This is a genomic window from Paenibacillus agri, assembly GCF_013359945.1.
Lineage (GTDB): Bacteria > Bacillota > Bacilli > Paenibacillales > Paenibacillaceae > Paenibacillus_AQ > Paenibacillus_AQ agri.
Genome location: NZ_JABWCS010000219.1, coordinates 173,015 through 230,685, shown reverse-complemented (window position 1 = coordinate 230,685; position 57,671 = coordinate 173,015). Strand labels below are relative to the sequence as shown.

Here is a 57,671-nt window from a genome sequence, read left to right as displayed (position 1 = left end):
CTTATACTGCGGGGACTGCTAGTGCTGGGGGGCATCTTCTGGGCCTGCATCAACATTAACTCTTATCCTTATCTCGTTGCTACAGGAACTGAGGAGAGCATCGGCACACGGACAGGAATGTATTATCTGGTATCCTCCCTGGCCGCCGTCGGTTCTCCGCCAATTCTCGGTCTATTAATTGATCTGCTTGGATATTCTGTTCTGTTCTATTGCGCAGCCTTTAGTATGGCGGTGGCTCTGCTCTGCCTGCTATTAATCAAGGGACGTAAGAGTACGGCCAGTCCCTACCGCGCCCCCGGTGCCTGATCAACGGAAACCCGTGGTGTTACACTGTGAACTATTAAGATGTCATTCTATTTGACATTCAATGTGTTGCTGGCCGGTTTATATACGGAGTAACGTCCCGTCCCGAGCTGCTTCGCATTATACATGGCGATGTCGGCCTCCCTGAGAAGCTGGTAGCGGTCTACCTTACCGTGACTCATGGCGATACCTATACTTGCTGATACGAACAGATTATGCTGTTCCAGGCTATATTTTTTGGCGGTCTTCTCCAGAATACGGACAGCGAGCTGCTCCGCTTCCTTCTGGCTGTAGCGCTTGGCAATAATGACGAACTCGTCTCCACCGATCCGATAAATATGACGCCGCCCCTTACTAGAGAACTGGGCCAGCTTGCCGCCGACGGCTTCCAGTAATAAGTCACCTACATGATGGCCGAGCCTGTCATTGATCGATTTGAAACGGTTCAGGTCGATAAACAATACCGCAATCTGTTCATTTTCCTTGCAGTGGTCCCAAAAATGGTCCATACCATTCTTATTCAGCAGCCCTGTTAACGCATCCTTATAGGCCAGCTCCTTGAGCTGGTCTCTTTCTGCCATAATCAGCATGATTCTGGAGCACAGGAACATTAGAAAAGCAATGGTTATGGCGTAAACCGCCGAAGAGATCATTAGATTCTGTCCGGTTTCGTCAGTATGTGGACTGCGCACGCGTCCGAGGATATGCATCCCCCATATGCCGCAGCCGTTTATAATAATGACTATGCCGGTGTACATGGCCCGGACTCGCTGGGACTTGCCTGCATAACCCTGAAGCAGCCGCAGTGATGCATAGGCGGCTGACACAGCAATGAGGACGGAGCACACAGTTAATATAAATACTCGGGTTTCTTCCATGCTGCATCCACACAACCTTTATTGAATATTAAAAATGCGGATAATAATATTTAAGTATAACATAAGCCATCTCAACATTTTCTGAACAAGTCTGTCAAAGGGAGCTGAAAGAGTGAAACTGGAACCCCGGAGAAAATCACGGCTGGCCTTACTGCACAATGGTATTTCGAAATAGATCCGGCTGCTCATCTGAACGTTGATGCATTGCTGTAAAAAATGGCAGTCCGCTATCAATCGCGGACTGCCATTTTAATAATTTCACAAGGGAATTCACTTATTGTGTGAACAACTACCTCTAGCCACTCAGATGCTCGATACAGTTGTAAAGCTCGCAACTCCAGATGCCATCTGTTTTAACTACCCGAGTAATAGAGGTGTTCTTGAGCAGATCATTAACATCCAGACCGGGAATAAGCCCACGCAACGTGTGGCGCAACAAAGCGCCATGGCTGACTATCAGCACATTTTTGCCCGGGTGTCTCTCCGCCAGTTCTTCGATTGCCTGCCGGCCTCTCTGCTGGGCAAAATCAGGATTCTCCAGACCAAGATCAAGCGCTTTCCAGTCTTTTCCCCAGCGGTCCACACGCTCCTGTTCATTGGTGCCTTCAATAAGTCCCCCGTCCATCTCGCGCATACCTGGTACGAGACCGGCAATTTCCATACCTAGTCTCCGGCTGATAGCCTCCGCCGTCTGTCTTGCCCGGAGCAAATCACTAGAGTAGAGATAATCCCATGTCTCTCCGCTGAGTCGTTCAGCAATCGCTTCTGCCTGCTCCAGCCCCTCCTCATCGAGCGGGTTATCTGTAATGCCCTGGACCCGGCCTTCCTTGTTCCAGAACGTGCTCCCGTGCCGTATCAAGCCAATTGTGGTCGTCATTGCATTACCTGCCTTTATGCATTATATATTCCATGATTACTTAAAGTATAAACTATGACGGCTGCGGTTGCACATGGCGGTTCCCCTAAGCGGTTCTCTAAACCAAAATACAGGGGGTTCTGCCTGCGCTCCAAACGGTATGAATTGACGGTTGCGGGGACCAGTTATATGATAAGTACGCCCAAGATTATGCAAATTGGGCCATATTATCCTAATTGACAGCATTAGATGCTGCACAGACCAAAGGAGATACATACGGATTATGAACATGAGAAAAACATGCAGTTCACTGATTTTGACCGCCGCCCTTCTACTTCCAACGCTCACCTCGGCGCCTTCGTCCGCCGGTGCGGCCCCCGCACCCAAGACTCTGGTATACGTTGACAAGGGTAACCATTCTTACATTCCCCTCCGCTTCCTGAATGGCTTTGATGGAATTAAGGCTGGATGGAGCGCTGCCGGAGACAAAATTGAAATTACCAAGGACGACAATGTCCTCACGCTTGCACCTGGACAAGTCGGAGCCTCTTTGAATGGTAAAGCAACAACCACTACGGAACGCGCTTTTACAGATAACGGCACTTTATATGTCCCCCTGTCTGTAGTCAGCAAATCACTGGGATTGGGGCTAAAGTGGGACGCGCCATCCTCTTCCATTACGATCGCTAGCGGGGACGTTTCCTCCACCCTGCCTGTACTTAGTGGCGCACTGATCCCCGCGGAGAGTCAAGGGGTAGTAGCGGCTGCCAAGAGCGTTAAGGTCGGAAGCCGCAGCTTCCAAATCCAGACGGTCACCGTCTCTCTGCTGCATCCCAAGGTCAGACTGGATATGGTCCTGGCTGGAAATACAGTTGGAAAAGTAGAGGATCTGAACAGCATTGCCAAGCGCAGTGGTGCCATTGCTGCTGTCAACGGAACTTTCTTTGATGCCTATACCAAAGGATCATATAAAGCTCCTTACGGATATATCGTGAGCAACGGTAAGCTGCTCAAAGACAGCCCGGCCGATCGCAGAGCCGTCTTCGCTTACGATAAGAATTACTTGGCCGGACTGGTAGCTGGTCTTGATTTCAAGGCTCGCTTCAACGCCGGACAAGTTGAGGGTGCTGTTCAAGCTGGCCCGCGTCTGCTGCTTGACGGCAAGGTATCCCTGAATGTGGCGGCCGAGGGCTTCCGCGATCCCAAGATTCTGACCGGCGGCGGCGCGCGCAGCGCACTGGGTCTGACACGCGACCATAAGCTGATTATTGTGACCACAGGCGGTGCTACCATTCCGCAAATGGCAGAGATTATGAAGCAGGCTGGCGCTTATCAGGCGATGAATCTGGATGGCGGAGCCTCCAGCGGGCTATTCTACAATGGAAAATATTTAACCTCGCCTGGGCGCCAGATCAGCAATGCCCTGATCGTCAAATATCAATAATTTCTGCTGTTGCCTTTACTCTGAACCAAAGGAGACCTGAACATGGAGACGATTTTCATTGTTGAGGATGACGCCAAGCTAGCCACCCTGCTGAGTGCCTATCTTACCAAATATGAATTCCGGACCGTTATCGTAGACGATTTTAACAGTGTCCTGGAGGACTTTAAGCAAAGCGCTGCCGATCTCGTACTCCTGGACGTCAATCTGCCTAGGTATGACGGGTTCTACTGGTGCCGCCAAATCCGCAAGTTCTCTCTATGTCCCATTCTCTTCATCTCCGCCCGGGACAGCGGAATGGATCAGGTTATGGCACTGGAGAACGGCGCCGACGATTATATTACGAAACCCTTTCACTACGAGGTCGTACTAGCCAAAATCCGCAGCCACCTGCGCAGGGCCTACGGTTCCTATGCGCAGACCCAGGAAGAACGTACACTGCGGTCGGGTGGGCTGATCCTTTATCCGGAGCGGTACGTTGTGCAGTATGCCGGGGAAACTGCCGAACTGACTCAGAAAGAAGCTGTTTTGCTAGAAGCACTTATGCTCAAGGAAGGCCGTGTCGTCAGCCGGGAGCGACTGCTGGACCTCATGTGGGAAGACCAGCATTTCATTGATGACAACACTTTGAACGTATATATTACCCGGGCCCGGAAAAAGCTCAAGGAGCTGGGGCTAGAGGACATCGTGGAAACTGTGCGGGGCGCGGGCTACCGTCTCAGCCTTGGTGACAGCAGCCTATGAAGCTGTTCTGGAAGAATCAACTCCCCTTGCTGCTGTTCTACCTGCTGCAAATGCTGCTAGTACCCGTGCTGTACTGGATATCCGGGGAGAACAGGCCGCTCTCCATTGTGCTGTACGGTATGCTGATTAGTAGTGTCATTCTGTTGCTTTACCTGTGCTACCGTTATGTACAGCACCGCCGGCTATATGCTGTACTGAGTCTGCAGCAGGAGCCTCCTTCCAAGGATCACCTTGCGCCGCTCGGTGACTCTCCACTGCCAGAAGCAGTCAATGAGTTGATGCAGCGGATGGATCGCCATTATCAGGAGCAGCTTAACATGCATGTCACGCGGATGGATCAGCATATCGTCTTCATGAACCGCTGGGTTCATCAGATGAAGACGCCGCTATCCGTGATCCAACTCACACTCCAGGATTTGGAGGACGATGCTGCTGCCAGCATCCAGGAAGAGGTGGAACGGCTCCGTAAAGGGCTGGAGATGGTAATCTACACTTCCAGGCTGGAACGTTTCGAAGAAGACTTTCAGGTGGAAGCGCTACTCCTGCGTCAGACGGTGAGCACGGCGGTCTCCGAGAACCGCCGGCTCTTCATCCGGCGGGGCATTCATGCCGAGATTCGGGTAGACCCGGACCTCTCGGTGTACAGCGATGCCAAATGGCTGATGTTCATGCTGAGTCAGCTGCTGACCAATGCTGTTAATTACACCTCCGGCTCTGGTAAAACGGTGATCATCACAGCAGAGCGTCAGGGCCTGGATACAGTCCTTAAGATCTCGGACCAAGGTATCGGTATATCCCCGGAAGATCTGAAACGGGTATTCAATCCTTACTTCACCGGCGAACGGGGACGCCAATACCATGAATCTACCGGCATGGGTCTCTATCTCGTCCGCGAGATTTGCGCCCGGCTGGGACACCAGGTAAAGCTGGAGTCCCGGGTTCAAGAGGGAACGACCGTACAGATTATTTTCAGCGGCACTGCCCAAAGATAGTACCCCAAGGGTCATCCGTAAAAAGCCACTTGCGGCTTTTTACGGATGACCTCTTTTTTAACGCTGGATTCAGAGATTAATCCCCTATGCAAAACCTTAATCCAGAATGAGGAATATGATCCGGGGAATAATACAGCCGCACATCAAAACCCGCCTCAAGGAACGGCCTTGCCAGTAATACGAACATAACCTTAAAGGATATGTAAGATTATGTTAAGGTAATTCCATAGCACACACCTGCCCCATTCCTGTACATTGATAGCAGGAAGTCATGCCTCTTGTCCCTTTAAGCGGCAAGAGCGACATTAACGCTTGAGACAGGAAAGGAATGAAACGTCATGAACGTATTGGAAGTTAAAGCACTTAATAAAGTATATCCCGGTAAAGTGCTCACCCAAGCGCTAACCGATATTCATCTCAGCATCGAAAGCGGTGAGTTTGTTGGCATTATGGGCCCGTCCGGCAGTGGCAAAACCACCCTGCTAAACATGGTCTCCACCATTGACCAGCCCACTTCGGGCGAAGTGAACATCAATGGCAGCAATCCCTACCGGATGAACAAGAAGGAGCTCGCCCATTTTCGCCGCAGACAGCTCGGCTTCGTCTTTCAGGACTTTAATCTGCTGGAAACGTTGACCGTAGCGGAAAATATTGTGTTACCGTTAACCCTGGATAACCGTAAGCTCAGTGAAATGGAAGCATTACTGCAAAAGGTGGCTGGACAACTTAATATTACGGGTATCCTGAACAAGCGCACCTATGAAATTTCCGGTGGACAACGGCAGCGGACGGCCATCGCCCGCGCCATTATCACCTCGCCCGCAATTATTCTGGCCGACGAGCCAACCGGGGCACTGGATTCAAATTCCTCCCGAATCGTGATGGAGTCGCTGGAAGAGATCAACCGCAAAGACGGCGCCACCTTGATGCTCGTGACCCATGATCCGCTGGCAGCAAGCTATTGCAACCGGATCGTCTTTATCAAGGACGGAAAGCTCGCAGCCGAGATTCATCGCGGGGATAACCGGCAGGCGTTCTTCCAGAAGATCATCGATACACTTTCATTCTGGGGAGGGAATAGTCATGAACTTTCCTCAATTCGCGTTTAATAATGTCCGGCGCAATGCCAGGGCGTACATCGCCTATTTTCTGAGTAGCGCCTTTATGGTCATGGTCTTTTTTGCATATACCGTCTTCATTTATCATCCGGATGTAGCCAATAATTCCATGGGACCTAGTGCCGCAATCAGCATGAAGGTAGCAGCGTCTATTGTATATGTGTTCGCCTTTTTCTTCGTTATGTACTCCATTGGAACGTTCCTTAAATCGCGGAATCTGGAATTCGGGCTGCTGACTATTCTGGGTGCACGTCCGGGGCAGATCAATAAGCTGGTCTTTCTGGAAAATATGCTGATTGGTCTGCTCGCAATTGTCACGGGAATTGGAGGCGGCATGCTGCTCTCCAAGTTCTTTCTGCTGCTCAGTACCAAAATCATCGGCATTGATGAGCTTCCGTTCTATCTGCCTCTCAAGCCAATGCTGATCACAGCGGCTTCCTTTGTCGCTTTGTTCCTGGTGATCTCGATCTTCACCCTGCTGTTCATTCGTAAAAACAGAGTGCTGGAGCTGCTGCAAGGCAACGCAAAACCTAAAAAACCGCCTAAAGCCTCCATTCTGTTATCTCTGTTTGGCGCCGCACTGCTTACGACCGGATTTTTCGCGCTGCGCATAGAACTGAACCCTGTGACCATTATTCTTGCCGCCGTAACGGGAATCGCTGGAACGTATTTCTTCTACTCACAGCTGTCCGTACTGTTCATGCGCCTGCTCCAGCGCAGCAGGAAGTCAACTTGGCGCGGTACACGTCTGCTCTGGGTCTCCGAGATGAGCTATAAGCTGCGCGATAATTCGCGGATGCTCTTCCTGATTACAGTGGTTACCGCACTCGCCAGCATGGGCGCGGGCGTCGTTCTGTCGATCAACCAGGCTGGCAGAGATATGTATTTTGGCAATCCTTTTGCCGTGACCAAGACCTTCTACAAGGCGCCTTCCGCCGAACCTGACCGGAGTGAAATCCATCGCGAGCTAAAAGCGGCAGGCGTTGCGTATACAGAGACGAGAATCGATACGCTGAATGCCACACTAGCCAATTCTGGCGGGGACGGAAATAGACCCAAAACCCTTTATTTGCTGGGTTTGGCCCAATATAAGGAGCTTGCAGGGGTACTCGGATTCCCGGCGATTAATAGCCTGGGTCCCAATGAGGCTGCTCTGATCGCCAGTACGGACAGCATCATCTCTGATTATATCCGCAAGGGCGGAATCACTATGAAAGAACATCCAACAGAGACGCTTGCCGTTAAAAAGACCATTATTTCAGATCAAGCGGATTTCCTTAATAAAAGCACTCCTATTGTGATCATCCCAGAATCCACACTGGAAACGATTCGGGCCGCCAAATCAGCCAAGGTTGGAAGGGAAATTACGCCTTATATAGAGTATCTCTACAAGGTTCCGGCATGGGATAACGGATCTCTGCCTACAGCAAGCAGCCAAGAAGCTATTGTCGGGGAGAAGCTGGGTAAGATTAATGCCGAAAATCGGAACAATAACAGCGGTGGGTTGACTTCCTACCTAATGGCTCGTGGGGAAAACTATCTATTATTGAAGCAAAGCACAGCCATGGTCAGCTTCGTCAGCATCTTTGTAGCACTAATCTTCTCGGTCGCATCCGCCAGTTTCCTGTATTTCAAACTGCACAGTGAGCTGGCCGCAGATATCCGCATGTACCGCGCGCTGTCCAAAATTGGGCTAAGTACCGGAGAGATGTCTGCAGTTGCAACCAAGCAGATTGCTATCCTGTTCTATATCCCTATCTTCATCTCGGCCATTCAAAGCCTAGTCGTGATCAGTCCAATTCTCGGTCAGATGGGGATCGTTAATGTAGTTGAGCCCGTCCTCGTCACCTTTGCCGCCTATCTCGTTCTGCAAAGTGTGTTCTTCCTCATCGTGAAATCACGCTATATTCACAGTCTTAAGAAAATGATGGTTTAATGGTAAACTGAAAAACCTCCTGCTAATGCTACCTACCCTATCTAGGGCCGTAAGCACATGTTAGCAGGAGGTTTTCCTTCTATTTCTACAGCTTACCCCCGCATTATAATTTTCGCGCCAAGGCCGTCAGCTTCTGCATGCCCTCACGCAGCAGCGGTTCGCTTACAAAAGAGTAGCAGAGCCGCAGCCATGATCTCATCTCGCCAAGCGGATCGAAAACCGATCCGGGCACAAAAGATAGGGAATGCTCCAGACTTTTGCGAAGAAGGGCATCCACCGGCGTTCCATCCGGCAGCTTTACCCAGAGCGTCAGCCCGCCACCGGGAGTCTCCCATTGCCAACCGCTTTGGGACAGTTCCTGTTCCATAATTTCCTTTTGCACCTGAAGCGCGATCCGCAGCTTGCCGAGATGCTGCTGCAGCCGGGGCGAAGTATAGTAATGCAGGAAAATCTTCTGGTTTAATAGCGGCGTGCCGTTATCTTCAAGCGATTTGATCTTGATCAGCCGTTCCATCAGCGGATACCGGCAGGCGACTGCGCATATCCGCAGACCGGGCGCAACGTATTTGCTGAAGCTGCCAATATAGACGACCCAACCCTCAGTATCGTAAGCAAAAATAGGCGGCGGTGGCTCTTCTTCAAAATACATATCCCGAAACGGATCATCTTCTACCAGCAGGCAGCGGTAGCGTTCCGCGAGCTCCACCAGCAGCTTACGCTGCCGTACAGGCACCGTATAACCTGTGGGATTATGATGCGTCGGATTCATGTAAAACATGCGAGGCTTATGCTTGGCCATCAAGGCCTCAACCTCATCCAGATCATACCCTTCCGGAGTAATCTCCACCGGAACCAGCCGTGCACCCGCCCGGCGAAAAATATCCATAGCTACGCTGTATGTAGGTCGTTCTATCAACACCGAATCCATAGGTCCGAGCATCATCCGGGCAATCAGATTAATCGCCTGCTGGGCCCCAGAGGTTATCAAGAGCTCGCCAGATGACAGTTGCAAATGCTGCTGCTTCCGAAAATGCCCACTAAGCGTTTCCCTCAGTTCTTCGTCACCCTGTACGCTGGCATAAGTCCCCATCACCTTGGGGTACATGTCGAACACTCTTTTCACATAGTCAGATAAGAAAAGATTAGGCAGCAGCCCCGGATCAATGAGAGCCAAGGAGAACTGATATTTCACAGGAATGCGCTGGATGTCATACATGGGATTGCTGTGCAGATACGAAGAGACCCCGCTTCCTTCGTCAAAACCTTGGACCAGCATTTGCCCGTGGCCCTGAGACACATAATAACCCGACTTATCCTTGACATACACCTTGCCGTCCTCGGTCAATTGACGGTAAGCCTTAAAAACTGTCAGCCGGTGTACTCCTAATTCTTCGGCTAACAGCCGGATGGATGGCAGCTTGTCATGACTTTTCCACTCTCCCCGTTCTATACGATTCAGGGCGTACTCATACACTTGACGGAACAAGGGATGTGCCTGCTCCGTTTCCCTCACTTTTTTCATCAGACACAAGCCTCCTTCTCATTCTTTCCGTTCTTTCTATTCTTGCCGCACTTTCTATATTTCCTTATACCGTATTGTACATTATCTCCGTAACCATCTGTTCTGTATTTATCAATCTGTTCTGTTCTCTTCCTTATATGATTAACGAATACTTCAAGCACGACTCCACAATATTTCCAAAGGGGAACTGAACATGATTCTTTTAGCTTATACTCTTGTTTGTCTGATCTTCGCCACGACCTTCCTGGCCATTAAAATCGGCGTGGATGCCGGAGCGCCGCCTTTCTTCTCCGCAGGACTGCGTTTTTTCCTGGCCGGTGTCATTCTGTTCCTATGGATGGTCTGGAAACGCAAAGCCAGCTTCTCCCTGCTGCTGCGCAAGGAAATGCTGTTCACCGGAGCTGCACTGACCTTCGCAACCTTCGCTGCCCTTTATTGGGCGGAACAATATGTATCTTCAGGATTGGCTGCGGTACTGTCGGCAACCGGTCCGATTATGATTCTGCTCTTGCAAACTCTCGTTCTGCGGCAAAAGACCCCCGCACTCTCCCTGTACGGCTGTCTCATCGGATTCACCGGTGTTCTGCTGCTGGTTCTGCCTAATCTTACCGTGGATGTCTCTCCCTTATGGACTATAGGCTGTATCGTCATTCTGATCGGAGAGCTCTGCTATGCGGCAGGCGCAATTTATTCCAAAAAAGTCATCACCAATATGCCCGAAGTCTCGCCTATCGCCCTGAATGCCGCCCAAATGATGTACGGCGGAGCATTCATCTTTATCCTCTCGTTCTTTACAGAGAATGTGCAGCCAGATTGGCTGTTCTCTTTCCCTGTAGCTGGATCAGTCCTGTATCTTATTGTGATCGGGTCCATGGTGGGTCATACGCTGTTCTACTGGCTCGTCGCCAAGACCAACCCGGTTTTCCCATCAACCTGGCTGTACGTTTCACCGCCTATTGCTGTAGGGGTGGGGGTTCTTTTTTACAATGAAACGATCAACTGGGTGACCCTTCTCGGCATAATAACCATTATTGCTGGAACCATACTTATTAATGGAAAAGCTCTGAAGCAGATGATTTTCAAAGCCAAGCGCACACCAGCGTTACCAAAAAAAATATAGCTTACATTTTCAGAAAAATGACTTTTTTTTCACAGAATTTTAAGCGAGATATGATAAATTGGGGATGGTCCAAATGCCGGAATGGCAGGGGCCATCCTTTTTTCGCTGAATACGGTCAGAACATCTGGACGGAATCAGAATTTTTTCTACTATTTATCTGTTGCCAAGGAGGATTCATCTATGAAATCGAGTAAAGTTAAGCTTTTGACACTCACCGTAATCAGCGCCGTCCTGCTTGTCATCTTGTACCGAATGATTTTTCCGATACAGTACAGCTTTCTAGTGGAGGGCAAGGAAAGTCCCCCACCCAAATTTCAGCTTAGCCACGGTGAATTATTCGTTCCCGCATCTTTTCTGGAGAACAGTCTGGGCTTGAAAATCAAATGGGACCCGTTGCCGCAAGAATCGACTCCCACCGGTAAAGGGATCTATTACCGCGACAAGGTGCTTACGCTGATGTACCATGCCATTTCTCCAGAGGTACAGAAGGGAGCCTCATCCATATCTACATCAGAATTTAGAACCCAGCTTGAATTGTTAAAAAAGAATAATTTCCACATCATCACAATGGATCAATATGCTGATTTCATGCTTAAGGGTGGCAAGATACCGGATAACGCGGTATTGCTGACGTTTGACGACGGATACGAATCCTTTTACACCTATGCTTATCCGATCCTGAAGGAATTTGGGGATACAGCGACCAACTTTGTCATCGTCGGCGCAGTTGACGGCCATGTGCCAGGCCTACCCAAGCTAACGTGGGATCAAATGCGGGAGATGAAAAAGTCCGGCATGAGCTTCTACAACCATACCTACGATGCGCATCATATGATCGCTGTTGACCGTGAAGGCGATCAGAAGCCTGCGCTGCCGCATTTGCAATATCTGCCCAAAGAAAATCGGGTAGAAACCGTGCAGGAATACCGAAACAGAATCGATGCTGATTTACGGCACGCGGATAACCGCCTGCAGACGGAGCTCGGCAATACCCGTAACATTCTGTGCTTCCCTTACGGAAAATATAGCCTGACTGCCCTCGAAGTGGCACAGTCACAGGGCATCAATCTTTTCTTCACGATCGGAAAAGGCATCAATACGAAATTTGACCGAATCGGCTACCGTTTGGACGCTTCCAAGGCGGGAGAAACACCGGAGCATTTGATTGCCAGAATGAAACGGGGAGGCAAAGAATCGGAGAATGCTGAAACGAAAGGGTTGCTCATGGTCAACGACATTCCGCTGCCTTTTTCCGGCTCCGTACCTAAAATGAAAGACAACGAGCTGATGATTCCCTTACGGGAATTTAGCGCCGCTACAAAGGTCAACATGACACTCAGCAACAGAGACCGCAAAGTGACCTTGAGCATGTTCTAATACTATTGATTCAATTAAGGCATATCAGAAAACAAATTAAGGCGATCTTGCCCAGATCTAATACCTGCATGCAGGATATTGGATCTGGGCAAAGGTCGCCTTTTCATTGTTGACCCTGGGTTGGATTGCTAGGGGGGATGGAGGGGGTTTTGTAAAAAACCTTACTTATACGTGAATATTTCTACCTCTCCGGTATCGCTGCCTCCTTCCCCGCTCATGATAACCTTAAACGTGCTATTGACAGACTGTTTACCTGGAATAAAGATAAATCTGTTGCCGCTGCCTAAATAGTTGTCATCCATTACAGGTTTTCCTGTCCTTACATTAATAACAGAAAAGTAAATCTGAGGCATACTATCTGTAGTTTTCTTGAAATCAATGGCCAGCGTTTCTCCGTTTTTGATGACAAATGAGTCGCCAATCTGCTTGCCCTGCTTCCCGTTGATGTTAGCCGCTAATTTTACTTTTTGATTAAAGATGCTCTTCACTTTTGTTTTGGCGTCATAGCGAGTTAATGGCTTCATTCCCCATTGATCTCCATTTTTCTCTGTGGACATGATGAACTTGAAATCCTTTGGTTCCGTCACATTTTGAACCACCATCATACCTTGTGAGATAACCTCATTAATGAAAGCCAGGTGGTCATGGTTCCACTTCGTATTTTTATAAGTCAACTCATACTCAATTTGGTTGCGAACCATCTTCTCGATAACCGAATCGTCCTGATAAGCAGCGGTTTCTTTGGTGAACGCCACTGTGACATTCTTCCCGTCAATGCTAAGCACCTTCTGCTCCAGTGCATTGTCTTTCAGCTTCCATGAACGATTAATCATATAATACGGTTCCGTCCGGTTATAGTAATCCACCTTTAATCCATTGGCATCAATGCAAAAGGGGCCATCAATTACACCTATATTTCCTAATCCAAAGGTGCTCTTTATATTCTGGTCAAGCGTACTGTATACGTTATAGTAGGTAAACATTTCTCCTACATATTGCGTCTTCGTCTTAGGTGATTCTGCGAACACCATGGTCGTAATCAGAAGAGAAGCAGCCGTCATCGCTGTGACCAACAAGACACCTAGATATCCCTGGCCTTTGGATACTGGACTCATAATTAGTTCAAACCTCCTGAGTAGTTGTTTCTTGCTCTTGGCGAGGTTGCTACTTAGTGCGGGGGTGGATCGGGAAGCAAAGGCTAGAATCATCTCACTGTAAGCTCTCTTGTCATCAATGCTCATCTTCCGGGTTACTTTCTCATCACAGGCATATTCACAGGCTTCGCTTAAGTTGGCAAGCATCAGATAGGTGACGGGATTGAACCAGTGGATAGAGTTGATTACCACAGCTAACAGTTTGATCCACGCATCCCCTTGTCTGTAATGGTTCCACTCATGCAGAATAGCCAGATGGCAATTACTTTCCGATATCTGTTGCTCAGGAATAACAATGACCGGTTTGAAGAAACCAATGATCAGAGGAGACAGGACATACTTGCTAGTTACAATATTTAAGCGTCCAATGTGGTCAATGAAAGCTGGCTTATGGGCCAGTACCTTCCGTTTAAATCGGTAATAGCTTACAAAATAACGGGATAACATTATTAGACAGCCACCGGCCCACAAGGCAGGTAGATCGATCAACTTGGATAACAATGGGGAGGCATGCTCAATGGAAGTAGCTTCTAGCTGTGGAGACAGGATGTGCTCACTAGGTGGGGGATCTGCTGAGGGTACCTTTTCATTAACTCGAACAACCTCCTGGTTGTGAATCATCTCCAGCGAATTATTGAGGATTTGACTGGAGAAATCAGATGGAAAGACTTGATGCCAAGGAATAATAAATAACGTTAACATTATTACACTAGTTAAATAATAGCCGGCTGTCCCGAGCCTCTTAATTAATTTTCTCTTGAAGAGAAGAATCAAAACGGTGATCAGACCGCCAGTTAAAGTCGTTGCTAAGAGCCAGCTAATCATGCTCTTCCGCCTTCTTGTTGATAAATTGTTGAAGTTCCGTGATGTCTTGTTTGGTTAATTGGTCACCCTGGAACAAGCTGCTAATCAGACTTTTGGCTGATCCTTTGTGAATGGAACGAATAAACTGCTGGGTCTGTAACTGCTGATACTCTTCTTCGCTGATGGCAGCGGAGTATTCATGAGCATGAGAACGTCCAATTTTGACTGAAGTTAGTGCACCTTTATCGATCAAACGTCCGGCAAGGGTGACAATGGTTGTAATTTTTTTACCTTGCAGCTGTTCCATGATCTCCTTTGTCGTCATCTGACGATCGCTATTCCAGATCACCTGCATGATTTCCATTTCCGCTGCTGTAATATGCATGAACTCCCCCCTTCGATTCTACAATATGTTTTTTTATTATACATTACGTTGAAACGAAGTCAATATCTGTCCTTTATGGCATAAAAAAAAGCGCATATGCGCTTTAAATTACTACTTAGATACGACATCTTATCTGTTAACGGACTGCTGTCAGCCTTCCTTTTCACCAACGCCCTTCTCCTCCGCCTCGCGCCGCCGCTCCTCACGGATCTGTTCGCCTACAGTGCCTTTACCTCCATGCTCGCTTGGGAGCGTGTCCATTGCATCCATCGTGCCTGTTGAATAGGCCAATGATCTGGCATCTTTCTGGTCAGCTGCGGCAAGTGCATCTGATTCTTCAACGGAGCCAGTCATTCCTGACCGATGGATGTCTTGCGCCGCCCGGTCCTGTGGGAGCTTGTCTTCGGAAGATGCGTTCCTGGTATCCAGTCCTGTATCGTTCTTACCCTCCAGACCAGAACCATCGAAAGTGGCATCTACGGTATCTTGTACGGAATCATCCGTAGCTTCCCGGAGATCCAATGACCGGGCTTCGGGTAACTCCTCCGCAATCTCCCTATCCGAGTAATTGGCATTCACGGCATGATACCGTCCGAAAATACGGTGGACCTCTTGTTCATGCTCGCCTCCAGCATCTACCATCACCAGGATATGTCCGGAGCCTACATACCTGTCATAGCTCTCGGCCTCGTCCTCCGGAATGCCAAGTCCAATCAGGCCTCCAACCAGACCGCCGGTCCCGGCACCCACAGCCGCCCCTGCCAAAGTTGCCGCGATGGGTCCTGCAGCAATAATCGGCCCAATGCCGGGAATAGCCAACGCACCGATCCCGATCAGCAGTCCTGTCACGCCTCCAAGCACGCCTCCGGTTGCTGCACCTGAAGCCATGCCCTCTGGCGCCCTAGTTCCTGTCCCTTCTAGGATCGTATGGGCATCCTCTGGATTACGGGCAATGACGGAGATATCATCGGTCCGAAAACCATGTCTTTTTAATTCCTCAATGGCTGCGGAAGCCTCATGTTCGGCTGTAAAAACACCCACAATTCTTTTATCCATAACGGTACCCTCCTGTTGTTGGTTCTCATTAGTTTGCCCTGCTTCATAGCTTAATTAACCAAACTTTCAGCAGATAAACGAATGCCTGTTCATCCCACCAGGGGTGTACACAACCATCTATTCAGGAATTGGGGTATAATGAGGGTGCTGTTCTTGAATCAGAACTATTCTTTCGCAGAAAAGAGGCTGAAGCAGCCATGGCGATCTATAACTATAATCCGGAACGTCCCTTTCGGAGCAATCCAGATCTGCACTTGCACTACTGGGGGCGTGAACAATGTGTTCCAGGACATACGGTCGGTCCCGGTGTGCGTGATCATTACAAAATTCATTTTATCCATGGAGGCACCGGTATGGTCGAGGTTGGCGGATGCAGCCACACCCTTGGCGCCGGACAAGCCTTCCTGACGTATCCACATATCGTTACTTATTACGCCGCTGATCAAGATGATCCCTGGTCCTATTCCTGGATCGGTTTTACCGGTGAACAGATGGAGTCTATTCTGTCCAAAACTTCTTTATCTCCAGGTTGTCCTGTATTTCCGATGGATGATCAGTTAATGCCCAACTTGTATACGCAACTGACCTCCACAGCAGAAGCAGCAGACTGCCTGGACCTGTCTTTAAAAGCGATTATGTATGAGTTCTTTTCTTTGCTGATTAAGACCGTCCCGGCGTCTCCGATCCAATTGCCCGTGCTACGGCAAAAGAGTGCCTATGTGGAGCAATGTCTGCATTTTCTTCATTCACATTACTGTGAGACGATTACTGTGGAGATGATGTCCTCCGCCTTGAAGCTGGACCGAAAATATTTATCAGCACTGTTCAAGCGCACTGTCGGGCTACCGCCGCAGCAATATCTGCTTCACTTCCGCATCGCTAAAGCCTGCGAGTTGCTAACAGAGACACCCTGCAGCATAGGTGAAATCGCTAGGTCAGTCGGCTACCAGGACCCGCTTCTCTTCTCCCGCATGTTCAAGAAGGTGAAGGGCTGCTCTCCGAAGGATTTCCGGCTCCGTCATGCCAAAACGGACATTGTACTATAATTCCCTTCCTTTCTGACATACGCTTGGAAGACACCTTTCGCTACAATAAGAACGTAGCCCAAACCTGAAAAGAGCGTGGATTTTCTGAAAAATCCTTCGCCTAACCTTACCATTGACAGTGCTTTTCAGAGTCAGTTTTATTTTGAAGGATCTCAAGTGAGTAAGCTTCATAAAACATTTAGGAGGAACTTTCATGTACAACGCCAGTTCTACCCGATACGACAACATGACATATAACCGGACAGGCAACAGCGGTCTCCGTCTTCCAGCTATTTCGCTCGGCCTTTGGCATAATTTTGGCGGCATCGATACCTTTGAAAATGGCAGAGCCATGGTCAGACGCGCCTTCGATCTTGGGATCACTCATTTCGATCTCGCTAACAACTACGGGCCGCCTGCAGGTTCTGCGGAAGAGAGCTTCGGCCAGATTCTGGCCAAAGACTTTGGCGCTTACCGTGATGAGCTGATTATTTCTACAAAAGCAGGCTATTATATGTGGCCAGGTCCTTATGGGGAATGGGGTTCCAAGAAGTACCTCGTCTCCAGTCTCGATCAGAGCCTCAAACGGATGGGCCTGGATTATGTAGATATTTTCTATCATCACCGTCCAGATCCTAACACTCCGCTGGAAGAAACAATGGCCGCACTGGATCTGCTTGTCCGCCAGGGCAAGGCGCTCTACGTGGGAATCAGTAACTACAACGCGGAGGATACCCGCAAGGCTTCGCAAATTCTTCGTCAGCTCGGAACTCCATGTCTAATTCATCAGCCGAACTACTCCATGTTGTCGCGCTGGATTGAAGATGGACTGCAGGATGTGCTGGCCGAAGAAGGCATCGGCACCATTGCGTTCTCTCCCCTGCAAAAGGGTATTCTGACCGATCGCTATCTGAACGGAATTACCGCCGATTCCCGGGCTGCCGGACCAAGCGTGTTCCTCTCCGAGAATGAAATTACGGAGGAGGTTCTTGGCAAAGTACGGAAGCTGAACGAGCTTGCCGCCGCACGCGGCCAGAAGATGTCGCAGCTTGCCCTCTCCTGGGTTCTTCGCGGCGGAATAGTTACCTCTGCCCTGATCGGTGCCAGCAAGGTGAGCCAAATCGAGGATGCCGTAGCTTCCTTGAACGCGCCTGAGCTTAGCGCGGAAGAGCTGGAGCAAATCGAGTCCATTCTCCGCGGATAATTCCATCCAAGCGTCCCAAAGACGGCAACTGGAGCCGGGCAGCTATACGCTGCACCGAGCTTCAATTGCCGTTTTTTTGAGACTTGCATAACGAAGGGGCTAGCTGATAAGCACCTATTTTATTGCGTTGAGTGCATTATCCCTTTCTTTCTCTCTTTCCCTCTTTCTCTCTTTCTCCCTTTCTCCCTTTCTCCCTTTCTCCCTTTGATCAATTGTCCCGGGCTTGGAAAGGAAAAAGAGAGAGCTTTTATAAGAAGGATTGACGTGTAATTAACGGCATTTTTGTACCTTAAATCCTCTGCAGCTACCGGTTAGTAGAAATTAAGTGCAATATTGTACCTTAAATCTTCTAGAATACCCCTTCCAGCGTGCTTTTTCAAAAAATAAGATACAATAATGCCCTTATTTGACTTTTTTACCTACATTGAAGAAAAATAAGGTACAAAAATGCTGTTAGTTGGGGAGCAGCCTCCTCTTTTCCACTGTTAAGGCGACTGGTTAAGGGGAGTTTACCGCTCCCAGTGGTTGAAAACTGTCGACAGTCTATATTCCATTGCTAGCTGTCCTATGGAAAGCTTTCAGGCGGGAACGGGCAGGAATAGAGCTGCGGAGCGCAGAGGGTACGTGTTCTGGAGGAGAGCCGACGAGCGACCAGCCAACGAGCGACCAGCCAACGAGCGGCCAGCCAACGAGCAGCCAACGAGCGACCAGCCAACGAGCGACCAGCCAACGAGCGACCAGCTAACGAGCGACCAGTGAACGAGCGACCAGTGAACGAGCGGCCAGCGATCGAGTTTTCAGCCACCGAGCCCACATGCCACCAACCGCCATCATCCATTCTTTTGGGGCGGATCATGCCAAAGAGGATGTCCTTAGAGCTAATAGCTTTAGGGACATCCTCTTGAGTCATAGCATAATTCAATTCAGTCACGCCTTAGCACGAGCAGTGAGTTACAGCTTAGAGATCACCATAACGGCTTCAGCACGAGTAGCTTTCTTATTCGGCTCAAGTTTGTTATCGCTACCCTGAACCAATTCAAGCTTATGGGCAGCGGCTGCATAAGGCTTGGCCCACATAGATATCTGCGCCTGATCGGCGAACGGTATTCCTTCATCGCCTACATTAAATGGCAGCATATATTTATAGGCATAAGCCTTCATCACCATAACGACCATCTCCTGGCGTGAGATCGGGCGATCCGGTGCAAACAGCGTTTCGGACTGTCCGCTGGCAATCCCCGCCCCCACTACGGCGGCTACGGAATCGCTATACCATTTGGTAGAAGGTACATCGGTAAAGTCAGATGCACCGGAAGCTTTCAAGTTCAGCTTGCGGGCAATAAAGGCTGCAAATTCCGCGCGTGTCACTTGCTGATTAGGGGAGAAGCGGGTATCGCTTGTTCCTGTTGCGACATGCTGGGCAACCATGGACTTGATCGCAGATGAAGCCCAATGGCCGGCTGGCACATCCGTGAACGATTTGTCATATTGCAACACGGCGTATTTGCTAAGATGACTGACATCTATCGTCAAATATCCGTCACTTAAACGTCCTCCTAAATATTGTATCCCACCCAGCTCATTCAGATAATAGATTCCCGTAAGATTGGGATTGCTTCCTTCTGCAACTTTGAGCTTCAACGTTACCGGATAGCTGAACTCGCTAAGCTTACTTTCCTTTCCATCATTTGTGATAAGCGACAGCGTAATGTTGAAGGCTGCACCACTTGGCGTGATTACAGAATTAGCAGACTGCGAAGCTGCTCTGGCTGTATCTTCAGCAAGCTCGATACTACCGATCGGGGCGAATCCGACAGAAATTCTTGAAGTGTTTAGCTGCGCTACAGGAACCAGGCTTTTTAGCTGTTCAAGCACCTGTCCAGGGATAGCCAGCGATAAGTCATCTTTTTCAATCACCAGAGTGTTGTCCTTAATTAATAACTCCCCTGCTGCTGGCAACAGAAGCTGCTTGATATCCTCTGCAACCGGTACTTTAACCTTGCCGTTCTCGCTTCTTAACGCAACACCCAAGGTCTTGGAGATACCATCCTTGTCCACTAGAGTGGCTAACAGCGCCGGACCTGCAGGGGCCGGTTCCAACGTTGCAGGTGCTGGAGCCGTTACGCCACCACCGCCGCCGTTACCATTCCCAGGGCCTGAACCTCCCGGTTCCGTACCACCACTTCCATCCGGTACCTTAGGTACGGGGAAGATGAAGGCCTGCAGCGAACGACCACCGTCCTTGTTTACGGCAGCTACGTTGACATGATACGTCTTTCCGTTGGTCAATCCATCAATGAAGAAGCTGGTCTTCTGAATCGGAGATTGCGTCAGCAACTTGCCATCCAGCCATACCAGATACCCATCCAGATCCTCCTCCGTATTACGGTTCCAGTTCAAGCTTAGTGTCCCGTCTCCTGGAGTAGCTCTTAAGCCTGTAGGAGGTTCTGGAAATGTACCGATGAACGCCTCTACAGATGCTTCGAATCTATAGCTCAAGGCATGTTCAGGCAGGGTTTCCACATAAAGATCAATCCCGGCGCTTCTTGTGTTCACCTTGGGCAGGGCAATCTCATCACCAGAAGCCTGTTTGGAGAGACGCAACGTATAGGTTGCTCTACTATCTAAAACCTGTTGGAAAGAAAGGCTAATCGTCTTATTCTTGGGCGTTAATCCTCTCACGGGAATGACCGTGCCGTCCGATTTTACCAGCTCGAAATCACTTGCCTGGATTGCATTATAGTTGAGTGTATATGGCACGGCATTGTAGTCGTAATCTAGCGCATCCGTGAACTTCAAATCCAGTTGGAATGCGTCCGAAGAGACACCTGTCAGCTGCTCCGAGCTTGGTGTGAAGGATACAATGCTATCAAGTGGCTGGAGCTTCGTCCCTGCTTTGGCTCCTCTATATTCTGCCTTAGCTTCCTTCATCAAACCTGGGGCTCTCATCATGTACGGGGCCGACCTTTCCGTCTCATGACCAAGCCAGTCCACTGCACTTACCTGAAATTGGTGAAAAGAATGGTACGGAAATACCGGAAGCCGATCATATCGTTCTGTTATCGGAAACATAGAGTTGTCACGGGTTGAGAATATAAGCTCGTTATTGTCGTATACCTTGTAGTGAGAAAAGCCGAACACGCTACCCCGGTTTACTGGCGACCAATTCAGAAAAAGATGAGTGCCGTCATTATAGTAATCATATTGAAAATTCCGATAGATATCGGGAGCATGAAACAACGGGGCGAAATTGAAGTCATAGGTGGTTCCCGTTACACTGGCCGGTATCAGATTCTCCTTCCCAGCTCTGACCTTAATGTTCCAGGGAGCCAGTCCCGTTCCGATCTGCCCATTCACATTCGCCCAGAAGATATTGGATGAATAGGAATGATACACTTCTCCCACCACGTTCGAAGAGACGGGAACTTCTTGTCCTCCCAGGTCAAGACTCAAAGAAATATCCCTCTGATCGGAATAGATAATTCCCGAGATCTCCCCGGTTGACGCATCATACTTCAATTTGAGAATGCTAGCCGCATATGTCAAGACCGGAGCGCTCAGAGCCAGCAGCATGACAACTGCCAGGGAAACGCTGATTTTTCGCATAATCTTGTGCAGAATAATTCCTCCTAAAAATAGATATCTATGTATTGGAAATCTTTCCCCATAATAAGATGAATTCCAACAAATAACAATATGTATTTGCTATAGATATATTCCTATTTCTTACTTTTCTCCACCTTTTTCAGCATCTCCTGATACTTCTTGTTAGCAGGGACCTTCGACGCAGCGATCCTAATCTCGTTAATTGCCTTTTTCATCGTACTCTCATCCCCTTGAGATTGCGCGAGACCGGAATATACAGCCGCCAACTGATAGTGCACCTCATGCGACCAAGGTAGTATTTTCTCCGCCGATTGCAGGCTTTGCAGCGCGCTCTTCCACTCCCTCCGGGCACTTGCCGCTTCTCCCTTGGAGATCAACATGTACCCTGCCGTCATCCAGACAAAAGTGCAAATAGCGATAAGGCAAGGTAGCACAACTGCAGTAGTTCTTAGGCCGGCGAGCATGATCTCTTTTCCCTTGTATCCCTCTAGCTCCATTTCGGACAACAGCATCACAAACAAGCCGAAGAGGAGCGGATAGGCCAGGTCGATGTCAAAAGCAAGATGGGCGCAGAAAAGCAATACTGCCAGCATAATGTTTAAGCCTTCCCGCCCCCGGCGCCAGTTGGCCCGGAGTGCAGTCAAAATCATGGCTATAAACGCCAAGGCTCCGGCAATGCCCGTATCCAGTGCCATTTGCAAATACTGCTGATGCACATATTTTACGAAAACTGAGGGATACAGCACGGCCCAGCCGCCCCCGCCGGTACCCGTCAGCCAATGCGTCTTCCATAACCGGAGGCCATCACTCCAATAGATACGACGCAGAGAAAACTCCGTGGCGTTCCAGCCAATGCTGCGAATGCTGCCAGTGCCGCCATAGAGTACGCCGACGACAACTGCTGCCAATAGGACCACAAGCATAATAATTGCTCCCCATACAGCCCCTTTGCTTCTTTTATTTAAAAATAAAAGAAAGGCCGTTCCGGCAGCTACAAGAATCAATACTGCTCTTGAACCTGACATCAACAGCCCGCACAGTTGAATGGCCATCAGCAGCCAATATCTCTGCTGACTGGACCGTCTGTAGGCATGCCAGCCAGCGGCCAAGCCCGCTGCCATCACGACAGCGTACACATTGGCATAGCCTAACGTGGATTCCAGCCTGCCCTCACGGAAGAGGCCGAAGAAGAGCCCCCAAAGTGTGAGTCCTGCACCGCCCCAGGACCATGCCGCCCAAAGCCGGTCACGCTGAAGACTGGATAAGCCTGAGAATAGCAGCGTGACCGGCAGCAGCAGCGACACTTTAACCGCTTCCAGAACAGCTTGCTCAGGATCAGCGGCATATCCGACAGCCAGCCAATATAAAACCATAATAATCAGTAGAAAAATATGCACCGGTAGCAGCGTAAACTTTTTAACCCCTGCCAGATATACCGCTGTTACAGCATAAAGAACCGCAGCTAACGCCAAAAAGGAACGGGGCTTAAAAAAACCCGCTCCAAGCATTCCAGCAATAATAAATAACAGCAACGTATAAAATGGCAATTTTTTCGTTTCATATATGGTCATCATAAATGTTCTTGTTCGACAGACTTTACCAAAAATCCTTTATCCACCCTATTGGAAAATCTGTGTGATATACACCATGATGAGAAGCCCGATAATGAACGAATAAGTCGATGAACGCTCGTAGCCATGGCCGTGACTCTCCGGAATCAGTTCCTTGTATACGATAAAGAGCATCGCCCCTGCAGCAAAAGCAAGACCGTAGCCGACTACATTCTGCAGCGAACTGGCCGTAAAATAACCGATCACCGCCGATACCATCTCCATCAGTCCGGTCAAAGCGGCAATCCCTAACGCCTTCCATCGGCTTGTCCGGGAATTCATCATAAATACAGCCAGAATCAGCCCTTCCGGAATGTTCTGTGCACCGATAGCCAGAGCAACCGTGGGCCCAAGGCTGGCCTGCTGACTGGCATAACTAAAACCTGTACTAAGCCCTTCTGGGATGTTGTGGATAAAGAGCGCAATGATAACGAGCAATGCCTTCGAATCCATATTGGTGTAGCCGGGCTTGTTCTCCACATCAATGTGGGGAATATGGCTCTCGATCAAGTCCAGCAGCAGTACCCCGGTGATCAATCCAAGGGTCAAGGATATAATTCCCGACTCCTGGATTGCCTGCGGCATTAAGCCAAAGGTGGCAGCAGATACCATAATTCCGGCTGTAAATGCGACTAGAATATCCTTCCATTTTTCCGATAGTCTCTTCACGAACAGAATAGGGATTACGCCGAGAACAGTCGCCATTGCCGATAAAAAACTGCCTAGAAGCGCAGTAGCCAAGTCTTCAACTCCTTTGGGACAAGTCGGATAGACCAGCATATGCTCTAGGCAGGAATGTTATTACAATTATTTGTAGCTCCTCGGATTCAAAATGTTCTCCGTTCACTTAAATCCAGGCTCATAAGCTCATCGTCGTAGTAAGTATCACCGATCTTAACCGCTTTTTTCTCCTTGCCATAGCAAGTGAACCCTAGCGACTCATACAGCCTTACCGCTGCTTCATTCCCGGACATCACAGCCAGGTTCAGAATCTCCACGCCCTCAAGCTGTGCCGCTCTGGCGATAAGTTCCTCCATTAAAGCAAAACCGAGACGAAGCTTCCGGGCTTCCGGGCTCACATACACCGCTACTACAAGCCCTTTGTGCTTGACCTTCTCTCGGTTCTCCCGAATAAAAGTCACTATACCTGCAAGCTCACCATTATCGTTAAAAGCTCCGAGAGTGAACCTATTCTGATCGGCCTGCAGCCTTGTTTGTACCATAGCCAGCGGCATATCCTTTTCATCTTCATAGCTGCTTAGAAAGGCCTCGGGATGATCTCTTAATGCTCTTAACCGAAGCTTCTGATAGGTCTCAGCATCATTAGCATCTAAAATACGAATAACCAAATCTACCACTTCTCCTTCTTAAAGCTGCATTCTCCACTTCCCCTGTTATATTATCGCAAATTCGAAATCCTTGTCTCAATATAAATAAAACTCACACAGAATCTAGCTAGTGTGAGTTTTGTCTTGTAGCTTTTTGTGTTTACACCAAACGCTTCCGAATCGTACCTGAGATAATATCAATCACCGTAATCATCACAATAATTCCGAGCAGAATGATACCTACCCGGTCCCAATTTCGCGCTCCAAGCGCGAAGATTAACGGCGTACCAATCCCCCCGGCACCGATGACACCAAGAATCGTCGCTGAGCGGACGTTGATCTCGAATCGGTACAGTGTATAGGAAAGGAACCCGGGCAACACCTGAGGCAGCACCGCGAACCACAATACTTGCATGCGGCTAGCACCCGAAGAAATCAGTGCTTCCAGCGGTCCACGGTCGATATTCTCGATTTCGTCCGCGAACAGCTTCCCCAGCATCCCTATTGAGTGCAGCCCCAGAGCCAGTACACCGGCGAAAGAACCCGGGCCTACGGCCTTGATGAACAGCAAGGCCATAACAATCTCGGGAAAGGTGCGAACAAAGCTCAAGACCAGCTTACCGGAACCCGAGATTACTTTTCCCCGGCTCATATTCACCGCTGCCCAGAAAGCAAACGGAATACAAACAAATGTAGAAATAAACGTTCCCAATACTGAAATCGCTAAGGTCTCTAGCAATCCGTGCAGCAGATCCTCACCGTCCGGCAAATAGACAAATCCCCAGTCCGGGGAGAAGATTCCGCTAAAGATCGCCTTCGTAATTACCCCGGCTGTCTCCTTGAATCCGTTAAACGGCACACCGGAAAAAGCCCAAATATAAATTGCAGCCAGCGCTACATAAATCAGCCAGCGGAAACGATTCTTTCGTGGCTTGGGAACAATCTCACTCCATGGTTTACTCATAATAATTTCTCCCGCAGCTTTGTACTTGCATAATCAATAATCAGCACCACTGCCAATGTGAACAGGATGATGGTGCATGTCTTGTTGTATTCCAAAAAGCCCAGCGTCACCTCATAGTAGTGGCCAATGCCTCCTGCTCCTACCAGACCAAGCACAGCCGCCGCACGGACGTTGATTTCAAAGGCATACAGCACATAAGACATGAAATGCGCTTGCACCTGTGGAATTACACCAAAGACAATGCGCTGAATTTTGTTCGCCCCCACGGAAGTCATGGCTTCCAGCGGTCCTTGATCAATGGTTTCCAGCGCCTCATAGGTAAGCTTGGCAATCAGCCCTAGCGAGAAGACCGTCAAAGCGAATATCCCCGGAAGTGGTCCTAGACCAAAGATGGCTACAAAAATAGAAGCTAGCAGCAGATCAGGGATTGTACGAATCAAATTCAATAACAGTCGGACCGGGTGATGCAGCCAGCGGCTAACGGTGATATTGCTTGCACTAAGCAGTGCTACCGGCACGGCCAGAATAGCGCCCAATGTAGTGCCGACCAGCGCCATCCGGATCGTCTCCAGCATCGCATCCACGATTTTTTCAAAATAGGACCATTTCGGCGGGAACATCTCCTTCAGCAGGTCCAGCATGTTAGGCAGACCGGACAGCAGCTCGCCCAAGCTGGAATCTGTCAGAACAGCGCTTCTCCACAGCAGAATAATCAAGATCGCCGCCGTAAAATAGTGCTTCAGCTTCCTCGGTGCTTTCGGCCGAATTTTCTCCGTATTGGTGCTCATGACACAGGCACCTCTGCCACAGGCTCGCCAAGCAGCTCGTCCTTCTGGATGGGACGTCCATAGATTTCTGCGAACCTCTCATCTGTCGCTTCAGACACCGGCCCGTCGAATACGACCTCTCCAGCCCGCAGCCCGATGATTCGGGTCGCATATTGTCTCGCCAAATCAATAAAATGCAGGTTCACAATCGTAGTGATGCCTAGCTCTGTATTGATTTTCTTCAGATCATCCATAACCTGCTTCGTCGTGAGCGGGTCCAGTGAAGCCACAGGCTCATCGGCGAGAATCACCCGCGCCTCCTGTGCCAATACCCGGGCAATCGCTACCCGCTGTTGCTGTCCGCCCGAGAGCTGATCTGCACGTGAATAGGCCTTCTCAACAATATTCACCCGATCCAGTGCCTGAAATGCCAGTTCGATATCGCTTTTAGGGAAACGTCCAAGAATCGTGCGCAGCGTAGAATGATAACCAACTCTTCCGGCCAACACGTTACGCAGAACCGTGGTCCGCTTCACAAGGTTGAAGCTCTGAAAAATCATCCCGATGTCCCTGCGAATCCTCCGTAGCTGGCTACCCTTGGCCTTCGTAATGGATTGACTGCCGATGCGTATATCGCCCTCTGTAATGTCATGTAGCCGGTTGATCGAACGCAGCAGCGTTGATTTCCCCGCACCGGAGAGTCCCACAATCACGACAAATTCACCGTGAGCGATGGTGAGATTAATCCCATTCAGGCCCTTGGTACCGTTCGAATAAGTTTTGGATACATTGTGAAGCTCTATCAATGGAATCATTCCTTTATGTTATCGAATAAAAGAGATAGCCAGACCGGGGCAAGACCCCGGACCGGCTATCCTCATGTCTTATCAGTAAGATTGTTGTGAAAGACCCGACCTACTCTGTTTTAACCTTCTCGTTGTATTCGCGAACGATATCGAATTTGCTGTCATCGGATTTTACATAACCTTCGTGGGAATAAATATCCTTGATGATTTCATGACCTTCTTTGTCGGCCACAATATCGATGAAGGCATTCTGGATTTTCTCCACCCACTCTTTGTTCATGTCGGAACGAACCGAGATGGTGTCATTAGGAATCTTGTCCGTGAAGGCCAATACCCGCGTGTCTTCAAAGACTTTCGGATAGTCTTTCAGAACGATGTTACGGGCATCCTGGAAAATAGCAGCGGCATCAACATCGCCGTTCAGCACGGCCAGTACGCCTTGGTCATGCCCCTTCACTGTGATCGCCTGAACATCCTTCAACGGGTCAAGACCTGCGTCCATCAGCGTCGCAGCCGGCCATACAAAACCTGCAGAAGAGGTTACGTTCTGGTAAGCAATCTTCTTTCCTTTCAGATCGGCAACGGTTTGGATCGGAGAATCTTTTTTAACAATAATCATCGATTTATAGAAATCCACCAGTTGATCGGTAGGTGCGCCTGTATCGTCATTCACCCCGAAGCGTTGTGCTTGCAGGATAACTTCAGCGGCGCCTTTTTCCTTGGCAAGAACATAAGCGGTTGGCGGCAAGAAGCCTACGTCCACTTTCTTAGAAGCCATTGCTTCGATCACGGTGTTGTAGTCAGTGGAGATGCTAACTTGGACAGGAATTCCAAGTCTGTCGCTCAGCAATTTTTCTAGCGGCTTGGCTTTAGCTTCGAGCGTATCCGCATTCTGGGATGGTACAAATTGTACAGTCAGCTTCTCGGGAACATAGCCTTCCGCTACTGGAGCCGTCGTTTCCTGTGGGGCATTGGTAGCATTAGCCGATCCTTGGTCTGCGGAGTTGACCTGGTTCGTGTTGTTAGATCCACAACCACTAAGTAATGCAAAAGACATCATTAGCGGCAAAACGAATTTACTGATTTTTTTCAACCTTAAGACCTCCAGATTTGTCTATTTTTTGTACTTCTAAACTATAAAGGGATTCTGTTAAAAGTAAGGAGGGGGATTGTCAATTCTCCGTAAAATCTTCCCCCAACCTCTTAAATCCACTTTTTTTTCTGTTAGAATGATAGCGAAATGATCTTGGGGAGGCCTATTACTCATGAAAAAAAACGATACTATCACCTGTGAAATTCTCGTCACAAGTGATCTGCACGGCCATATCCAGCCTGTCGATTACCGGACTCGCGAGGTGCACCATCAAGGCTTGGCCCAAATCGCAACCCTCATTCACAGGGAACGACTTCATACACCTGAACTGCTGCTGATCGATAACGGTGATCTTATCCAAGGTACGCCGCTGGCATATTATTCATCTACTCAAGGCAAAGAGAACCGCCATCCAGCAATTTCTGTCCTGAATGAGCTGCGCTATGATGCAGCAGTTTTCGGTAATCATGAATTCAACTTCGGGATGGATGTGCTCGGCCAAGCAGTGCAGGACTCCAACTTCCCGTGGCTCTCGGCGGGGATTACCAATAGGGATACCGGCGAACCGGCCTTCGGCAAGCCTTATATTGTCAAATGGATCGATCAGAAAATCAAAGTTGTGATTCTTGGCGTAACTACACACTATATTCCCCATTGGGAGAACGCTCTTCATCTTGAGGGATTGGAATTCCATGACGCCCTTGAATCTGTAAAAAGGTGGTGTGCGGACATTCGGACGAGCGAACAGCCCGACCTTCTGGTCGTTTCGTATCATGGGGGATTCGAACGGGATCTGCTTACCGGGGAACCCACAGAAAGACTGACTGGAGAGAACCAAGGTTATGCGATGTGTATGGAGATTGAGGGACTGGATGTGCTGATTACCGGTCACCAGCACCGTTCCATTACCAGTGAAATCAATGGAGTAACTGTGCTTCAACCCGGCTTCAATGGGCAGGCGCTAGGCAAGATTACAGCCACCTTCACCGAAGAAAACGGTAAATGGAAGCTTCGGGACAAGCAAGCAGAGTTGCTATCCGTAGACTCCACTATTGCTGTGGATGAGCGTATTATTGAGCTGACACGTGCGGTTGAAGCTGAAACGCAGGTCTGGCTTGACTACACCGTGGGACAGGTTCAGGGGGACCTCTCCATTGCTAACGCTGCTGAATGCCGGTTGGCCGATCACCCGTTCATTGAATTCATGAACAAGGTGCAGATGGAAGCGGCGGGCGTAGACATTTCGACAGCACCGCTGCTTCGCAATGAGTGCAGAGGTTTCGATCAGACCATTACACGCCGGGACATTCTGGCCAACTTCATCTATCCCAACACATTGACCGTGCTGCGACTGAAAGGAAGCGATATTCGGCAGGCCTTAGAGCAGACCGCGAATTACTTCCAGCTTGATGAAAACGGCCAGCTTGAGATCAATCCAACCTATATCGAGCCTAAACCGCAACATTACAATTATGATATGTGGGAAGGCATTGAGTACATCCTCGATATTGCCCGGCCAGTCGGCGAGCGCGTCACTCTGCTGAACTACCATGGCAAGCCGCTGGACAATGACGGCGAATACGACATTGTCATGAACAATTACCGTGCAGTCGGCGGGGGCGACTATGAGATGTATCTGGGAAAACCGGTCATTAAAGAGATTCTCATCGATATATCGGAGATTGTGACGCATTATATTGAGCAGAAGGGGCATATTGAGGCGACTTGCGATGGGAATTGGCGAGTGATTGTGGGAACTGGAGAGTAACTGTGGGATCCTATAAACACACAACGTCATTCGATAATGACTTCGATATCTCAATAAAGAACTTCCTCTAGCCTAAAGTACAAAATGACCCCTTCGTTCTAAGGAGCTCCCTCAGCCAGATGACAATTACGCCAGAAAGCTCCACTTCACTCGATCGGGCATGGGAGTAACGGGAATAGTTCCTGTTATTTTGATTAAATTTACGTCTTTTCTAAAGATAACTGGAAAATATCCCGTTAATCACCTCATAGCTGGACAATTACAGCGAAAAGAGGTTTTTTAACGGGATATTTCCCCTTTATTTAGGACGAATAAACCGAAGGGAGCGAATTAACGGTATATTTTCCTGCTATCAAAGCCCCGATCAAACTCACACGTGGGCTTAGGTGAATATTCTGGTGAAGTGTGGACCAAGGATTTCGCCCGCCCATCCAGGACGTTAGATTATTAAGTTAACACTATATACACAGTAATGTTTAGACGTTTTTTTGCATATTTTTGCATAAGTACAGTGTTTCATTAGAGGTTAATATAGAGGTTAATAGGAATAATAATACTCACTAATGAACGCTTCGCTATCCAATTTAGGTCCTGCGGATAAACTCTGCAATATCTTCTTCGATCAAACTGAGCGCCCCTCTCCAAAAATCAACGGAGTGAACATCGATGCTCATTTTGGCGGCCACATCAACGATGTTATGCTTGCTTGTAGCACTCAGGAACAGACGATACTGATCCACAAAGTCCTCGCCTCTTTTTAAATATTCCGCATAAAGCCCCTTGGAGAACAACAGGCCGAATGAATATGGAAAGTTCAAAAATTCATTCCCTGCCATAAAATATCCCGCCTTACCCAGCCACATATACGAATGAAGCGTGTCCGGATCAATGCTCTCTCCATAAGCTTCCGACATACATGCAAGCATCAGCTCATTAAACTCCTGAACAGACAACGTTCCTGATGCCCTCCGCTCATACATACGTACCTCAAATAAATACCGGGCATAGAAATCCACAAGATAATAGCCAGCGTCGGAAATACTTCTCTCCAGGATCGGCGCAATATCTTTCTCTGCTGCACCAGCAATTAAGGTCTGGTTAACCAATGTCTCACAAAAAATCGAAGCCGTCTCGGCAATCGGAATCGGATAATCCGTATTCAGCATCGTCTGCCCCGCCAGACAGGAGCTATGATAGGCATGGCCAATCTCATGAGCAAGCACAGCAATATCCATAGAATTACCTGTAAACTGCGTCATAATTCTGCTTTCCTGAATCGGAAAAATATCAATACACATTCCGTAGCCGCCTTTTCCAGCTCTCGGCTCCGCATCAATCCAATGCTGTTCAAATACCTTCCGGGCGAAATCCGCTAGCTCTCCGCTAAAAGCTCCGAAACTGGATATTATGGTGTTCTGTGCGTCTTCATAGGCGATTCCACTCTTCTCTTCATTTATTGGTGCAAAAAGATCATAGAATGGCAGCTTGCCGGAATGACCCAGCAGTACCGCCTTCTTCTCATAAAATTTATGAAAGCTTGGCAAGCTTTCTTGAAGTGCCGAGAGCATGACGTTCAATGTCTCACGGTCCATTCTTGAAGCTGTCAGCACCTTGTCCAAAGGTGAAGCGTAGCCCCGCATTCCGTACACGGTTAGCGCCTCACCACTAATTCCATTGATGCAGGCCGCACAGACTTGGGCAATCGATTTACAGGTCCCAGTCTCTGCCTCATAAGCTGCCTTTCTTAGCATGGGATTGTGGTCATAGGCCATACTTCTCAGCTCTGCCAGTGTTACTTTGCGCAGCTTGCCTGCAACTTCAAGTTCCGCGAGTGCACTCGAAGCTGTCTCCATATAAAGCCTTTCCCAGGCTTTGGACCCGGTGCTCTGCATTTTAGTAATAGTAGCCTCTACTTCTTCACTAAGCGCATAACTCGACTGGGCAATGAGTTCCTTTAAGTAGAAAGCATGCTCCTGAAGATACGCAGAGCTTTCAATAAGCTCATCCATGTTCGGTTCTGCAGCCAACCAGCGTTTAAATCCTGCAATCACGCTAGCAATTTCTGCATTCACTTTTTCAATATCATCCAGAAGATTTATTGCTTCCTGACTGCTGCCGTCAGCGCTGAGTACTAGCTCTGCGTAGGCCATCAGGCAAACATATACACCTTTATATTGATTATATATTCGCAAAAAAGCCTCGGTTGCAGTAGGGGTTGGCCCCTCAATATGCAAATTTGCCGCAGCCCACTCTTTTAAACCCTCTATATATTGGTCCAGACGATTGCGATCTTCCTTCAGCTTCTCGGACTCAAAAGAAGGATACAGGCTGTCCAGATCCCATGTCATATTCATTGATGAACCTCTCCTTAGTACAGTCATGTATGTTAAGTTCAATTCCTCAATAATACCAGTAGTCAATGTCATTTTTCATTATCCTATTTCAAATTTTCCTATAAACTCTTCATTAGGAATTTTAAAGAATAATATGGATTAATATTGAATTTATTAGGATTACCACTAAATGATTACTGGAGAATAACATGAGAAATTTTACGAACAGCACCGCCAAGAAAATATTAGCCAATGAAATTAGCATGGAAGTATTATTACAACAATATCCGGAGTATCAAGAAGAGGTTCTGCAAGAAATTAGTGTGCTAAGAAACATCAGAGAATCACAGATTATTACGGCCATCCTTGATAAATACACGGTAAGCGCAAAGATTGCTCATACTAAAATTCAAAAAAGCAGGTTCAATGAAACAACAATAAATGCTTTTTTGCCCGATGTGATTAAGGCCCGATTTGCTATTTATTTGCTAGAGCAGCTTAATATCGCCGTTTCATCCAAAACCCCGGAGAACAATGTAAAGTTCAACCTTTGGGATGGCACTATTTTGCAGAAGCTTTTGTTCAGAAAAGGTCTTGAGAGGAAGCCCGTCTCCCTCGGACTTTTTAAGTTCTGGTGGAGGTTCGTCATCCATAAGAAGATATTAATGCCTCTGGTCAATAAAAAAGGGATTTATTGTTTCTATTCGCGAGCGTTCATTAAAGAGCTTTCCAGTCTGATCGGAAATCAATCCTGTCTTGAAATCGCTGCCGGTGACGGCACCTTGGCTAATTTTTTGAAGAGTGAGCATATAAACTGCCAAGCTACCGATGACTATAGCTGGAGCCATTATATAGCTTACCCTTCTTTTGTGGAAAAAGCGGACGCCAAAACGGCCCTGCTTAAATACACTCCCCAGGTAGTGCTATGTTCTTGGCCTGTACCTAAAAATGCATATGAAAAACATGTCTTCAAGACACCCTCAGTTGACCTATATATCGTTATCGGGACAAAGAATCCCGCATTTACCGGAGATTTTGAAGCTTATTATAACGCTGATAAGTTTACTATGGAGCTAGACGAGAAGCTTTCTTCTCTCATTCTGCCCCCGTCGGATGAAAATGCTGTTTATCTTTTTAGGCGGAAAAAGAGTCCTTCAGCATAGCATTTCAGCCGTCCTCCTCAAGGTGGAGCTTGAGGGATAGCTCTACTCATCGCGCTGGAAAAGGAATGGTCGCCTTTATTACATCATGTAGCCCATTCCTTATACAGCGAACCGAACAATGTCTAGAAAATTGAATTCATTAATTTAACCGACTCAGGAAGCCTCTTCCTCCTAACTATAATTCTTAATCCTTATCTTTCTTCTTTATGTATTTATTCCAGCATAACAAGCCCACTACTATTAAAAGCAATATAAGCAGACCATAGATTAGTGGTTTCAAATGCGCAATGATAAAATATGTATTTCTAAATTGATAATCTTCATCTGCTAAAAACATGTTATATCCCCTTCAGTCGGCACTTTATATGTAGCTAGAAAAATTGCTGACGCACAAAATGAGACACCAAACTCTCTGAATATTTTTTTCTCACTAACACTCCTTATGTAAAATGCCCCGCCATTACTGGCAGGGCACGTTGCTTCCGTTGCATTTATTCTACTGGATGCTTGTATGATCTGTAAACCATATTTACCCAAAAATAAAAACCCTTGAAGGGCCCGTAAAACCAGGCCCCTCAAGGGTTTTCTAAAACTTGCTTACATCATTCCGCCCATTCCACCCATGCCGCCCATGTCAGGAACGCCAGCAGCGCCTGCTGGTTCTGGCTTGTCAGCAATAACAGCTTCGGTAGTCAAGAACATGGACGCTACAGAAGCAGCGTTTTGCAGTGCGGAACGAGTTACTTTGGCAGGGTCAACAATCCCTGCTTCGAACATGTTCACCCACTCACCAGTAGCAGCGTTGTAGCCGATACCGATAGCTTCTTTTTTCAAGCGGTCCACGATAACGGAACCTTCTTGACCAGCGTTCGCTGCGATTGTGCGAACTGGCTCTTCCAACGCGCGAAGCACGATGTTTACGCCGGTTTTCTCGTCGCCGGATACATTCACTGCCGCAACAGCGTTATATACGTTCACAAGAGCTGTACCCCCACCGGATACGATACCTTCTTCAACCGCAGCGCGGGTTGCGTTCAGGGCGTCTTCGATGCGCAGTTTTCGCTCTTTCAATTCAGTTTCAGTTGCAGCGCCAACTTTGACAACGGCTACGCCGCCAGCCAATTTAGCCAGACGCTCTTGCAATTTCTCTTTGTCGAACTCGGAAGTAGTTTCTTCAAGTTGAGCACGGATTTGGTTAACGCGAGCAGTGATGTCTGCTTTGTCGCCGCTTCCGTCAACAATTGTAGTGTTCTCTTTGGTTACGCGCACTTGACGTGCGTTACCCAGTTGCTCAATGGAAGTGCTCTTCAGGTCCAGACCGAGCTTCTCAGTGATCACTTGGCCGCCAGTCAGGGCAGCGATATCTTGCAGCATAGCTTCACGACGGTCGCCAAAGCCAGGAGCTTTAACAGCAACAGCGTTGAAAGTTCCGCGCAGTTTGTTCACGATCAGCATAGCTTGTGCTTCGCCTTCGATATCTTCAGCGATGATTACAAGCGGTCTAGCTTGTTGAACGATTTTTTCAAGCAGTGGCAAGATTTCTTGCGTGCTGCTGATTTTCTTGTCAGTGATCAGGATGTACGGGTTCTCCAGAACGGCTTCCATTTTATCCGTGTCAGTGATCATGTACGGAGAAATGTAACCACGGTCGAACTGCATACCTTCAACCACTTCAAGCTCAGTCAAGAATCCACGGGATTCTTCAACGGTGATTACGCCGTCTTTACCCACTTTTTCCATAGCTTCAGCAATCAGTTGGCCTACTTCATCATCAGCAGCGGAGATTGCCGCTACTTGAGCGATGGATTGTTGACCTTCGATTGGCTTAGCGATCTTTTGCAGTTCTTCTACTGCTGCACGAACTGCTTTGTCGATCCCTTTACGGATAACCATAGGGTTAGCGCCTGCAGTTACGTTCTTCAGACCTTCACGGATCATGGCTTGAGCCAGAACAGTTGCAGTTGTAGTACCGTCACCAGCAACATCGTTGGTCTTGGTAGCTACTTCTTTAACCAGTTGAGCACCCATGTTCTCGAAAGCATCTTCGAGTTCGATTTCTTTGGCGATGGTTACACCATCGTTAGTGATCAGCGGGCTACCGAATTTCTTCTCCAGTACCACGTTGCGGCCTTTCGGTCCAAGTGTTACTTTTACCGCGTTTGCCAAAGCATCAACCCCGCGCAACATTGCGCGGCGAGCATCTTCACTGAACTTGATTTCTTTTGCCATTGTGTAATATACCTCCCAAAAGTTTTGTGAATATACTTCCTCGATCTTCTCCGTCAAAACTAACTTCAGAAGCATTGTCCTAGTTTTATGAATATACTTCCTCGATCTTCTTCGTCAAAACTGGCTTCGAAAGCATCGTCCTAGTTTTGTTAGCGTACACTTCTTCGTGCACTATTCATAAGTAATTGAGTTCAATCTTATAAACGATTCTTAGTCAAGAATCGCGTGAATGTCGCTTTCTTTCATAATCAAATATTCTTTGCCTTCGTATTTGATTTCGGTTCCGGCATACTTCGAGAAGATTACACGGTCGCCTTCTTTAACTTCCAGTGCCACACGTACGCCATCTTTCAATGCGCCGCTGCCTACTGCGATAACCTTGCCTTCTTGCGGCTTCTCCTTGGAGGAGTCCGGAAGCACGATTCCGAAAGAAGTAGTTTCCTCCTGCTCGCTCGGTTCTACCAATACGCGTTCACCTAAAGGTTTGATCATGAAAAATAGCCTCCTTTAAAATTATGTGATTGATCTTGAAAACAGAGATTAGGAATATCGCTGTAGTCTACAGACTGCGATATTTTGAAAAATATGAATCTGGCATAGGAAATGCCCGTCATTCCATATTTTTCAGCTGCATTAGCACTCGACACTCCGCAGTGCTAACAACAATTTTTATGATACTCAACTTGAGAGCGGATTTCAAGTCCTTTTACACAAATTCGTATTTTGTTTTCGGGAAAAAATGGTTTTGGGAGGTTGTCCGACACACGCCCCTTTACATTCTATCCAGCCATCGGAAAAATATGCCTTTCTCCTCTATCATTCACCCGTAACAGCATCTTGTCTGTGCTTGCGGATATAAGCGAGGCCGAGTCGCATGAATTCAGCTGCCAGCGGCGGAATATCGAGCTCATTCTTGACCGCCATCACGATTTCCTGCATGAGTGCAGGAGCGAAAGAAACAGCCGGCAGCTTGGCGCCGAGTCTGGAAATATAGAACCGGGGCAGTATAGACAGACCCAAGCCTTCCTGTACCATCGCCTGAATCGTGTTGAAGTCCTTCACTTCCATCACAACATTGAAACCGGGATGGCGGGACTGCAACAGCTTGCGCAGATCCTCGTCCTTCGGCATAAGGAAGTGCTGATCCTTGATTTGCTCAAAATTTAGACGGGATTCCTGCCTCAGCAGATGATTCTCCGGCAAGAGCACCACCATCTCATCGCGGATCAGAGGCACACTATGCCACTGCGGATCCGGGAACATTGTTATGCCGATATCAATAACGCCACTTGCAATCCATTCATTAATCTCCTCGGATTCTCCCTCGAAAACCACAAGCTCCGCGCAAGGGAAAGACTGCTTGAACGCCTCAGACAATTGCGGTACAAACCGGCAGGCAATATCCGGCGTAGCACCAATCCGCAGTGAACCGGCCTGCATTTGCACCACAAGAGCAGCTTCTTCCTTCATAACCCGGGTTGTATGCAAAATAAGACGGGCATGCTTCAGCATCGCCTCTCCGTTCCCGGTCAGGACAATGCCTTGGCGGCTGCGGTGAAACAATAGAATGCCCAATTCTTTCTCAAGACTCTGAATCATCTGCGATACGGCAGATTGGGTAAAACCAAGATCTTCGGCAGCACGAGTGAAGCTCCTCGCTTCGGCTGCGGCCGCAAACACTTGCAACTGGAGTATAGTCATCTTCCTCCCTGCCGGAAGCCGGCAGAAGAATCCTCCCCTCTGTGACACATCTGTTCATCTGGTCCAAATCAGCATTAGTAAAAACTAATATCAACATCATCAACCTTAATTTTACTAACAAAATAGCGGCATGTATACTCCAGTTGTGCAGAGCGGGAAGCGAAATCGAAAAGACAGGACCTTTGAGGGACTGAAGCCTGGCATACGAGAATTTGGAACTACAAATTAATGCACAGCAGGTGAAAGAAAGCGGGGAAACACCTCATGTCAGCTAAAAAAATCAACCTGTTATCATTCTTCCGGTCCTATGACGGGGCCGTTTGGCTCCAGTTCACAGGCACTATTCTCAGTTCATTAACAATGTTCATGATCCGGCCCTTTCTGGTCTTATACCTGCATGACCAAATGAACGGCTCTGTGCTACTGCCGATCCTGATTGTCGGCCTGCAGCCCTTATTCGGCATCTTCGCCGGAATCGGCGGCGGAAGCCTCAGTGACCGGTATGGACGCAAGCCGGTTATGGTTGCTTCTCTACTGTTACAAACCCTATCCTTCGCCGGCTATGCCCTGGCAGATGGAATCATCCTCTTTGCAGCCGCCTCCATCCTGAACGGGATCGGCTCTGCCCTGTTCCAGCCAGCGGCCAGCGCTCAGATCTCCGACATTGTCCTGCCGGAGCAGCGGGCGGAGGTCTATGCGCTACTGCACATGGCGCTTAATTTCGGCGCTGCCTTCGGTCCTGCCCTCGGACTCATGTTGTTCTCCTGGAACGTGCATATCGTCTTCTGGATCGCCGCACTGCTGCTGGCTGCCTATTCAGGGCTGCTCTGGCTTCGCCTGAAGGAATCGGCACCGTCCAGGCTGCCTAGAAGCGGGCAAACTAACGGGGCAGCCGTACCTTGGCTGACGGCAGCAAAACAGCCAGAGAACCGGATGATTATCTGGCTGACACTCTGCTACCTGCCTGTCGGCTTTCTGTATGCCCAGGTGGACTCTACATTACCTTTTCAGCTGCAGACGTATTTCGATAACTATAAAGCCGTACTGGCCACGATGCTGACCTTCAACGGTGTGACCGTCATCCTGCTCCAGCTGTGGGTCGCCAAAGTGACGTCACGCTTCACAGCACGCCGCATGCTTAGCATCGCCTACCTGCTCTTCGCTGCGGTCGCACTGGGCTACGGATTCGCCCCTACGCTTGTCCTGCTGCTAACCGCAGAGTTTATCTTCTCTGTCGGCGAGATGCTGCATGGACCTCATGCGCAGAAAGCCGTGGCCGAGATGGCTACGGCCGATCAGCGAGGGTATGCCTTTGCCATCTATGGCATGGGTCCTCAAGTCTCCAGGGCGCTTGGCCCACTGCTGGGCGGCATTGTCCTGGATCTCTGGAACGGCACCGCCCTGTTCGTGCTGATTGCCTTTTTCACCCTGATCATGGGCAGAATTCAGTCACGCTTGTTACGCAATGCTGCTTCAGGAAAGCATCACTCTACAAGCACTCCCGTTAATCCTCCTGTCGCTTAACGTATCGATCCTCCAGCTCCTTATCCGCAGCAAGCTGTTTGCGGTATACAAAGGCAGAGAGGAACACGCTGAATTCATACAGTATCAGCAGCGGAATCGCTACCAGAAAGTCAGAGATGAAATCCGGTGGAGTAATCACAATCCCGATAAAGACCAGAACGAAATACGCATAACGTCGCAGTTTGCGCAAGCGCAGCGGGTTAAGAATTCTGATTTTGGTCAGGAACATGACCACCAGCGGCAGCTCAAACAGCAGCGCCATCGGCACGACCAAGCTGAACATAAACTCGAAATATTGAGCAATGCCATAGGTTTCTTCGAGTCCCATATCTCTTGTGATGGAGATTGTAAAAGAAAGCGCCATCGGAAACACAATGTAATAAGCGAATAATACCCCGAGGATAAAAAGGATAAATACGTACGGCACATAACGCAGCGCCGCGTTCCGCTCCACCTGACGCAGCCCTGGGCTAACGAATGCCCATAGCTGATAGATGATAAAAGGAACGGAAATGGCCAGGGATACGGCCATGGCAATCTTCATGTACATGCCAATCCCGTCCCAGAAGGAGAAGGCGTGCAGCACGAAGCCTTTTGCCAGATCGGAACGGATCAGATATTCGTAGATCGGTTTAGCGCAGAACAATCCGCCCACCAAGCCCAGAACAAAGACAATCAGCACATAAATAATCCGTTTGCGTAATTCGGTGAGATGATCTACCAACGACATCTCATCACCCTTCACAGACATGCGAGACACCACCCATGACACAAAATAACCCCACAAAGTACAGCAGGGAGCTCGCTGCTCTGTCACCATACTTTGTGGGGTTTTCTGATACCAATTTAAAAAAAGGGGGCGCTCTCCAAAGTCACTAGTCGACTTAAGAGAAAACCCCCGCCTTAATTGTTCTATTATTCCGGTAGACGTCTGTCCTGCGGAACATTGGCCGCTGCATTCTGCGGGGCTTCCGGCGCTGGTGGAGCTTCGCTCTTCTTGGCCGGCTCAGAATCACCGACGATATCACGTGCGCCTTCCTTGAACTCGCGGAAGGTTCGTCCAACCGCCCGGCCCAGTTCGGGAAGCTTATTCGGACCAAAGAGCAACAGCGCCAGTATCACCAGCAAGATAATTCCCGGAGTACCAATTCCACTTAACATTGTTTATCCTCCTTGTCATTCTGTCCGTTCATGATACCGTTTACGACGATTTAATAATACCATAACTTATATCACACATCCATCGATTTTCTTCGAGTGATAGGGTGACACGACAAGAAAATGACTCGGGAAAACAACGTTACTGACGATACTGTCCAGTCACCATTAACAATGCCTCAGGAAGCTGGTCCATGATGGCCGCCAGATTCTCGTGAACACCCTTCGGCGTGCCTGGCAGATTCACAATCAGCGTACGACCGCGGATCCCGCAAATGCCGCGAAACAGCATCACTGCGCGATTCTTCTGCATGACCGTGCTACGCATCGCCTCGGAAAGCCCTGGCACCTCCCGCTCAATGACACGCCGGGTGGCTTCTGGCGTTACATCGCGGATGGCAAGATCTGTCCCCCCGGTAGTAAGCACCAGGTCCGCCTGAAAGTAATCAGTCAATTCTATTAAAGCCGCAATAATCTCATCCTGCTCGTCAGGGACAATTCGATATTCAACAATCTCCCCTCCAAGTTCTTCCTCTACCAGCTCCCGGATCACCTGGGCGCTCGTGTCTTCCCGTTCGCCCCTGGCCCCTTTATCGCTGGCCGTCAGGATTGCTGTTTTCCACGCCATAGGTTCGCCCTCCCTCTCTTATATGCTATGTATCGTTATGCAGTGCAGCGCTTCTAGAGCTTCTGCACTTCTTGCTGTCAGGGGTTATCCCTTGAAAAACTCTCCGTTATGGCAATTCATCACGCCATGCTCCGTAATCAGCATGTCCATAATAGCATCATGATCATCCATCGGTACTTCTTCCACGATCTGCATGTCGTAGGCCAGCCCGATCCAAAGCGGGGGGCTCACTCCTTCATAAAGACCGCTAGTCTCCCAGGATGCACGGAGACGGTCATAGTAACCCCGTCCATATCCAAGGCGTCCGCCCCGGATATCAAATGCCAGTCCTGGTACGAATACTGCGGCCGGAAGTTTGCGGGAGACCATGGTTTCCGCATTCTCTCCGGCCGCTGTCGGCTCCATGATGCCGTACGTACCGACGGACAACTCCTCCCAGGAAGTGACACGATGCAGTGTCATGGCTCCGCTGCGGGGAACAACCCGGGGCAGTAGCACCTCGCACCCAGCTTCCCAAGCGCGTGTGATTAACGGCCTGGTGTTCAGTTCTGAACGGAAGGATACATAGGCCATAATTGAAGACAGAGTCTCAGACTCACTCCATGCCCAAGCTGTGCGGCAGACCTTAGCGGACAGCTCGCTGCGCTGCCCCAGGGACAGGTTGTCCCGAGCGGTAGCCTGCCGCACCCGCAGCTCGCGCTTTCTTTGCGCGAGCTCTTCATGCAAGCCCGTCATAAGCAGCCGCCTCCCTCTTCTGTCCGTCGTTTCTCCTAGTTTGTAAGATTAGTTTACCACTCTTCTCCCCGGTTCGCCAAGATAGCCCGAAGACATGGTTTTGCGCACGGGCGTTCCCCGTGTCCCGGGCCCTGTTCGTGAAACGTTCGGGTCTGCTTCCCCCGGCGGACTCTCGCACCGGAAACGCTTTTCATGTAAACTAAAAGGAATACGTGATTATAGCGGCTGAGGCGACAGCGCCAAGGCGTAATATGCAAGGGTGGAGGTTTCATCATTATGCTTCTTCAAGCAACAGGAATTACGAAATTATATGGAATACAAAGCGTGCTGGACGGTATCAACCTTCAGGTTAACGAAAAAGAGCGGGTCGGGCTGGTCGGGGTCAACGGAGCCGGCAAATCCACTTTTCTGCAAATCCTGGCGGGTGAACTGTCCTTTGACAGCGGGCAAATTCATAAATCCAAAGAAACGACGATTGGCTATCTGGCCCAGAACAGCGGACTGCAATCGGACAAGACCATAGAAGAAGAAATGCTGGCGGTCTTCGCTCCGTTAATAGAAGCAGAATCTGAACTTCGGCGGCTGGAGGAACAAATTGCGGATCCCGCACTCGCTGAAGACCCCAAACGGTACGAGGATCTGCTGGAGCGCTATGCCCGTCAGTCCGACTGGTTCAAGGACCACGGCGGCTATGAGATGAATACCCGGATTCGCAGCGTCCTGCATGGTATGGGCTTCGGCGACTTCGCACCGGATACCCGCATCTCTACCTTGAGCGGCGGGCAGAAGACACGGCTTGCATTAGCGCGGATTCTGCTTCAGGCCCCGGACCTGCTCATGCTGGATGAGCCGACCAACCATTTAGACATCGAGACTTTGACTTGGCTGGAGGATTATCTGCGCGGATATTCCGGCGGCATTCTCGTGGTTTCCCATGACCGGTATTTCCTCGATCGGCTGGTGACAACGATTGTAGAGATTGAACGGCACCAGTCCCGGCGGTACACGGGCAATTACAGCCGTTATGTAGATATCAAGGCGGCTGAATATGAAGCCAGGCTCAAGCAGTACGAGAAGCAACAAGGCGAGATTGCCAAGATGGAGGAGTTCGTACAACGCAACATTGTCCGGGCCTCCACAACCAAGCGGGCACAGAGCCGGCGCAAAGCACTGGAGAAGATGGACCGGATCGACAAACCGCTGGGCGATCTGAAAAAGGCCAACTTCGCTTTTGAGCCAGACTTCATGTCAGGCAAAGAAGTGCTGCAAGTGCGGGATGTGGCCGTTGCCTTCGGTGAAGGACAGCCGCCTCTGTTCCGCAATGCTTCTTTCGAACTACGCCGGGGTGAGACCGCCGCGTTAATTGGACCGAACGGGATTGGCAAGTCCACGATGCTGCAATGCATGATGGGCACACGTGAGCCTTCTGCTGGAACGGTAAACTGGGGCACCAAAGTCAAAATCGGGTACTATGACCAGGAACAAACACGCCTGAATCCGCGAAATACGGTACTGGAAGAGCTATGGAGTGAATATCCAATGCTGGAGGAAGCCAGAATTCGTACGATCCTCGGCAACTTCCTGTTCAGTGGTGAAGATGTTCTAAAGAAAGTCTCTGCACTGAGCGGTGGGGAAAAAGCGCGTGTGGCGCTCTCCAAGCTGATGCTGCGCGGCGCTAACATGCTCATCCTGGATGAGCCGACGAACCATCTGGATCTCGTCAGCCGTGAAGTGCTGGAATCAGCCCTGATTGATTTTGAAGGCACACTGCTGTTCATTTCCCATGACCGTTATTTCCTCAATAAAATGGCAGAGCGTGTGCTGGAATTGCACCCGGACGGCATCGACCCGTATCTCGGTAACTACGACGACTATATTGAGAAAAAGCGGGAGCTAGAGGACATCGCCAAGGAGGCCGCCGAACAAGCTGCGCTCAAGTCTGCTGCTAAAAACATCGACAAAGAGCCACCTCCCGCCGAGAAAGGCACGGCCTCTTCCTTTGAAGCAGACAAACAGGCCAAGCGGGAGGAACGTAACCGTCAGCGCCGGATCACTGAACTGGAAGAGAGCATAGCGACAGTGGAAGAAGAGATTGCTGTTATAGAGAATGAGATGACCAAACCGGAAGTCTACCAGGATTATTTGGCGCTTCAGCAGCATGAAGAAGAATTGAAGGACAAGAAGGAACGATTGAGTCAATTTTTTAGCGAATGGGAAATCCTTGCTGACGAATAATGTAAATCTGCTTCAAAAAAATATTTTTACAGTTCCCAATTTGTTCAAATATACTTATCCACAACTCTATCCCCAGTTTTCGTGCATAACTCTTTGTTAAACACAGCCCTTCGGGGCTTTTTTTATGGATTAAATCGCCCTTTCTGTTGTCAAGGAAATATTATCCACTATACTATCCACATTATCCACAATTTCCACAGAATAACCTCACATCCCCCCATCTAATCAAAGCCCTTAAAAAAAGAGCTGGTATTGCTGATTTTACGCACTTTTTACACAATTCGGCCGGAATATGTGGATAACGTTGTCCACACCTTGACAAAGGCAATTCCCCTTAATATTCCCCGTGATTTTATGGCAAAAAAGAACCCGCTATCTCCAGTTCAGACAGCGGGTATAGTCAATATAAGACAGCTAAGTGGGGGCCATGCCTTCCCTTTCGCCGAAACCTGAAGAACTATGGAGCTGAGAATCGCGGATAAAACGGCCTCCGGCGCAATCGTAAAGCCGATTTCTAGCGGCGATCCGCCGAACAGGTTGGCCAGCGCACATCTTTTGGCTACTCCGCTTCTACATTCCGTACGGACAGAAGCGCCGCGTTGCAGGCTGCAATATAGGCCAGTCCGGCAGCCATTACGATATCCTGGTGAATCGCCGTCCCCCTGAATTTGGCGCCGCCCCATTCCACCATCACAGCGGCCTCAGCCTGGGCATTCTCTCCGCTGCTCAGCGAGTGCAGCTCCAGCCCGGCAAAATCAATATCCTCCGCAATTCCTTGCCCAATCGCAGCAATAATCGCTCCGAGCGGACCATCACCTGTGCTGGTATGAGAGGTCTCGCTGCCGCTCTGCAAATGGCGCACGGTCACAGCAGCTACACGCCGTGCTGCGCTTCCCGCCAGCACCTGTACCTCGCCCAGCTCATAGACCTGGGCTTGCTGTCCAGTGGTACTGCTCACCATCTGCAGAAGCTGCTCGTCACTGACAACCTTTTGCCGGTCAGCTGTCTCTTTGAACGACTCGTACAGGGCGTCCAGCTCCGCCGGTTCCAGAGCAATACCGTATTTGGCGGCTCTGTCCTTCAGCGCATGACGGCCGGAATGCTTGCCCAGGATAATCATGCTGCGCGGAATACCAAGGCGTTCCGGGTCCATGATCTCATAGGTGCTGCGATCCTTCAGCAAACCATCCTGGTGAATACCCGACTCATGCTGAAATGCATTTCTGCCGACGACTGGTTTATTGTAAGCAATGGGAAAATGCATCGCGCTGCTGATCAGTCGTGAAGACTCATACAGCTGATCCAGTGCAATGCCAGTCTCTGCACCCAGAACATCGCCACGGGTCTCCAGCGCCATGACCAGTTCCTCCAGGGCACAGTTGCCTGTTCGCTCACCGACACCATTGACGGTGACCTCGATTTGTGTGGCGCCTCCCTCAATGGCCGCCAGGCTGTTAGCCACGGCAAGCCCCAGATCGTTGTGACAGTGGGCACTGTAGATGACTTTATCTCCTCCTCTGGCCCCCAGCCGCACCCGCCGGAACATTTCACCGTATTCATGTGGCAGCGCGTAACCAACCGTATCTGGCAGGTTAATAATAGTAGCGCCTTCTTCGATGACAGCCTCCACCATCTCAATCAGGTCATCAATATTAGTCCGAGCAGCATCCATCGCCGTGAACTCTACAACATCTGTGAATTGACGGGCGTATGCCGTCATCTCACGGGCTTTTGCCACCACTTCGGGTCTGCTCATCCGCAGCTGATGCTGAAGATGAATGTCCGAGGAGGAAATGAACAAGTGAATCCGCCGCCGCTCGGCATCACGGGTCGCCTTTACAGCTGCATCGATATCACCCTTGACTGCACGGGCAAATCCGCAAATTTCCACGTTCCGTATCTTGCGTGAAATGGTCTCCACAGCATTAAAGTCACCAGGGCTGGACACTGGGAATCCCGGTTCCATCACATCTACGCCCAATTCTGCAAGCTTGTAGGCCAGCAGGATCTTTTGCTCCGGTGTCAGACTCGCACCCGGTGCTTGCTCGCCGTCACGCAGCGTGGTATCAAAAATCTGAATTCGTTTCTTGACTGGAATAATCATGGTAAATCCCTCCTGATTTATGTGTTAGATTTGGGTTTACTTTGGGTTTGTTTTGTTTTGCTTTGCTTTGGGTTTGTTTTTTTCAGCTTTGCTTTGGGCTCGCTTTGGGCTCGCTTTGGATTCGCTTTAGATTTGCTTTCGGCTCTCTTTAGTTTCGTTTTGGGCTCGCTTTAGATTTGCTTTGGACTCGCTTTAGATTTGTTTTCGGCTCGCTTTAGATTCGTTTTGGGTTTGTTTTGGCTCGTTTAGATTTGTTTTGGATTGCTTCTTGTTTTGTCTGGTAACGGACCACAGAGACGTTATTTCCTGACCATCGACCGTTCCAGAAAAATAACGGACTCCAGAGACGCTATGAGTAGAAATCCTGTGTAAAATCCATGATTTGAGCGAAAATAGCGTCCCCTGAGTCCGTTACATGTTCCAGAAGCGGCTTAACGGGCAAATAACGACGTTAGGGTCCGTTAGCTCATCGTTATCCCATCATTAGCCCCATGCCCTTATGATAGTCAGCATATTGGTATTGGCCCTGATGCTGTACTAGTCGTGTGGCCACGACACATTCTGCACTTGCTTTGCACTTGCTCTGTACTCGCTTACGCCCCACTGTGCACCCTCTGCGCAACACTCTGTGCCCACTAAACTTACTGCACTCGCTCTGTACACATATGCCCCTCTGTGAGCGCTCTGTGTACCCACTAAACTTACTTTTGCACTCGCTTCGTATCCAACTATGAAGTCGCTTTGTGCACTGTGTACCCACTGTTTACTCACTGCGTACGAACTTGCTGTGGACTTGCTTTGTACTCACTGGACATTCTTCTTTGTGTATATTCGTTATGTTCATTACGCACAGCCGCACGTCGACTTGCGGCTGTGCTTATTCCCACCCACTGCTGCCGGCAGCTAGATGACAGTGTGAATTCCGCTGTTTATGCAGCGGAACTCCCACTCTCCGCGCCCTGCAGACCGGATGCAGCTATGCCCCATCCAGTCCGCAGGAACGCAAAAACCCGCCGTCTCATATAAGAGACGGCGGGTTTCCCCTCCGCGGTACCACTCTTGTTGACGCACAGTCGAACAGCATAACATCATCTGCTCGCTGAATGCATCCAGCTCCTCTTCCCGGCAGGACGCTGAAGTTCATCTTCATCCTGCGGGAAGGTCCGGTAACGGGGACGAACCGTAACGGCCTACTGTTGTTCAGCCGTTCCGCTCCCGGGCGAGCTTCAAAGATTCTGGTGACTGCGTCGCACCTTACCGCAGCTCTCTGAACACCATAGCCTTCTACTACTCCCGTTCACAGCGTATATCTTTTGGAAAAAACCATACAAAAAAGCCTGCCATCTCATTCAAGAGACGACAGGCTATTAACCTTCGCGGTACCACTCTTGTTGATACTCCTGATACCGGCTATCTGCACCGACATTGGAATATCCACTTAACAGCCAAACAAATCAACCGGACATGCTGCCCTTTCCTTTGTTTGACCACCCTCTCACGGAGGTTAACCGTAACGATGTATGAAAGGATCCGGCGTGCACTGCCGACCAAATACCCAGTCTAGGGTTTCCTTTGTTCCACCGCTCCGCTCCCGGACGAGTTCAGGTCTCCTTCGACTGCGTTGCACCATCCCGCAGCTCTCTTAACCCGGAGTTTCCTTACTGCTTCCATTCATTGCGTTTGCGTTAATTTATAATTGAACTGATTATACCCAGACAACGAACTGAAGTCAATAGGTGGGAACAGACCATTTTTCCAGCGAAAATCCAGGATCAGCCACCATATCGAGAGGAATGCCACCCTCATGCTTCCATTTCACATAGGCAGCCGCACCGATCATGGCCGCATTGTCCGTGCAATAAACCGGCGGAGGTACAATCAATTCGATGCCCTCTTTCTCACAGCGGGCTGTCAGTGCTTCACGCAAGCCCTTGTTCGCAGCCACACCGCCACAGAGCAGCAATTGTTTGGCACTGTTAGCCCGAACGGCCCGAACGGCTTTCTCGACCAGCACCTCTACAACCGACTCCTGAAAGCCCCGAGCAATTCCGGCGACATCCGGCGTCAAACCTTTCATCTTGCTCTGGTTGACTACATTCAGAACCGCAGATTTCAATCCGCTGAAGCTGAAATCATAAGAGTCCGGCTCGAGCCACACTCTAGGCAGCGTTACAGCTTCTTCGGCTTCCCGAGCCAAACGATCCACATGAGGGCCCCCTGGATATGGGAATCCTAACGCACGTGCCACCTTGTCGTAAGCTTCGCCCACCGCATCATCACGAGTGCGGCCAACTATATTAAAGCGGCCTTCCTGCTCCATATGGACCAGTTCAGTATGCCCGCCAGACACCACCAGTGTCATGCAGGGATACTGTAGTTCAGCAACGAGGCGGTTGGCATAGATATGCCCGGCGATATGATGTGTGCCGATCAGCGGCTTGTTCCAGGCAAGCGCCAGGCTTTTGGCAGCTACTACACCTACCAGCAGTGCGCCCACCAGACCCGGCCCCTGTGTCACAGCGATGGCTGTCAAGTCCTCAGGTGTTACGTTCGCAGCCGACATCGCCTCTTCAATGACCAGTGTCATTACTTCCACATGCTTGCGCGAAGCAACTTCAGGGACTACCCCGCCGAAGGCCCGGTGCGTCTCGATCTGGCTGGAGATGATATTGGACAACACCTCATTGCCGTCCTTAACCACAGCCACCGAGGTCTCGTCGCAGCTTGTCTCAATTGCCAATATAATCACAGGCTGAAGTGCACCCGTTTCAGTCTTCATTTATGGTCCACGCTTCCTTCCAAAATGCTTCGCTCCTCGTAAGCCGGCAGGTCGGCCCACATAATGAGCGCATCCTCACGGTTATCGGAGTAATAACCTTTACGGGTACCCGCCGAGCGGAAGCCTTTTTTGCGGTATAAATTCTGGGCAATTTCATTGGTTACCCTGACCTCAAGTGTGATCGACTGCATGCCTAAAAAAGCTGCCGTTCTCATCAGCTCGTCCAGCAGGCGTTCTCCCCATTTACGGCCACGATAGGCCTCCAGCAGGGCAATGTTTGTCACATGGGCCTCATCCACAATCGCCCACATCCCAGCATAACCGATAATATGGCCGGCCAGCTCCATTACCATATATTTGGCAAAATGATTGTGTGTCAGCTCGTTGCGGAAGGCTTCCTCCGTCCACGGCATAGTGAAGGCTTCCCGTTCGATAACCAGAATATCGGGAATATCCTCCACCTTCATCAGGCGAAAAACAAGACCGTCTCCCTGCCCTCTTACTGACTCCGCTTCCGTCATCGTTTATTTATGCTCCCTTCTCTGCTTAACTGCAGATTGGCTTCCGCTTCCGAAAGCTGGGTATAGTTAGGTATAATGCTGTGCAGATCATCTCTCTCTCCCTGCGCCAGTCTTGCTTCGCCGAGCAATCCTGCCCAGCGTCCTTCCAATTCATAAGGCACCGCCTCTAAGCTCGCGGCCTCTTGCAGCGGCCGCAGCGAGTCTTCGCTGGCATGCAGCGCCGTCTCGCCGACAAACCAGAGCCTGCGCGGCTTGGTGCCTGTCGCGGCGGCTTCTTCCAGCCGTTCGCCGAGCCGTTGCACCCAATCCGCCATCAGGCGGATGGCGTCCGGCTCGAGGCGAACCGGCGCACCGCTGTCAGCAGCTGCGAACAGCGCCGTATAGGCTTGCCCGCGGCGAGCATCCAGCAGCGGGATGATCCAGTCCGGGCCATAGGTACCGGCCCCGGACTCCGCTGGAACGCCGGCATCGACATCGCTGCCGGCGTTATTCTGCCGGTTCGCCGCAGCCTCTCCGGCGAGACCGGCCTGCCAGCCGCCCCATGCCAGGGCATGCAGGCTGGACACACCGGCCACGGGCAGTTTCCAGGCCCAGGCCAATGTCTTGGCTGCGGTCACGGCAATGCGCGTCCCGGTATAGGAACCCGGCCCAACGCCGACCGATATACCGGCCAGGCTAGCAGGGTCCGTTCCTGATGCAGTCAACGCCTGCTGAATGATCGGCAGCAGATGAACGGAATGATTCCGTTCGCCGGATGCGTTGATCTCATGCAGCACGACGCCTCCTTCTGTGACGGCAACTCCCAGTGTAGCCGTCGATGTATCAAGCGCCAAAAACCGCTTGCGCGGCTCTACATTTTCACTCGTCATTCTTCTTAACCCCGTTCTGTTCCAGAGTCCGGCACCATTCATCATAAGGCTCGCCGGTTCCCGTTACCGTGATGATACGTTCGTTCGGGCCAACCGTCTCCATGTATATATGCAAATGCTTCGGAGGCATCAGTTCAGTGATGATACTGCTCCACTCCACCAGACAAACCCCTTGCCCGTAGAAATATTCATCCAGACCCAGCTCGTCCGCTTCGTGAACCGATATCCGATATACATCCATATGATACAGCGGCAGACGTCCCGCATATTCCTTGATAATTGTAAACGTAGGGCTGTTGACGATTCCCTCTACACCCAGATGATGGGCAAAGCGTTGGGAAAACGCTGTCTTTCCTGCTCCCAGATCGCCATCCAGTCCGATTACGGTACCAGGTACCGCCGCAGCCGCCAGAGCAGCCGCAAGCCTCTCGGTATCCTCCAGGCTGTAGGAATGGTATTTGAGCACCGATTCGACATTATTGTCCAACTTCAATACCACCTTTAAATAAGTCCGTAATCGTCAGATTACCCAAGAAATCTGTCGAAGTACAATACAATTAATTATATCGGTATGATTGTTTTACCGCAACAACGGTGTCACTTTTGAGATTCGCAATTAGAGACGGATTTGCCGTCCTTTGAGGGGACGGTATCCGTTTCAGCAGAAATATAAGGATAATTTATAGCGTAAAACATATAAATTCTTATATGTGCAAAAAGGCCCTTGCCCACAAAAGGGGCAACAGGCCTGCAGCAGATCAAGCCGTTAGACAGCATGATACTGTTCTTTACTGGGTAGTTCTTCACCACGTAATTCTTACCACGTAGTTCTTTACAACGCAGTTCTTTATTACACAGTTCTTTATCCCGCTCTCATTATTACGACGTTCCTTGTAAGACTAATTCCTTAACGCTTTTCTTCCAGCCGTTCCACGCCTACGGTATGCGTATTGGTCGGACGTGACCCCACCTGCACGGTAGCCATGCCGTTCTCGGCATCCACATGCTCAATCCAGACCGGCTCGCCGTCCAGATGAACCGAAATCATTTCCTTCGAAGCATAAATATCCTTAGCCCGTTGTACATCCATGTCATGTCCTCCTCCCTTGTGAAATTGGATCATTTACGCTTTATCCTTTTGTTTGGTGACCGGCGGGACTTCGCCAATGGTCTGCTCTGCATCCAACTTGTCCCCATCCGCGCTATCCTCATTCTCTGGCGTGTTCGACGTGACGGCATTCCAGTCGACTACCTCTGCAGGAATGTCCTGCTCACTCAAGCTGTCGCTCCACTCGTTCCAAGATTTGCCCATCTTTTCCCCTCCGCCGTACGTCATATCAGCACACTGATTGCTGAATTCCAGCCTCTTGCCTGGCCTTATTTTTTCCCATCGTTCACAAAAAATGCACCCGGCTAGAAAAACGTATCCAGCACCATACTAAGCCAAAGCAAATCCATGCCCTTATGCTCTTATAACATTTAAAGCAGTAACATAATTGTTCAGGAGGCGATATCATGCATACCGTGTGGAAAGGAGCCATCAGCTTCGGACTTGTACACGTTCCGGTCAAAATGTTCTCCGCTACGGAGGATAAAGACATCTCGCTGCGTTACATTCATAAAGAATGCGGTAGCCCGCTGTCATATGTGCGCAAATGCCCGGTCTGCGACAAGGAAGTCGCCTGGGAGGAGATCGGCAAGGGTTACGAATATGAGAAAGGTAAGTTTGTCACCTTCGATAAGGAAGAGTTGGATCAGCTGAACGAAGAAAGCAGCAAGAACATTACGATTCTCGATTTCGTCGATTTGACAGAGATTGACCCGATTTATTTTCAAAAAACTTACTACCTCTCCCCCGATCAGGCTGGAGGCAACGCCTACCGGCTATTGATGGAGGCTATGCGGCAGACGGGTAAAATCGGCATTGCCAAAATCTCCATCCGCTCCAAGAGCAGCCTGGCAGCGATTCGGGTGCTGGAAGAATGCATTGCCATCGAGACCATTTTCTACCCTGACGAGGTTCGTCCGGCTTCTCAAGTTCCCAATCTGCCGGGTACCGGTGCCGTGAACGACAAGGAACTGGAGATGGCCAAGCTGCTGATCTCCCAGCTGTCCACGCCGTTCGAGCCGTCCAAATATACGGACGATTATCGCCAGCGAATGCAGGATCTCATCTCGCATAAGATTGCAGGGGAGGAATTTCATATTGCACCTACGAAGCAAGAGAGCAATGTAATCGACCTGATGGCCGCACTACAGGCTAGTATCGAGGCCGTTCAGCATGTTCCCACAGATCCTGGGCCCTCCCTGTCCGGCACCAAGAAAACGAAGACTGCCGGTACAGGTAAAAGAAAAACGGCAAAGACCTCTGCGGCGGAACCTGCGGTTACGCCTCTGGCCGGAGCTGCGCCATCTGCCCAGACTACACCTGTGGTTACGTCCGGTGCCGCACCACCTGTTGGAGCTTCTCCTTCCGCAACACCTGCAACCGCCGGAGCTCCGAAGGTTGGCCCCATCCCGGTCATCGCACCGACTAAAACTAAGCGCCGCAGCGCTAAGTCTAAAGAAACGATTTCTTAGAGGACCGGCAGATGAAGTTGAAGCCAGTGATCCCTTTCGAGCCCATACTAGCTGATCAGCTTCCGCAGGGTAACCAGTGGATCGCCCAAATCAAATGGGATGGCGTTCGCATGCTGTCCTATTATGACGGTAATAGCACCGAACTGGTTAACAGGCGTGGGAACCGCCGCACGCTCCAGTATCCCGAACTCGCGGATGCTGCTGCCTATTCTAAAGCAAATTCCATCATTCTGGATGGCGAGATTATCGCCCTCAGCGGCGGCAAGCCTTCTTTTCACGAAGTTATGCGGCGGGACAGTCTGCGGACAGAAGGCACGATCCAAGCTGTAAAACGGCAGGTGCCAATCATGTATATGGTCTTTGACATCCTGTACTGCAATGGCTTGTGGCTGCTCGACCAGCCATTGCATAAGAGGCAGCAGCTTCTGGCTGAAATGCTGCTGCCTCATCCACATGTACAAAGTGTCCCCAGTTATACCGATCCGGCAGAACTGTTCCATGCTGCCCAAAAGGGCGGGCTGGAGGGCATAGTCTGTAAGGACATCGACAGTACCTACGCCTTGAGTGGCAAGGACAAGCGCTGGCAGAAGCGCAAAATCATTCAGGATCTTGTTGCGGTTGCCGGAGGTGTGACCTTCCGTGACGGGATGGTCAACGCGCTGCTGCTCGGCCTGTATGACGATGAGGGCAAACTGCATTATATTGGCCATGCTGGTGCAGGCAAGCTGACCGTGCAGGATTGGCGTGAGCTGACCCGGTATGCCCAGACATCGGCAGCTCCAGCCATGCCTTTTACTGCGTTGCCCCAGCGGAGTAAGGCAGCCTTCTGGATCAAGCCGCAGCTCTGCTTCAAAATTCATTTTCTGGAGTGGAATACATCCGGAACACTGCGCCAGCCCGTAATTCAGGCCCTGGTGGATATTCCACCACAGGACTGCCTGTTAAGTCAGCGGGGTACAGCCACGTTGACTTAACAGAAAAAAGCGTTCTTCCGGGGCTGCCGGAAGAACGCTTTTTGACATGATTACGGATTGATTAGGCTGGCTGCGATCTCTTCCAATTGTTCTTTAGTAAGAGTGCTCTTATTGTTCACCGTCAGCTTGTAATCCTGACTTTCATCCTGCCTGCTCCATGTCAGCTCAGCCTTGAGATCATAGTGATGTGGACCAAAGACAGTATAGACCGCTTCACGGCCATTAATAATCAAATCCTCATCCTTATCTCCAGGCAGCGAAGCGTACGTTACACCCGGAGGCAGCACGACCGCCGGCCCTGAATGAAGGCAAATTCTCTCCCCACGCCGCGTAAAGGTCAGTGTAGCCGACCCACTGGTCCACTTATATTTTTTGGCAATGACTTTTTGACCAGATTTCACAGCTTCGGCTTTCAGCTCATCTCTGAGCTTCTTGTAATCATCACTCAGAAAGAACGGGATTACAGGATCAATGACTGCTTCCTGAAAATTATAACGTTCCGGGAGATTTCCCGGTTCCTCCAGTGTTTCGCCTGTCAAAGCTCGCAGCTTCTGTGCAGCCTCGCTAATGGTGTTATACCTGTAGGGCATGTAGTTGAAATTCAGCATGTCATCCGGATTCGACTGGCCATGATTAATGTACATCACACGGATTTCGCCGGGTTGCAGCTTGACGGCATTTTCCTTGTCGATTAACTGTTGAATGGACAGAGGCGTCTTGATAGGCTGCTCCACAGGTGCAGTGGCCTGACTCTTCTGCTTCGTGAATGACGAGGCTGCATTAACAGCTCCGCTGGCTGCCCCCAGCAGTAATACCATGCTCATGGCTGCAATGGCGGCTGGCATGTTCTTTTTCATTGTTTTTTGCACTCCTTCGGGACATTTTATATAGAAAATCTTGAGATTTTACAATATTGCAGTGGACATACCCGGTTTATCTTTGTGTAATCAGACTGGCAGCCATGGTTTGCAAATCTTCACCTGTCAGCGTGCTCTTTCGATTGACAGTGATTTTATAGGCCTGCTTCCCATCCTCACTCAACCACCGAAGTTCCTCTTTAAAATCACTGCTCTTCGGTCCAAATGTCGTATAGAGCACCTCACGACCCGCAATCTCCAGCGTCTGGCTCTGATCCCCTGGCATGCTTACATAAGTAGCACCCGCGGGGAGGATCAGCTTCGGTCCGGCATGAATACGAATTATTTCCCCGCCCCGCGTATAGGTCAATCTAGTCTCTGCTCCTGTCCATTTGTATTTCTTGGCAAGAAATTTTTTACCGGAAGCTATAGCCTCCGCTTTCAGTTGATCCCTGAGCTTCTTATAATCCTCACTCAGAAAGAACGGGATAGAAGGATCAATTGCCGCACTTTCAAATCCAAAGCCTTCCGGAATACCTCCCGGGGCTAACAATTTTTCACCAACCAAATTTTGCAGTTTTTGAGCGGCATCATTAAGCGTATTGAAATTGTAAGCCATCCATTGAAAATCAATAGCGTCGGTTGGATTGAGTTGTGGATTATTCACGTAAGATATTCGAACATCGCCCGCGTTCAGCTTCAACGCCCGTTCCTCATCAATCAGCTGTTGAATCGATGGTTCCTGCTTTGCGGGCTGTTTAGCTGGTTGTGGAACAGTTTGCTTCGCAGTTGTCTCTCGCACCTTCTTCTTGGCCGATGCTGCCCCTGCCGTTCCTCCGGCTGTCCCCATCAGTAAAATAAGACTCAACGTCACAGACATTGCTTTGGTATTCCATTTCATCGTTTTAGGCTCTCTCCTCTGGCAGCTATACCAGCCGCATTTGATATCTTAGTTCCATTCACTCTTACAACGCCGATCATTGCTAAAAAGGGACACCATCAAAAAAAATCCTTCCGCTTTTAAGGCGAAAGGATTGAATAAAACCTCATCTGCTCTGCTGAATGAACACAGGCGCCAACGCCAGCCATTCGTTCTTGGTCAACGGTTTACTGACATCGCTCAGGGTGTACAGCATATTGGAATCTTGGTCATAATAAACTAACCTGTTGGCCGCTAACCACCCTCCCTGATTGCCAGCAGCTTGAGAGATGGAGATAAAAAGCGCTTCTTTTCCTCCTATCGACCATTTCTCTTCTGACTGTCCAGACAGAATACTCACCTTAGTAGAGCCGTTAGTCATGAGTTCAGATACACTCAACCGAATTGATCTCTTGGCCCCATTCTTAATGTAGTCCAGGTTGACCTGAAGATGTTTTGCCCGACTCTTCTCCAGCTTCCTAATAAAGACCTGCTTTCCACTGGTATCAGCCTGGGCCTCGGCTTCCAACTGTTGAAGTACCGTCAGGTATTTCGGAGTCGTCTGGTTCAGAAAAGTTTGGTCGGTAATCCTCCCCTGATCAAATTCATATCCGTCCGGCAGGCTGGAGGGAATCCGGATTCCGGAATGGTCAATCTCACTCCATGCCTTATCGAAAGCAGTATAATCGTTATACACCTGTGGCCGCGCAGCATCAATTAGCTTAGTGCCATATCCAAGCCCTGTCGCTAATTTATCAAGCTCGGCATCCTTGACGTAAAATACCGCCCTTTCGCCGGGATTCAACGCAGCTTCTACCTGATCTCTATAAGTATTCATCCGTTCGGAATATTTCAATGCTGCTGGGGAAGGACTCGGTAGGGGAGTATCTCCTTGAGTAATATTCTGTACTCCCAGTACCACTTGACCAGCGCTGTTCTTAAGGACATGCGGAGTCCCGGCCTGAGATTCAATAATCTTAACGGCAGTAAGGGGACGCTCTGGCGTAGCGTAGTCCCCGGCCAGCTTGAAGATCCCAAAACCAGTGACTGCAATGAGTAACGCTGCCGCAACTCCCGACACCGCAATCTTAGCTTTGAACCGGGGCTGACGTTGATGCGCCTCCTGAGTCCTCTGCATTAATGGCTCATTAGATTCTTGGGAAAATGCAGCCTCATCCTGTGCCTTCTGGACATGTATTGTACGTATCCGTTTCATCACAGCGTCCTTGACATCGATATCCTGATAGCTGTCATTCCGGCTCATTTTCTTTACATTTTCTTCTTCAGCAGTGAATCGTTCCTGTTCCATGTGTTCCCTCCTTTCTGCGCCTCCAGCATCTTGCCAAGCTTCAGCAGCGTTCGCCTATACTTCTTCTTGACTGCCTCCATATTTTTATCAAGAATCTCGCCAATCTCAGCAAAGCTCTGCTCTTCAAAAACCCGCAGCACCAGCAAGCTTCGTTCCTCCGGACTTAACCCCGCTAGTGCAATCGCCAGTGGTTCACTGAAGATACGCCTTTCCATCGCTTGCTCTGGACTTTCAGCAGGTGGTCCAGGCTGGAAAAGCATGAGAATTTTGTTCTGGCGAGTCCGCTTGCGCAATAGGGCGAGACAGTGATGATAAGCAATTTTGTACAACCAGGAAGAAAAACTAGTCAGCGGACGATATTGTCCGATATTCTGATAAGCCTTCACAAGAACTTCCTGCACCGCATCCTCAGCTTCCGTCCTGCTGTTTAGCAGCCTGCAGCAGTAGCGATAGATAGGCTTTTGAAAGGTCTCCACAATGAGAGCATACTGCTCACTTTCACCGTCCTGCACCCTCATAATGGCTTGTTCAACCCCCTCCAAAATGGCAATGACCCCCTTTAACCATATTCCTCTACTTTTATAAGCAACAGAAACGTCTGTACGGGACATATTCAGGGAAATTATGATGCGTCTGTTTCCAAGATACTCCGGACTGAAAAAAATCCTGCAGCACATAATATCTCTAATCAAGCGAAGGAGGAGTCCAGCATGCCCACTGCAGTCAAAGGCTCCATCACAGTAGACGGGCAGGAGATCATCATCACTAATCCCGACAAGCCGCTGTGGCCTGAGGTCGGCATCACCAAGAAGCTGTATCTGCAAAAGCTTGCCGCTCTCTCTCCCTATCTGCTCCGTTACTGCCGGGACCGGCTGCTGACCGTTATCCGCTATCCGCATGGCGTAACCGGCATGTCTTTTTATCAAAAGAACGCGCCTGAGCCGCTCCCGCCATTCGTCCGGACCTTCAACCACGACGACATTACTTACATTACCTTGCAGGGCTTGCCTGAACTGCTCTGGCTCGGCAATCTCGCAGCGCTGGAGTTTCATCCGTCCTTACACCTTGCGGGCAGCACGTTGCCCTGTGAATGGATGATTGATTTGGACCCTTCCCGCGAAGAGGAGCCGCGCATTATGGAAGCAGCTTCGATTGTAGGTAAGGTGCTGAAATCCCTTGGCCTCAACTCAGTTCCC

General features: G+C 49.6%; 50 protein-coding genes and 1 other annotated feature (2 of these 51 running past the window's edge). Of the genes, 17 read left to right on the top strand and 33 right to left on the bottom strand.

Translation table 11 applies throughout. The features are described 5' to 3' along the window. On the top strand, nt 1–306 hold the end of the coding sequence (locus HPT30_RS24780) for an SLC45 family MFS transporter (protein WP_175373972.1). It extends 963 nt beyond the left edge of the window; only the last 306 of its 1,269 coding nucleotides appear in the window; its start codon lies off the left edge, out of view; it ends in the stop codon at nt 304–306. A 47-nt stretch (nt 307–353) separates the two neighbouring features. Here HPT30_RS24780 and HPT30_RS24775 read toward each other — a convergent pair whose 3' ends face one another. After that, on the bottom strand, nt 354–1,181 hold the full coding sequence (locus HPT30_RS24775) for a GGDEF domain-containing protein (RefSeq protein ID WP_175373971.1): 828 nt from the start codon (nt 1,179–1,181) through the stop codon (nt 354–356). Between the two features lie 295 nt (nt 1,182–1,476). Next, nucleotides 1,477–2,058, bottom strand: a complete 582-nt coding sequence (locus HPT30_RS24770; RefSeq protein ID WP_175373970.1) for a histidine phosphatase family protein — start codon at nt 2,056–2,058, stop codon at nt 1,477–1,479. 262 nt (nt 2,059–2,320) lie between these two features. On the opposite strand from HPT30_RS24770, the gene HPT30_RS24765 reads away from it, so the two are divergent. The 5 genes from HPT30_RS24765 to HPT30_RS24745 all read left to right on the top strand — a co-directional run bounded on the left by HPT30_RS24765 (nt 2,321) and on the right by HPT30_RS24745 (nt 8,268). Next, on the top strand, nt 2,321–3,481 hold the full coding sequence (locus HPT30_RS24765; protein WP_246317410.1) for a phosphodiester glycosidase family protein: 1,161 nt from the start codon (nt 2,321–2,323) through the stop codon (nt 3,479–3,481). A gap of 42 nt (nt 3,482–3,523) precedes the next feature. After that, nucleotides 3,524–4,222 (top strand): response regulator transcription factor, encoded by a 699-nt coding sequence (locus HPT30_RS24760; protein WP_175373969.1) that lies wholly within the window; start codon nt 3,524–3,526, stop codon nt 4,220–4,222. Continuing rightward, nucleotides 4,219–5,214 (top strand): sensor histidine kinase, encoded by a 996-nt coding sequence (locus tag HPT30_RS24755; RefSeq protein WP_175373968.1) that lies wholly within the window; start codon nt 4,219–4,221, stop codon nt 5,212–5,214. The genes HPT30_RS24760 and HPT30_RS24755 overlap by 4 nt, the downstream gene beginning before the upstream one ends. Nucleotides 5,215–5,552: 338 nt before the next feature. Continuing rightward, nucleotides 5,553–6,323, top strand: coding sequence for an ABC transporter ATP-binding protein (locus HPT30_RS24750; RefSeq protein WP_175373967.1), 771 nt, complete (start codon nt 5,553–5,555; stop codon nt 6,321–6,323). Continuing rightward, nucleotides 6,298–8,268: an FtsX-like permease family protein gene (locus HPT30_RS24745; protein ID WP_175373966.1), complete on the top strand. Its 1,971-nt coding sequence runs from the start codon at nt 6,298–6,300 to the stop codon at nt 8,266–8,268. Before HPT30_RS24750 ends, HPT30_RS24745 begins: the two co-directional genes overlap by 26 nt. A 103-nt stretch (nt 8,269–8,371) precedes the next feature. On the opposite strand, the gene HPT30_RS24740 is transcribed toward HPT30_RS24745, so the two are convergent. Further along, complete coding sequence (locus HPT30_RS24740; RefSeq protein ID WP_175373965.1) at nt 8,372–9,790, bottom strand: aminotransferase-like domain-containing protein; 1,419 nt, start codon at nt 9,788–9,790, stop codon at nt 8,372–8,374. 193 nt (nt 9,791–9,983) lie between these two features. Between HPT30_RS24740 and HPT30_RS24735 the strand changes: the two genes are divergently transcribed. Together HPT30_RS24735 and HPT30_RS24730 are read left to right on the top strand one after the other, a co-directional pair. Beyond that, nucleotides 9,984–10,910: a DMT family transporter gene (locus HPT30_RS24735; RefSeq protein WP_175373964.1), complete on the top strand. Its 927-nt coding sequence runs from the start codon at nt 9,984–9,986 to the stop codon at nt 10,908–10,910. A 180-nt stretch (nt 10,911–11,090) separates the two neighbouring features. Next, the gene (locus HPT30_RS24730) at nt 11,091–12,287 is read left to right on the top strand and encodes a polysaccharide deacetylase family protein (protein WP_175373963.1); all 1,197 of its coding nucleotides are present in this window, start codon (nt 11,091–11,093) and stop codon (nt 12,285–12,287) included. Nucleotides 12,288–12,448: 161 nt separating this feature from the next. On the opposite strand, the gene HPT30_RS24725 is transcribed toward HPT30_RS24730, so the two are convergent. The 3 genes from HPT30_RS24725 to HPT30_RS30735 all read right to left on the bottom strand — a co-directional run bounded on the left by HPT30_RS24725 (nt 12,449) and on the right by HPT30_RS30735 (nt 15,686). Beyond that, entirely contained in the window at nt 12,449–14,266 is a 1,818-nt protein-coding gene (locus HPT30_RS24725) for a M56 family metallopeptidase (RefSeq protein WP_175373962.1), read from the bottom strand. Further along, nucleotides 14,259–14,630 carry a BlaI/MecI/CopY family transcriptional regulator gene (locus tag HPT30_RS24720; RefSeq protein WP_175373961.1) on the bottom strand — a complete coding sequence of 124 codons (372 nt, stop codon included), beginning with the start codon at nt 14,628–14,630 and terminating at the stop codon, nt 14,259–14,261. Before HPT30_RS24720 ends, HPT30_RS24725 begins: the two co-directional genes overlap by 8 nt. A 150-nt stretch (nt 14,631–14,780) precedes the next feature. Continuing rightward, nucleotides 14,781–15,686, bottom strand: coding sequence for a general stress protein (locus tag HPT30_RS30735; protein WP_175373960.1), 906 nt, complete (start codon nt 15,684–15,686; stop codon nt 14,781–14,783). Nucleotides 15,687–15,883: 197 nt separating this feature from the next. Here HPT30_RS30735 and HPT30_RS24710 point away from each other — a divergent pair, with 197 nt between their 5' ends. Further along, entirely contained in the window at nt 15,884–16,732 is an 849-nt protein-coding gene (locus HPT30_RS24710) for an AraC family transcriptional regulator (protein ID WP_175373959.1), read from the top strand. 193 nt (nt 16,733–16,925) lie between these two features. Continuing rightward, on the top strand, nt 16,926–17,915 hold the full coding sequence (locus HPT30_RS24705) for an aldo/keto reductase (RefSeq protein WP_175373958.1): 990 nt from the start codon (nt 16,926–16,928) through the stop codon (nt 17,913–17,915). Nucleotides 17,916–18,866: 951 nt separating this feature from the next. On the opposite strand, the gene HPT30_RS24700 is transcribed toward HPT30_RS24705, so the two are convergent. The 8 genes from HPT30_RS24700 to HPT30_RS24665 form a co-directional block, all read right to left on the bottom strand. Then, a complete protein-coding gene (locus HPT30_RS24700; protein ID WP_175373957.1) occupies nt 18,867–21,521 on the bottom strand; it encodes an S-layer homology domain-containing protein in 2,655 nt (884 codons plus the stop codon). A gap of 113 nt (nt 21,522–21,634) precedes the next feature. Beyond that, nucleotides 21,635–23,095: an O-antigen ligase family protein gene (locus HPT30_RS24695; protein ID WP_175373956.1), complete on the bottom strand. Its 1,461-nt coding sequence runs from the start codon at nt 23,093–23,095 to the stop codon at nt 21,635–21,637. 45 nt (nt 23,096–23,140) lie between these two features. Then, entirely contained in the window at nt 23,141–23,872 is a 732-nt protein-coding gene (locus HPT30_RS24690; protein WP_083205455.1) for a ZIP family metal transporter, read from the bottom strand. Between the two features lie 86 nt (nt 23,873–23,958). Next, nucleotides 23,959–24,480 (bottom strand): GNAT family N-acetyltransferase, encoded by a 522-nt coding sequence (locus tag HPT30_RS24685; protein WP_175373955.1) that lies wholly within the window; start codon nt 24,478–24,480, stop codon nt 23,959–23,961. A gap of 139 nt (nt 24,481–24,619) precedes the next feature. Then, nucleotides 24,620–25,423, bottom strand: coding sequence for a phosphonate ABC transporter, permease protein PhnE (gene phnE / locus HPT30_RS24680; RefSeq protein WP_175373954.1), 804 nt, complete (start codon nt 25,421–25,423; stop codon nt 24,620–24,622). Further along, the gene (phnE, locus tag HPT30_RS24675) at nt 25,420–26,211 is read right to left on the bottom strand and encodes a phosphonate ABC transporter, permease protein PhnE (RefSeq protein ID WP_175373953.1); all 792 of its coding nucleotides are present in this window, start codon (nt 26,209–26,211) and stop codon (nt 25,420–25,422) included. The genes phnE (HPT30_RS24680) and phnE (HPT30_RS24675) overlap by 4 nt, the downstream gene beginning before the upstream one ends. Then, complete coding sequence (gene phnC, locus HPT30_RS24670) at nt 26,208–26,996, bottom strand: phosphonate ABC transporter ATP-binding protein (protein ID WP_175373952.1); 789 nt, start codon at nt 26,994–26,996, stop codon at nt 26,208–26,210. Before phnC ends, phnE (HPT30_RS24675) begins: the two co-directional genes overlap by 4 nt. Before the next feature lie 109 nt (nt 26,997–27,105). Beyond that, on the bottom strand, nt 27,106–28,089 hold the full coding sequence (locus HPT30_RS24665; protein ID WP_376767060.1) for a phosphate/phosphite/phosphonate ABC transporter substrate-binding protein: 984 nt from the start codon (nt 28,087–28,089) through the stop codon (nt 27,106–27,108). 172 nt (nt 28,090–28,261) lie between these two features. Here HPT30_RS24665 and HPT30_RS24660 point away from each other — a divergent pair, with 172 nt between their 5' ends. Further along, entirely contained in the window at nt 28,262–29,857 is a 1,596-nt protein-coding gene (locus HPT30_RS24660; RefSeq protein WP_175373951.1) for a bifunctional metallophosphatase/5'-nucleotidase, read from the top strand. A gap of 584 nt (nt 29,858–30,441) precedes the next feature. On the opposite strand, the gene HPT30_RS24655 is transcribed toward HPT30_RS24660, so the two are convergent. Continuing rightward, nucleotides 30,442–32,211 carry a M3 family oligoendopeptidase gene (locus HPT30_RS24655; RefSeq protein ID WP_175373950.1) on the bottom strand — a complete coding sequence of 590 codons (1,770 nt, stop codon included), beginning with the start codon at nt 32,209–32,211 and terminating at the stop codon, nt 30,442–30,444. A 188-nt stretch (nt 32,212–32,399) separates the two neighbouring features. Here HPT30_RS24655 and HPT30_RS24650 point away from each other — a divergent pair, with 188 nt between their 5' ends. Next, nucleotides 32,400–33,353: an SAM-dependent methyltransferase gene (locus HPT30_RS24650; protein WP_175373949.1), complete on the top strand. Its 954-nt coding sequence runs from the start codon at nt 32,400–32,402 to the stop codon at nt 33,351–33,353. Nucleotides 33,354–33,950: 597 nt separating this feature from the next. On the opposite strand, the gene groL is transcribed toward HPT30_RS24650, so the two are convergent. The 3 genes from groL to HPT30_RS24635 all read right to left on the bottom strand — a co-directional run bounded on the left by groL (nt 33,951) and on the right by HPT30_RS24635 (nt 37,283). Further along, nucleotides 33,951–35,582 (bottom strand): chaperonin GroEL, encoded by a 1,632-nt coding sequence (gene groL / locus HPT30_RS24645; RefSeq protein WP_175373948.1) that lies wholly within the window; start codon nt 35,580–35,582, stop codon nt 33,951–33,953. 210 nt (nt 35,583–35,792) lie between these two features. Beyond that, nucleotides 35,793–36,074, bottom strand: coding sequence for a co-chaperone GroES (gene groES / locus HPT30_RS24640; protein WP_175373947.1), 282 nt, complete (start codon nt 36,072–36,074; stop codon nt 35,793–35,795). Between the two features lie 324 nt (nt 36,075–36,398). Next, a complete protein-coding gene (locus HPT30_RS24635) occupies nt 36,399–37,283 on the bottom strand; it encodes a LysR family transcriptional regulator (RefSeq protein ID WP_175373946.1) in 885 nt (294 codons plus the stop codon). A 264-nt stretch (nt 37,284–37,547) separates the two neighbouring features. Between HPT30_RS24635 and HPT30_RS24630 the strand changes: the two genes are divergently transcribed. Beyond that, entirely contained in the window at nt 37,548–38,807 is a 1,260-nt protein-coding gene (locus HPT30_RS24630; protein WP_175373945.1) for an MDR family MFS transporter, read from the top strand. On the opposite strand, the gene tatC is transcribed toward HPT30_RS24630, so the two are convergent. From tatC to HPT30_RS24610, 4 genes are all read right to left on the bottom strand, one after another. Next, nucleotides 38,788–39,558, bottom strand: coding sequence for a twin-arginine translocase subunit TatC (gene tatC / locus HPT30_RS24625; RefSeq protein WP_175373944.1), 771 nt, complete (start codon nt 39,556–39,558; stop codon nt 38,788–38,790). The two genes, HPT30_RS24630 and tatC, sit on opposite strands and share 20 nt — an antisense overlap. Before the next feature lie 164 nt (nt 39,559–39,722). Further along, entirely contained in the window at nt 39,723–39,968 is a 246-nt protein-coding gene (tatA, locus tag HPT30_RS24620) for a twin-arginine translocase TatA/TatE family subunit (RefSeq protein ID WP_175373943.1), read from the bottom strand. Between the two features lie 139 nt (nt 39,969–40,107). Further along, nucleotides 40,108–40,593 (bottom strand): MogA/MoaB family molybdenum cofactor biosynthesis protein, encoded by a 486-nt coding sequence (locus tag HPT30_RS24615; protein ID WP_020429419.1) that lies wholly within the window; start codon nt 40,591–40,593, stop codon nt 40,108–40,110. Between the two features lie 84 nt (nt 40,594–40,677). Further along, nucleotides 40,678–41,328, bottom strand: coding sequence for a 5-formyltetrahydrofolate cyclo-ligase (locus HPT30_RS24610; protein ID WP_175373942.1), 651 nt, complete (start codon nt 41,326–41,328; stop codon nt 40,678–40,680). 276 nt (nt 41,329–41,604) lie between these two features. On the opposite strand from HPT30_RS24610, the gene abc-f reads away from it, so the two are divergent. Then, entirely contained in the window at nt 41,605–43,563 is a 1,959-nt protein-coding gene (abc-f, locus tag HPT30_RS24605) for a ribosomal protection-like ABC-F family protein (RefSeq protein WP_175373941.1), read from the top strand. A gap of 559 nt (nt 43,564–44,122) precedes the next feature. Here abc-f and HPT30_RS24600 read toward each other — a convergent pair. The 7 genes from HPT30_RS24600 to HPT30_RS24570 form a co-directional block, all read right to left on the bottom strand. Next, nucleotides 44,123–45,667 carry a 2-isopropylmalate synthase gene (locus HPT30_RS24600; RefSeq protein ID WP_175373940.1) on the bottom strand — a complete coding sequence of 515 codons (1,545 nt, stop codon included), beginning with the start codon at nt 45,665–45,667 and terminating at the stop codon, nt 44,123–44,125. Nucleotides 45,668–46,689: 1,022 nt separating this feature from the next. Further along, nucleotides 46,690–46,977 (bottom strand) — a binding site (T-box leader). Between the two features lie 419 nt (nt 46,978–47,396). Continuing rightward, nucleotides 47,397–48,446, bottom strand: a complete 1,050-nt coding sequence (gene tsaD / locus HPT30_RS24595) for a tRNA (adenosine(37)-N6)-threonylcarbamoyltransferase complex transferase subunit TsaD (RefSeq protein ID WP_175373939.1) — start codon at nt 48,444–48,446, stop codon at nt 47,397–47,399. Next, nucleotides 48,443–48,967 (bottom strand): ribosomal protein S18-alanine N-acetyltransferase, encoded by a 525-nt coding sequence (gene rimI / locus HPT30_RS24590; protein WP_066377428.1) that lies wholly within the window; start codon nt 48,965–48,967, stop codon nt 48,443–48,445. The genes tsaD and rimI overlap by 4 nt, the downstream gene beginning before the upstream one ends. Then, nucleotides 48,964–49,836: a tRNA (adenosine(37)-N6)-threonylcarbamoyltransferase complex dimerization subunit type 1 TsaB gene (gene tsaB / locus HPT30_RS24585; protein WP_175374053.1), complete on the bottom strand. Its 873-nt coding sequence runs from the start codon at nt 49,834–49,836 to the stop codon at nt 48,964–48,966. The genes rimI and tsaB overlap by 4 nt, the downstream gene beginning before the upstream one ends. Next, complete coding sequence (tsaE, locus tag HPT30_RS24580) at nt 49,826–50,323, bottom strand: tRNA (adenosine(37)-N6)-threonylcarbamoyltransferase complex ATPase subunit type 1 TsaE (RefSeq protein ID WP_175373938.1); 498 nt, start codon at nt 50,321–50,323, stop codon at nt 49,826–49,828. Before tsaE ends, tsaB begins: the two co-directional genes overlap by 11 nt. Before the next feature lie 420 nt (nt 50,324–50,743). Beyond that, the gene (locus HPT30_RS24575) at nt 50,744–50,926 is read right to left on the bottom strand and encodes an H-type small acid-soluble spore protein (protein ID WP_066377425.1); all 183 of its coding nucleotides are present in this window, start codon (nt 50,924–50,926) and stop codon (nt 50,744–50,746) included. Nucleotides 50,927–50,959: 33 nt separating this feature from the next. Beyond that, nucleotides 50,960–51,148, bottom strand: coding sequence for a hypothetical protein (locus tag HPT30_RS24570; protein WP_175373937.1), 189 nt, complete (start codon nt 51,146–51,148; stop codon nt 50,960–50,962). A gap of 203 nt (nt 51,149–51,351) precedes the next feature. Between HPT30_RS24570 and ku the strand changes: the two genes are divergently transcribed. Further along, nucleotides 51,352–52,416 carry a non-homologous end joining protein Ku gene (ku, locus tag HPT30_RS24565; protein ID WP_175373936.1) on the top strand — a complete coding sequence of 355 codons (1,065 nt, stop codon included), beginning with the start codon at nt 51,352–51,354 and terminating at the stop codon, nt 52,414–52,416. Between the two features lie 11 nt (nt 52,417–52,427). Next, nucleotides 52,428–53,390: an ATP-dependent DNA ligase gene (locus HPT30_RS24560; protein WP_175373935.1), complete on the top strand. Its 963-nt coding sequence runs from the start codon at nt 52,428–52,430 to the stop codon at nt 53,388–53,390. A gap of 50 nt (nt 53,391–53,440) precedes the next feature. Here the strand turns inward: HPT30_RS24560 and HPT30_RS24555 are convergent, their stop codons facing one another. From HPT30_RS24555 to HPT30_RS24540, 4 genes are all read right to left on the bottom strand, one after another. Further along, nucleotides 53,441–54,247, bottom strand: a complete 807-nt coding sequence (locus HPT30_RS24555; protein ID WP_175373934.1) for a hypothetical protein — start codon at nt 54,245–54,247, stop codon at nt 53,441–53,443. A gap of 76 nt (nt 54,248–54,323) precedes the next feature. Next, a complete protein-coding gene (locus HPT30_RS24550) occupies nt 54,324–55,148 on the bottom strand; it encodes a hypothetical protein (protein WP_175373933.1) in 825 nt (274 codons plus the stop codon). Between the two features lie 145 nt (nt 55,149–55,293). Further along, nucleotides 55,294–56,475 (bottom strand): hypothetical protein, encoded by a 1,182-nt coding sequence (locus HPT30_RS24545; protein WP_175373932.1) that lies wholly within the window; start codon nt 56,473–56,475, stop codon nt 55,294–55,296. After that, nucleotides 56,436–57,017, bottom strand: coding sequence for an RNA polymerase sigma factor (locus tag HPT30_RS24540; protein WP_246317407.1), 582 nt, complete (start codon nt 57,015–57,017; stop codon nt 56,436–56,438). Before HPT30_RS24540 ends, HPT30_RS24545 begins: the two co-directional genes overlap by 40 nt. Nucleotides 57,018–57,185: 168 nt before the next feature. Here HPT30_RS24540 and ligD point away from each other — a divergent pair, with 168 nt between their 5' ends. After that, nucleotides 57,186–57,671, top strand: partial view of a non-homologous end-joining DNA ligase gene (ligD, locus tag HPT30_RS24535; RefSeq protein ID WP_175373931.1) — the 5' portion only. It continues 399 nt past the right edge of the window; the window shows 486 of its 885 coding nt (coding positions 1–486); the start codon lies at nt 57,186–57,188; its stop codon lies beyond the right edge, outside the window.

Bases quoted from the DNA above. Each gene is read 5' to 3' on its own strand.
- HPT30_RS24725 (WP_175373962.1), bottom strand. From the start codon at position 14,266: ATGATTAGCTGGCTCTTAGCAACGACTTTAACTGGCGGTCTGATCACC.
- tatA (WP_175373943.1), bottom strand. From the start codon at position 39,968: ATGTTAAGTGGAATTGGTACTCCGGGAATTATCTTGCTGGTGATACTG.
- groL (WP_175373948.1), bottom strand. From the start codon at position 35,582: ATGGCAAAAGAAATCAAGTTCAGTGAAGATGCTCGCCGCGCAATGTTG.
- HPT30_RS24655 (WP_175373950.1), bottom strand. From the start codon at position 32,211: ATGAATATGACATGGGATCTGGACAGCCTGTATCCTTCTTTTGAGTCC.
- HPT30_RS24555 (WP_175373934.1), bottom strand. From the start codon at position 54,247: ATGAAAAAGAACATGCCAGCCGCCATTGCAGCCATGAGCATGGTATTA.
- HPT30_RS24610 (WP_175373942.1), bottom strand. From the start codon at position 41,328: ATGACGGGCTTGCATGAAGAGCTCGCGCAAAGAAAGCGCGAGCTGCGG.
- HPT30_RS24570 (WP_175373937.1), bottom strand. From the start codon at position 51,148: ATGGGCAAATCTTGGAACGAGTGGAGCGACAGCTTGAGTGAGCAGGAC.
- HPT30_RS24635 (WP_175373946.1), bottom strand. From the start codon at position 37,283: ATGACTATACTCCAGTTGCAAGTGTTTGCGGCCGCAGCCGAAGCGAGG.
- tsaD (WP_175373939.1), bottom strand. From the start codon at position 48,446: ATGAAGACTGAAACGGGTGCACTTCAGCCTGTGATTATATTGGCAATT.
- HPT30_RS24755 (WP_175373968.1), top strand. From the start codon at position 4,219: ATGAAGCTGTTCTGGAAGAATCAACTCCCCTTGCTGCTGTTCTACCTG.
- HPT30_RS24730 (WP_175373963.1), top strand. From the start codon at position 11,091: ATGAAATCGAGTAAAGTTAAGCTTTTGACACTCACCGTAATCAGCGCC.
- ku (WP_175373936.1), top strand. From the start codon at position 51,352: ATGCATACCGTGTGGAAAGGAGCCATCAGCTTCGGACTTGTACACGTT.
- phnE (WP_175373954.1), bottom strand. From the start codon at position 25,423: ATGAGTAAACCATGGAGTGAGATTGTTCCCAAGCCACGAAAGAATCGT.
- HPT30_RS24710 (WP_175373959.1), top strand. From the start codon at position 15,884: ATGGCGATCTATAACTATAATCCGGAACGTCCCTTTCGGAGCAATCCA.
- tatC (WP_175373944.1), bottom strand. From the start codon at position 39,558: ATGTCTGTGAAGGGTGATGAGATGTCGTTGGTAGATCATCTCACCGAA.
- phnE (WP_175373953.1), bottom strand. From the start codon at position 26,211: ATGAGCACCAATACGGAGAAAATTCGGCCGAAAGCACCGAGGAAGCTG.
- HPT30_RS24575 (WP_066377425.1), bottom strand. From the start codon at position 50,926: ATGGATGTACAACGGGCTAAGGATATTTATGCTTCGAAGGAAATGATT.
- HPT30_RS24650 (WP_175373949.1), top strand. From the start codon at position 32,400: ATGAGAAATTTTACGAACAGCACCGCCAAGAAAATATTAGCCAATGAA.
- HPT30_RS24705 (WP_175373958.1), top strand. From the start codon at position 16,926: ATGTACAACGCCAGTTCTACCCGATACGACAACATGACATATAACCGG.
- tsaB (WP_175374053.1), bottom strand. From the start codon at position 49,836: ATGACGAGTGAAAATGTAGAGCCGCGCAAGCGGTTTTTGGCGCTTGAT.
- HPT30_RS24740 (WP_175373965.1), bottom strand. From the start codon at position 9,790: ATGAAAAAAGTGAGGGAAACGGAGCAGGCACATCCCTTGTTCCGTCAA.
- HPT30_RS24545 (WP_175373932.1), bottom strand. From the start codon at position 56,475: ATGGAACAGGAACGATTCACTGCTGAAGAAGAAAATGTAAAGAAAATG.
- HPT30_RS24775 (WP_175373971.1), bottom strand. From the start codon at position 1,181: ATGGAAGAAACCCGAGTATTTATATTAACTGTGTGCTCCGTCCTCATT.
- HPT30_RS24600 (WP_175373940.1), bottom strand. From the start codon at position 45,667: ATGATTATTCCAGTCAAGAAACGAATTCAGATTTTTGATACCACGCTG.
- HPT30_RS24735 (WP_175373964.1), top strand. From the start codon at position 9,984: ATGATTCTTTTAGCTTATACTCTTGTTTGTCTGATCTTCGCCACGACC.
- HPT30_RS24660 (WP_175373951.1), top strand. From the start codon at position 28,262: ATGAAAAAAAACGATACTATCACCTGTGAAATTCTCGTCACAAGTGAT.
- HPT30_RS24615 (WP_020429419.1), bottom strand. From the start codon at position 40,593: ATGGCGTGGAAAACAGCAATCCTGACGGCCAGCGATAAAGGGGCCAGG.
- HPT30_RS24770 (WP_175373970.1), bottom strand. From the start codon at position 2,058: ATGACGACCACAATTGGCTTGATACGGCACGGGAGCACGTTCTGGAAC.
- HPT30_RS24630 (WP_175373945.1), top strand. From the start codon at position 37,548: ATGTCAGCTAAAAAAATCAACCTGTTATCATTCTTCCGGTCCTATGAC.
- HPT30_RS24745 (WP_175373966.1), top strand. From the start codon at position 6,298: ATGAACTTTCCTCAATTCGCGTTTAATAATGTCCGGCGCAATGCCAGG.
- abc-f (WP_175373941.1), top strand. From the start codon at position 41,605: ATGCTTCTTCAAGCAACAGGAATTACGAAATTATATGGAATACAAAGC.
- HPT30_RS24765 (WP_246317410.1), top strand. From the start codon at position 2,321: ATGAACATGAGAAAAACATGCAGTTCACTGATTTTGACCGCCGCCCTT.
- HPT30_RS24720 (WP_175373961.1), bottom strand. From the start codon at position 14,630: ATGCATATTACAGCAGCGGAAATGGAAATCATGCAGGTGATCTGGAAT.
- HPT30_RS24750 (WP_175373967.1), top strand. From the start codon at position 5,553: ATGAACGTATTGGAAGTTAAAGCACTTAATAAAGTATATCCCGGTAAA.
- rimI (WP_066377428.1), bottom strand. From the start codon at position 48,967: ATGACGGAAGCGGAGTCAGTAAGAGGGCAGGGAGACGGTCTTGTTTTT.
- HPT30_RS24560 (WP_175373935.1), top strand. From the start codon at position 52,428: ATGAAGTTGAAGCCAGTGATCCCTTTCGAGCCCATACTAGCTGATCAG.
- HPT30_RS24550 (WP_175373933.1), bottom strand. From the start codon at position 55,148: ATGAAATGGAATACCAAAGCAATGTCTGTGACGTTGAGTCTTATTTTA.
- HPT30_RS24760 (WP_175373969.1), top strand. From the start codon at position 3,524: ATGGAGACGATTTTCATTGTTGAGGATGACGCCAAGCTAGCCACCCTG.
- HPT30_RS30735 (WP_175373960.1), bottom strand. From the start codon at position 15,686: ATGGATAAAAGAATTGTGGGTGTTTTTACAGCCGAACATGAGGCTTCC.
- HPT30_RS24700 (WP_175373957.1), bottom strand. From the start codon at position 21,521: ATGCGAAAAATCAGCGTTTCCCTGGCAGTTGTCATGCTGCTGGCTCTG.
- HPT30_RS24695 (WP_175373956.1), bottom strand. From the start codon at position 23,095: ATGATGACCATATATGAAACGAAAAAATTGCCATTTTATACGTTGCTG.
- groES (WP_175373947.1), bottom strand. From the start codon at position 36,074: ATGATCAAACCTTTAGGTGAACGCGTATTGGTAGAACCGAGCGAGCAG.